60 protein-coding genes and 1 pseudogene are annotated in these 55,982 nt (G+C 36.5%); 42 read left to right on the forward strand and 19 right to left on the reverse strand.

Going from position 1 to position 55,982, the window contains the following annotated elements:
- The 13 genes from QZU83_RS04330 to QZU83_RS04390 all read left to right on the forward strand — a co-directional run.
- The coding region (locus tag QZU83_RS04330) for a DUF11 domain-containing protein (RefSeq protein WP_295609966.1) at positions 1-2,764 on the forward strand (2,764 nt) is incomplete at its 5' end.
- 153 nt (positions 2,765-2,917) lie between these two features.
- Positions 2,918-3,091 carry a hypothetical protein gene (locus QZU83_RS04335; protein WP_295609968.1) on the forward strand — a complete coding sequence of 58 codons (174 nt, stop codon included), beginning with the start codon at positions 2,918-2,920 and terminating at the stop codon, positions 3,089-3,091.
- Between the two features lie 189 nt (positions 3,092-3,280).
- On the forward strand, positions 3,281-4,072 hold the full coding sequence (locus QZU83_RS04340) for a 2-amino-3,7-dideoxy-D-threo-hept-6-ulosonate synthase (RefSeq protein ID WP_295609970.1): 792 nt from the start codon (positions 3,281-3,283) through the stop codon (positions 4,070-4,072).
- An 8-nt stretch (positions 4,073-4,080) separates the two neighbouring features.
- Entirely contained in the window at positions 4,081-5,211 is a 1,131-nt protein-coding gene (locus tag QZU83_RS04345; RefSeq protein ID WP_295609971.1) for a 3-dehydroquinate synthase II, read from the forward strand.
- Between the two features lie 9 nt (positions 5,212-5,220).
- Complete coding sequence (thpR, locus tag QZU83_RS04350; protein WP_295609973.1) at positions 5,221-5,778, forward strand: RNA 2',3'-cyclic phosphodiesterase; 558 nt, start codon at positions 5,221-5,223, stop codon at positions 5,776-5,778.
- Between the two features lie 4 nt (positions 5,779-5,782).
- Positions 5,783-7,150: a CCA tRNA nucleotidyltransferase gene (gene cca / locus QZU83_RS04355; protein WP_295609974.1), complete on the forward strand. Its 1,368-nt coding sequence runs from the start codon at positions 5,783-5,785 to the stop codon at positions 7,148-7,150.
- 4 nt (positions 7,151-7,154) lie between these two features.
- On the forward strand, positions 7,155-8,525 hold the full coding sequence (locus tag QZU83_RS04360) for an MATE family efflux transporter (protein WP_295609976.1): 1,371 nt from the start codon (positions 7,155-7,157) through the stop codon (positions 8,523-8,525).
- 76 nt (positions 8,526-8,601) lie between these two features.
- Positions 8,602-8,946, forward strand: coding sequence for a hypothetical protein (locus QZU83_RS04365; RefSeq protein ID WP_295609978.1), 345 nt, complete (start codon positions 8,602-8,604; stop codon positions 8,944-8,946).
- Positions 8,947-8,992: 46 nt separating this feature from the next.
- Positions 8,993-9,544, forward strand: coding sequence for a DUF2284 domain-containing protein (locus QZU83_RS04370; protein WP_295609979.1), 552 nt, complete (start codon positions 8,993-8,995; stop codon positions 9,542-9,544).
- Between the two features lie 104 nt (positions 9,545-9,648).
- A complete protein-coding gene (locus QZU83_RS04375) occupies positions 9,649-10,137 on the forward strand; it encodes a hypothetical protein (protein ID WP_295609981.1) in 489 nt (162 codons plus the stop codon).
- Between the two features lie 127 nt (positions 10,138-10,264).
- Positions 10,265-10,888, forward strand: a complete 624-nt coding sequence (locus QZU83_RS04380; RefSeq protein ID WP_295609983.1) for a carboxypeptidase-like regulatory domain-containing protein — start codon at positions 10,265-10,267, stop codon at positions 10,886-10,888.
- A 321-nt stretch (positions 10,889-11,209) separates the two neighbouring features.
- Complete coding sequence (locus QZU83_RS04385; RefSeq protein WP_295609984.1) at positions 11,210-11,551, forward strand: TIGR04076 family protein; 342 nt, start codon at positions 11,210-11,212, stop codon at positions 11,549-11,551.
- A 111-nt stretch (positions 11,552-11,662) separates the two neighbouring features.
- On the forward strand, positions 11,663-13,150 hold the full coding sequence (locus QZU83_RS04390; protein WP_295609985.1) for an Ig-like domain-containing protein: 1,488 nt from the start codon (positions 11,663-11,665) through the stop codon (positions 13,148-13,150).
- Positions 13,151-13,164: 14 nt separating this feature from the next.
- On the opposite strand, the gene QZU83_RS04395 is transcribed toward QZU83_RS04390, so the two are convergent.
- Positions 13,165-13,800 carry a CatA-like O-acetyltransferase gene (locus tag QZU83_RS04395; protein ID WP_295609986.1) on the reverse strand — a complete coding sequence of 212 codons (636 nt, stop codon included), beginning with the start codon at positions 13,798-13,800 and terminating at the stop codon, positions 13,165-13,167.
- A gap of 90 nt (positions 13,801-13,890) precedes the next feature.
- Between QZU83_RS04395 and QZU83_RS04400 the strand changes: the two genes are divergently transcribed.
- The gene (locus tag QZU83_RS04400) at positions 13,891-15,222 is read left to right on the forward strand and encodes an FAD-dependent oxidoreductase (protein ID WP_295609987.1); all 1,332 of its coding nucleotides are present in this window, start codon (positions 13,891-13,893) and stop codon (positions 15,220-15,222) included.
- A gap of 26 nt (positions 15,223-15,248) precedes the next feature.
- The gene (locus tag QZU83_RS04405; protein WP_295609989.1) at positions 15,249-16,214 is read left to right on the forward strand and encodes an Mrp/NBP35 family ATP-binding protein; all 966 of its coding nucleotides are present in this window, start codon (positions 15,249-15,251) and stop codon (positions 16,212-16,214) included.
- Here QZU83_RS04405 and QZU83_RS04410 read toward each other — a convergent pair.
- Complete coding sequence (locus QZU83_RS04410) at positions 16,211-16,606, reverse strand: hypothetical protein (RefSeq protein WP_295609991.1); 396 nt, start codon at positions 16,604-16,606, stop codon at positions 16,211-16,213. The two genes, QZU83_RS04405 and QZU83_RS04410, sit on opposite strands and share 4 nt — an antisense overlap.
- Positions 16,607-16,611: 5 nt before the next feature.
- Complete coding sequence (gene msrA, locus QZU83_RS04415) at positions 16,612-17,508, reverse strand: peptide-methionine (S)-S-oxide reductase MsrA (protein ID WP_295609992.1); 897 nt, start codon at positions 17,506-17,508, stop codon at positions 16,612-16,614.
- Between the two features lie 95 nt (positions 17,509-17,603).
- Between msrA and QZU83_RS04420 the strand changes: the two genes are divergently transcribed.
- The 3 genes from QZU83_RS04420 (at position 17,604) to QZU83_RS04430 (ending at position 18,834) form a co-directional block, all read left to right on the forward strand.
- On the forward strand, positions 17,604-17,798 hold the full coding sequence (locus tag QZU83_RS04420) for a hypothetical protein (RefSeq protein WP_295609994.1): 195 nt from the start codon (positions 17,604-17,606) through the stop codon (positions 17,796-17,798).
- Positions 17,799-17,852: 54 nt separating this feature from the next.
- The gene (locus tag QZU83_RS04425; protein WP_295609996.1) at positions 17,853-18,080 is read left to right on the forward strand and encodes a hypothetical protein; all 228 of its coding nucleotides are present in this window, start codon (positions 17,853-17,855) and stop codon (positions 18,078-18,080) included.
- Between the two features lie 154 nt (positions 18,081-18,234).
- The gene (locus QZU83_RS04430) at positions 18,235-18,834 is read left to right on the forward strand and encodes a carboxypeptidase-like regulatory domain-containing protein (RefSeq protein ID WP_295609998.1); all 600 of its coding nucleotides are present in this window, start codon (positions 18,235-18,237) and stop codon (positions 18,832-18,834) included.
- A 48-nt stretch (positions 18,835-18,882) separates the two neighbouring features.
- Here the strand turns inward: QZU83_RS04430 and QZU83_RS04435 are convergent, their stop codons facing one another.
- The 4 genes from QZU83_RS04435 to QZU83_RS04450 form a co-directional block, all read right to left on the reverse strand.
- Positions 18,883-19,155 carry a hypothetical protein gene (locus QZU83_RS04435; RefSeq protein ID WP_295610000.1) on the reverse strand — a complete coding sequence of 91 codons (273 nt, stop codon included), beginning with the start codon at positions 19,153-19,155 and terminating at the stop codon, positions 18,883-18,885.
- Complete coding sequence (locus QZU83_RS04440) at positions 19,156-19,599, reverse strand: hypothetical protein (protein ID WP_295610002.1); 444 nt, start codon at positions 19,597-19,599, stop codon at positions 19,156-19,158.
- Between the two features lie 2 nt (positions 19,600-19,601).
- Positions 19,602-20,090: a hypothetical protein gene (locus QZU83_RS04445; protein ID WP_295610003.1), complete on the reverse strand. Its 489-nt coding sequence runs from the start codon at positions 20,088-20,090 to the stop codon at positions 19,602-19,604.
- A 207-nt stretch (positions 20,091-20,297) separates the two neighbouring features.
- Positions 20,298-21,248 carry a ketopantoate reductase family protein gene (locus QZU83_RS04450; protein ID WP_295610005.1) on the reverse strand — a complete coding sequence of 317 codons (951 nt, stop codon included), beginning with the start codon at positions 21,246-21,248 and terminating at the stop codon, positions 20,298-20,300.
- A 108-nt stretch (positions 21,249-21,356) separates the two neighbouring features.
- On the opposite strand from QZU83_RS04450, the gene QZU83_RS04455 reads away from it, so the two are divergent.
- Positions 21,357-22,790, forward strand: a complete 1,434-nt coding sequence (locus tag QZU83_RS04455) for a hypothetical protein (protein WP_295610007.1) — start codon at positions 21,357-21,359, stop codon at positions 22,788-22,790.
- A 1-nt stretch (position 22,791) separates the two neighbouring features.
- Here the strand turns inward: QZU83_RS04455 and QZU83_RS04460 are convergent, their stop codons facing one another.
- Entirely contained in the window at positions 22,792-23,316 is a 525-nt protein-coding gene (locus QZU83_RS04460) for a hypothetical protein (RefSeq protein ID WP_295610009.1), read from the reverse strand.
- 376 nt (positions 23,317-23,692) lie between these two features.
- Between QZU83_RS04460 and QZU83_RS04465 the strand changes: the two genes are divergently transcribed.
- Both QZU83_RS04465 and QZU83_RS04470 read left to right on the forward strand, forming a co-directional pair.
- The gene (locus QZU83_RS04465; RefSeq protein ID WP_295610011.1) at positions 23,693-25,423 is read left to right on the forward strand and encodes a Na+/H+ antiporter NhaC family protein; all 1,731 of its coding nucleotides are present in this window, start codon (positions 23,693-23,695) and stop codon (positions 25,421-25,423) included.
- 224 nt (positions 25,424-25,647) lie between these two features.
- Positions 25,648-31,479 (forward strand): Ig-like domain repeat protein, encoded by a 5,832-nt coding sequence (locus QZU83_RS04470; protein ID WP_295610013.1) that lies wholly within the window; start codon positions 25,648-25,650, stop codon positions 31,477-31,479.
- Between the two features lie 310 nt (positions 31,480-31,789).
- Here the strand turns inward: QZU83_RS04470 and QZU83_RS04475 are convergent, their stop codons facing one another.
- Entirely contained in the window at positions 31,790-32,569 is a 780-nt protein-coding gene (locus QZU83_RS04475) for a class I SAM-dependent methyltransferase (protein WP_295610014.1), read from the reverse strand.
- Positions 32,570-32,691: 122 nt separating this feature from the next.
- Positions 32,692-33,411 carry a PD-(D/E)XK nuclease family protein gene (locus QZU83_RS04480; RefSeq protein ID WP_295610016.1) on the reverse strand — a complete coding sequence of 240 codons (720 nt, stop codon included), beginning with the start codon at positions 33,409-33,411 and terminating at the stop codon, positions 32,692-32,694.
- A 64-nt stretch (positions 33,412-33,475) separates the two neighbouring features.
- Between QZU83_RS04480 and QZU83_RS04485 the strand changes: the two genes are divergently transcribed.
- Together QZU83_RS04485 and QZU83_RS04490 are read left to right on the forward strand one after the other, a co-directional pair.
- Positions 33,476-34,018 carry a flavodoxin family protein gene (locus QZU83_RS04485; protein WP_295610018.1) on the forward strand — a complete coding sequence of 181 codons (543 nt, stop codon included), beginning with the start codon at positions 33,476-33,478 and terminating at the stop codon, positions 34,016-34,018.
- A 129-nt stretch (positions 34,019-34,147) separates the two neighbouring features.
- Positions 34,148-34,387: a 4Fe-4S dicluster domain-containing protein gene (locus QZU83_RS04490; RefSeq protein ID WP_295610020.1), complete on the forward strand. Its 240-nt coding sequence runs from the start codon at positions 34,148-34,150 to the stop codon at positions 34,385-34,387.
- Here QZU83_RS04490 and QZU83_RS04495 read toward each other — a convergent pair.
- Positions 34,380-35,162: an NAD(+)/NADH kinase gene (locus QZU83_RS04495; protein ID WP_295610022.1), complete on the reverse strand. Its 783-nt coding sequence runs from the start codon at positions 35,160-35,162 to the stop codon at positions 34,380-34,382. The two genes, QZU83_RS04490 and QZU83_RS04495, sit on opposite strands and share 8 nt — an antisense overlap.
- A gap of 21 nt (positions 35,163-35,183) precedes the next feature.
- A complete protein-coding gene (locus QZU83_RS04500) occupies positions 35,184-35,480 on the reverse strand; it encodes a putative quinol monooxygenase (RefSeq protein WP_295610023.1) in 297 nt (98 codons plus the stop codon).
- Positions 35,481-35,624: 144 nt separating this feature from the next.
- Here QZU83_RS04500 and QZU83_RS04505 point away from each other — a divergent pair, with 144 nt between their 5' ends.
- Genes QZU83_RS04505 through QZU83_RS04520 form a run of 4 tightly spaced genes read left to right on the forward strand, consistent with a single transcriptional unit; the run spans position 35,625 to position 38,285 of the window.
- Positions 35,625-36,317: an iron-sulfur cluster assembly scaffold protein gene (locus QZU83_RS04505; RefSeq protein WP_295610025.1), complete on the forward strand. Its 693-nt coding sequence runs from the start codon at positions 35,625-35,627 to the stop codon at positions 36,315-36,317.
- Between the two features lie 2 nt (positions 36,318-36,319).
- Positions 36,320-37,321 carry a GGGtGRT protein gene (locus QZU83_RS04510; protein WP_295610026.1) on the forward strand — a complete coding sequence of 334 codons (1,002 nt, stop codon included), beginning with the start codon at positions 36,320-36,322 and terminating at the stop codon, positions 37,319-37,321.
- A 45-nt stretch (positions 37,322-37,366) separates the two neighbouring features.
- The gene (locus QZU83_RS04515) at positions 37,367-37,792 is read left to right on the forward strand and encodes an NUDIX domain-containing protein (protein ID WP_295610027.1); all 426 of its coding nucleotides are present in this window, start codon (positions 37,367-37,369) and stop codon (positions 37,790-37,792) included.
- Entirely contained in the window at positions 37,782-38,285 is a 504-nt protein-coding gene (locus QZU83_RS04520) for a GNAT family N-acetyltransferase (RefSeq protein ID WP_295610029.1), read from the forward strand. The genes QZU83_RS04515 and QZU83_RS04520 overlap by 11 nt, the downstream gene beginning before the upstream one ends.
- A 289-nt stretch (positions 38,286-38,574) precedes the next feature.
- Here the strand turns inward: QZU83_RS04520 and QZU83_RS04525 are convergent, their stop codons facing one another.
- The 3 genes from QZU83_RS04525 to QZU83_RS04535 all read right to left on the reverse strand — a co-directional run bounded on the left by QZU83_RS04525 (position 38,575) and on the right by QZU83_RS04535 (position 41,105).
- Positions 38,575-39,342, reverse strand: coding sequence for a V4R domain-containing protein (locus QZU83_RS04525; protein WP_295610030.1), 768 nt, complete (start codon positions 39,340-39,342; stop codon positions 38,575-38,577).
- 170 nt (positions 39,343-39,512) lie between these two features.
- The gene (locus tag QZU83_RS04530) at positions 39,513-40,310 is read right to left on the reverse strand and encodes an amidohydrolase family protein (protein WP_295610032.1); all 798 of its coding nucleotides are present in this window, start codon (positions 40,308-40,310) and stop codon (positions 39,513-39,515) included.
- Positions 40,311-40,454: 144 nt separating this feature from the next.
- Positions 40,455-41,105, reverse strand: coding sequence for a hypothetical protein (locus QZU83_RS04535; RefSeq protein ID WP_295610034.1), 651 nt, complete (start codon positions 41,103-41,105; stop codon positions 40,455-40,457).
- Between the two features lie 84 nt (positions 41,106-41,189).
- Between QZU83_RS04535 and QZU83_RS04540 the strand changes: the two genes are divergently transcribed.
- The 8 genes from QZU83_RS04540 (at position 41,190) to QZU83_RS04575 (ending at position 47,719) form a co-directional block, all read left to right on the forward strand.
- Positions 41,190-42,140 carry a malate dehydrogenase gene (locus QZU83_RS04540; protein ID WP_295610035.1) on the forward strand — a complete coding sequence of 317 codons (951 nt, stop codon included), beginning with the start codon at positions 41,190-41,192 and terminating at the stop codon, positions 42,138-42,140.
- Between the two features lie 18 nt (positions 42,141-42,158).
- Positions 42,159-43,403 carry a serine/threonine transporter SstT gene (gene sstT / locus QZU83_RS04545; RefSeq protein WP_295610037.1) on the forward strand — a complete coding sequence of 415 codons (1,245 nt, stop codon included), beginning with the start codon at positions 42,159-42,161 and terminating at the stop codon, positions 43,401-43,403.
- Positions 43,400-43,843 carry a D-aminoacyl-tRNA deacylase gene (gene dtd, locus QZU83_RS04550; protein WP_295610039.1) on the forward strand — a complete coding sequence of 148 codons (444 nt, stop codon included), beginning with the start codon at positions 43,400-43,402 and terminating at the stop codon, positions 43,841-43,843. Before sstT ends, dtd begins: the two co-directional genes overlap by 4 nt.
- A gap of 64 nt (positions 43,844-43,907) precedes the next feature.
- A complete protein-coding gene (locus tag QZU83_RS04555) occupies positions 43,908-44,822 on the forward strand; it encodes a hypothetical protein (protein WP_295610040.1) in 915 nt (304 codons plus the stop codon).
- Positions 44,815-45,411, forward strand: coding sequence for a zinc ribbon domain-containing protein (locus QZU83_RS04560; RefSeq protein ID WP_295610043.1), 597 nt, complete (start codon positions 44,815-44,817; stop codon positions 45,409-45,411). Before QZU83_RS04555 ends, QZU83_RS04560 begins: the two co-directional genes overlap by 8 nt.
- Before the next feature lie 10 nt (positions 45,412-45,421).
- The gene (locus tag QZU83_RS04565; protein WP_295610045.1) at positions 45,422-46,564 is read left to right on the forward strand and encodes a toxic anion resistance protein; all 1,143 of its coding nucleotides are present in this window, start codon (positions 45,422-45,424) and stop codon (positions 46,562-46,564) included.
- A gap of 2 nt (positions 46,565-46,566) precedes the next feature.
- Positions 46,567-47,007: a hypothetical protein gene (locus QZU83_RS04570; protein ID WP_295610046.1), complete on the forward strand. Its 441-nt coding sequence runs from the start codon at positions 46,567-46,569 to the stop codon at positions 47,005-47,007.
- 4 nt (positions 47,008-47,011) lie between these two features.
- Entirely contained in the window at positions 47,012-47,719 is a 708-nt protein-coding gene (locus tag QZU83_RS04575) for an alpha/beta hydrolase (protein ID WP_295610047.1), read from the forward strand.
- On the opposite strand, the gene QZU83_RS04580 is transcribed toward QZU83_RS04575, so the two are convergent.
- Complete coding sequence (locus tag QZU83_RS04580) at positions 47,716-48,807, reverse strand: acyltransferase (protein ID WP_295610049.1); 1,092 nt, start codon at positions 48,805-48,807, stop codon at positions 47,716-47,718. The two genes, QZU83_RS04575 and QZU83_RS04580, sit on opposite strands and share 4 nt — an antisense overlap.
- Before the next feature lie 53 nt (positions 48,808-48,860).
- On the opposite strand from QZU83_RS04580, the gene QZU83_RS04585 reads away from it, so the two are divergent.
- Both QZU83_RS04585 and ung read left to right on the forward strand, forming a co-directional pair.
- Positions 48,861-50,660 (forward strand): DUF2207 domain-containing protein, encoded by a 1,800-nt coding sequence (locus tag QZU83_RS04585; RefSeq protein ID WP_295610050.1) that lies wholly within the window; start codon positions 48,861-48,863, stop codon positions 50,658-50,660.
- A gap of 43 nt (positions 50,661-50,703) precedes the next feature.
- Entirely contained in the window at positions 50,704-51,369 is a 666-nt protein-coding gene (gene ung, locus QZU83_RS04590) for a uracil-DNA glycosylase (protein WP_295610051.1), read from the forward strand.
- Positions 51,370-51,371: 2 nt separating this feature from the next.
- Here the strand turns inward: ung and QZU83_RS04595 are convergent, their stop codons facing one another.
- Entirely contained in the window at positions 51,372-51,971 is a 600-nt protein-coding gene (locus QZU83_RS04595) for a hypothetical protein (RefSeq protein WP_295610053.1), read from the reverse strand.
- A gap of 24 nt (positions 51,972-51,995) precedes the next feature.
- Positions 51,996-52,562 (reverse strand): hypothetical protein, encoded by a 567-nt coding sequence (locus QZU83_RS04600; RefSeq protein ID WP_295610054.1) that lies wholly within the window; start codon positions 52,560-52,562, stop codon positions 51,996-51,998.
- 41 nt (positions 52,563-52,603) lie between these two features.
- Here QZU83_RS04600 and QZU83_RS04605 point away from each other — a divergent pair, with 41 nt between their 5' ends.
- From QZU83_RS04605 to QZU83_RS04625, 5 genes are read left to right on the forward strand one after another with little or no spacing between them, the layout of a single operon-like run.
- A complete protein-coding gene (locus QZU83_RS04605; protein ID WP_295610056.1) occupies positions 52,604-53,131 on the forward strand; it encodes a YgjV family protein in 528 nt (175 codons plus the stop codon).
- Positions 53,132-53,185: 54 nt separating this feature from the next.
- The gene (locus QZU83_RS04610) at positions 53,186-53,800 is read left to right on the forward strand and encodes a TetR/AcrR family transcriptional regulator (protein ID WP_295610057.1); all 615 of its coding nucleotides are present in this window, start codon (positions 53,186-53,188) and stop codon (positions 53,798-53,800) included.
- Positions 53,797-54,405: a GNAT family N-acetyltransferase gene (locus QZU83_RS04615; protein ID WP_295610059.1), complete on the forward strand. Its 609-nt coding sequence runs from the start codon at positions 53,797-53,799 to the stop codon at positions 54,403-54,405. Before QZU83_RS04610 ends, QZU83_RS04615 begins: the two co-directional genes overlap by 4 nt.
- A complete protein-coding gene (locus tag QZU83_RS04620) occupies positions 54,406-55,134 on the forward strand; it encodes a flavodoxin family protein (protein ID WP_295610061.1) in 729 nt (242 codons plus the stop codon).
- 55 nt (positions 55,135-55,189) lie between these two features.
- A complete protein-coding gene (locus QZU83_RS04625) occupies positions 55,190-55,660 on the forward strand; it encodes a pyridoxamine 5'-phosphate oxidase family protein (RefSeq protein WP_295610062.1) in 471 nt (156 codons plus the stop codon).
- Positions 55,661-55,740: 80 nt separating this feature from the next.
- Here QZU83_RS04625 and QZU83_RS04630 read toward each other — a convergent pair.
- Positions 55,741-55,982: pseudogene (locus tag QZU83_RS04630) on the reverse strand (MFS transporter); the annotation flags it as partial.

Below are 55,982 nucleotides of genomic sequence, written 5' to 3' on the forward strand. Positions count from 1 at the left end.
TGTTGGTGAGAGTGCTAATTTCACTGTTGTATTTACTGCTTTAGTGAACGGTACTTTAGTAAACCAAGTTAATGTTTCATCTAATGGAACCAATAAAACCGGAAACAATACTACAACAGTTTACAAACCTAATATGACTGTTGAAAAAATCTCATTAAATAAAACTGTTCTCCGTGGTGACAACACTGAATTTATTATTGTTGTTACTAACACTGGTGACTGTAATCTAACTACTGTTAAAGTTACTGAAATCTATAATGATGACGAGTTAAGATATATTAAACATACTAATGAAGAATTCTGGACTAAATCCGGCAATGTTTTCGATTATAATGGTGTATTGGCACCAAATGAAAGTGTCAACTTCACTATCACATTTAAGACCTTAGTGAATGGTACCTTAATCAATAAAGTCAATGCATCCTCTAATCAAACTGAAAACAAAACAGGTAATAATACAACTGATGTAAAACCAGTTTGTGATTTAGAAATCTCTAAACTTGTAAATGCTTCTGAAGTATTCGTTAATGATATGGTTGAATGGAGTATTATTGTTAAGAATAATGGTCCTAATACAGCTGAAAATGTTATTGTAACTGATTATTTACCTAATAATATTGAGTATACAATTCCTGCAAACTGTACAGTTGATGGTAATAAACTAATTTGGAATATTGGCGACTTAGGCCCTAACAAGTCAGTATCCCTTATTTTAGTTACAAAGCTTCTGGCTGAAGGTCAATTCGATAATTTCGTATCTGTTAACACTCCTACCAATGAATCTGATTATACAAATAATAATGCAAGTAATTCTTCTGTTGCAGACCCAATTTGTGATTTAATCATTAATAAAACTGTTAATGCTTCATCTATCGACGTTGGAGACAGCGTTGAGTGGACTATTAGCGTTATTAATGTGGGTCCTTCCACTGCACGGGATGTTAAGGTTATTGACACCCTACCTGAAGGGGCTTTAATTTTAAGCGCAAATCCAAGTGCAGGTACTTTCGATAAGGATACTAGGGTTTGGGAGATTGGCAGCCTGGCTGCAAATAATCCGGTTTCCCTTATTTTGGTCACTAAAATCGTTACTGAAGGAAATAATACAAATGTGGTTGTTGTTAACACAAGTACTTACGAGCCAAATAAAACAAACAATGAAGCAAACAACACTACTGTTGCAAATCCAGTTTGCGACCTTGAAATAACCAAGCTGGTCAATGCTTCTGAAGTATATGAAGGTGATTTGGTTGAATGGACAATTGTTGTAATCAACAAAGGTCCTAGTGTTGCATATGACGTTATTGTAAATGATACTTTGCCTAGCGGACTTAACTTAATTAGTTCAACTCCGTCTACTGGTACATACAGCAATGGAATTTGGAATATCGGAACTATGGATAAAGATGCTACCGCATCCCTGGTTTTAATCACTCAAGCTAAAGAATTAGGTCACATTACAAACATTGCATCTGTAAACAGTACCACTCCTGACAATGACACTACAAACAATATTGCTAACAATACTACTGATGTAGTTCCTGTTTGCGATTTAGAAATTACTAAACTTGTCAACACATCCAGTGTAAACATTACTGACTTTGTTGAATGGACAGTTAGAGTTGTAAACAAAGGTCCAAACACTGCAAAAGATGTTAAAGTGAGTGAAAAATTGCCTAATGGTCTTAAAGTTATTAAAGTAACTCCATCTGTTGGAAGTTATGTAAATAATGTTTGGACTATTGGAGATTTAGAAAAAGATGCTTCAGTATCTTTAGTATTGATTACTCAAGTCGTTAAAGAAGGTAACCTTACAAACGTTGTTATAGTCAACAGTACAACTCCGGACAGAAATGAGACTAACAACAAAGCAAACAACACAACTGAAGTCAATCCTGTATGTGATTTGGAAATCATCAAACTTGTAAGTGCTAAGAAAGCATACGTTGGTGAAGAGCTTACCTGGACCATTAAGGTTACTAACAACGGTCCAAGTGCAGCTTCTGATGTTAAAGTTTTAGAAGACATTCCTAATTCTTTAAAATTCATCAAAGCAATTGCTTCAAAAGGCACATACGACGCAAAATCACAAGTATGGACTATTGGAAAACTGGCAAGCGGTTCAAGTGTAACACTTGAAATCGTAACTAAAGTGTTAAGCGTAGGAAACATTACTAACCCTGTTGAAGTTACTACTAAAACTCCTGAAAATAATCGCACTAACAATAAAGCAAACAACACCACTAATGGTGTTGCAATAGTTGATTTAGCTGTAATCAAAAATGCTGATAAGGAAGTTTATCATATTGGAGATAAAATCCAATGGATTATAACTGTGGTTAATTATGGCCCATGTGATGCTCACGATGTTGTAGCATATGATATATTGCCTGATAGCATAAAATTCACCGGCTACAAAGCATCCAAAGGATCATATGATGCATCTACTGGAAGATGGGAAATTGGTAATTTAACCAAAGGTGAAGTTGCCACTTTATATATTGAGTGTGTAGCTCTCATTGAAGGCAAAATTACTAATGAAGTTAACGTTACATGCAATGAAACCGACAGTAACTTATCAAATAACTATGATAACTGTACTGTTGAGGTCATTAAAAACGAAACCGTACCTCCTGAAATTCCAGAAAAACCTACAGAAAAACCTCCAGTTACTATGTATGAAACTGGAAATCCTTTAGCATACATTGTAATTGCCTTTATTATTATTTTCGGTAGTTTTTGGACAGGAAACAAGAAAAAATAAAATTGAATAAGGGGATTAACTAGATTTTATATCTAGTTAATATTTTTCTTTTTTTTTACTTTTTTAGCATAAGACAATTTTTTACTGAATGTTTATTTTTTATCAAAATATTTTTATTTTATTAGTTTTAAAGAAGCACTTAAGGACTTTTTTTTGAATATTTATGGTGAAATTAGGTTTGAATTTTTAAGTGATGATGTAAGATTTGAATTTGAAGATCTTTCAGCGGCAAAAACGGTTCATTCATTGAAAGGATTCAACATCCGATGCAAATCAATTTTCTATAAAAACATGAAATTGGATTCAAGAAAGCTTAAAAGTAGCTGAATATTTTAATATTGATAGTTTATGTTGGATATTATGAAATAAATTCAACTAAATTCATATTGAATAATTATTTTATAACTTTTTTTCAAAATTTTTAATTAGAGATTAACCGACTGTCCAGATATGTACAATTAAAATTATATACTTTGATTTAGAGATATATTATTCATAAGTAAAGAGGTTATATAAATGATAGGTAAAAAGATTCGTTTAGAAAGAATCATTAACAGAAATACTGGAAGAACTGTAATCGCACCAATGGACCATGGTGTATCAAGCGGTCCTATTCCAGGAATCATAGATATGGACGAAACTGTTGAAGAAATCTCCCAAGGCGGAGCAGATGCAATTTTAATGCATAAAGGTATCGTAAAACAAGGACACAGAGGATACGGTAAGGATATAGGTCTTATTGTACACTTGTCTGCAAGTACTTCACTTGCACCAGATCCAAATGATAAGGTAACCGTAACAAGTGTGGAAAAAGCAATTCAGCTTGGAGCAGATGCAGTATCCATTCATGTAAACTTAGGTTCAGAAACCGAAAGCCAGATGCTTCAGGAATTAGGACAAATCGCTGAAACCTGTGACTACTGGGGAATGCCGCTTTTAGCAATGATGTACCCTAGAGGCCAGAAGGTTGAAAACGAACACGATGTGGAATTCGTAAAACATGCTGCACGTGTCGGATCAGAACTTGGTGTGGATATTGTTAAAACCAATTATACCGGTGATCCTGATTCATTCAGGGAAGTTGTTGAAGGAGCAATCGTGCCTGTAGTTATTGCAGGAGGACCAAAAATAGACACTGATGAAGAATTGTTACAGATGGTAAAGGATTCTCTTGAAGTTGGAGGAGCTGGAGTTGCTTTCGGACGTAACCTCTTCCAAGCGGAAAACCCTGGAAAAATCACCCGTGCGATTTCAGAAGTTGTCCACCATGATGCAGAAGTAGACGAAGCTTTAAAATTCTTAGAATAGGTGATTTAATGCAAAATAAATTTGCATGGATTAGCACTCCTGATGAAGTGTGGGAAGACAAGAAGGAAATGATAACCACCGCACTTGAATCAGGCATTGACCATGTCCTTGACCTGGATGACATAGAAAACATCAGAAAACTGGGCAATGTAAAGATAATTGCAAACAGTGACGATGCAGACATTTATCTGGTCGGAATCAACGGTGAAGGAGATGGAGTTGTAGAGTTGAACGATGACTTTACAGATTCAATCGATATTGCAAATGCAAAAAAAGCTAAAAGCGAAGGAAAACAGGTTTGTGCATATATAAAAATAACTGACAAGGCACATGAGCAATTGGCCGTAAAACTCGGTCCGATTGTAGACTACATCATACTTGTCGGAACAGACTGGACAATCATTCCTCTTGAAAACATCATTGCAGACCTGCAAAAGGAAGATGTTGAAATCATAGCTGCTGTGCGTGACGTTGATGGGGCAAAAGTCGCTTTGGAAACCTTGGAACATGGAACCGACGGAGTAATATTTGAAGCGAATGACTTCAACCAAACCAAAAAGATTGCACAGGAAGTCATTGAAGCGTCACAAACCAAATATGAACTGAAAATTGCTACTGTAACAAATGTGAAACCGTTGGGTTCAGGAGACAGGGTATGTGTCGATACCACTGACATGATGAAACCTGGCGAAGGAATGCTAATCGGATCATATTCCAAATCAATGTTTCTGGTACACTCAGAATCTCTTGAAAGTGAATATGTGGCTTCACGTCCTTTCAGAGTGAATGCAGGTCCCGTACAGGCATACGTAATGGTTCCTGGAAACAAGACAAGATACCTCTCCGAGCTTGTTGCCGGCGATGAAGTATTGATAGTCAACACTGAAGGGGAAACCAGAACAGCATACGTCGGAAGAAGCAAAATCGAAAGACGTCCGCTTATATTAATCGAAGCTGAATATGAAGAAAAAGTCATCAGAACTTTGCTTCAGAATGCAGAAACAATCAGAATAGTCGATGAAAATGATGAGCCTCTATCAGTTGCAGACATCAAACCTGGCGATAAGGTCAAGGTATACATAGAATCCAATGCACGTCACTTCGGAATAGCAATTGACGAGACTATCATTGAACAGTAGGTGTAAAACATGAGCCAAATGAGAGCATTTTTGGCAATTGACATTGATGAAGACATCAAGGCCAAAATGTATAAGGTAATTAATGAATTCAAGCAGATTGATGCCAGAATCAAATATGTGGAGCTGGAAAATCTGCATCTCACCCTCAAGTTCTTCGGTGACATCGACACTGAAGGAATTGATTTGCTTTCCTCTAAAATTGAAGATGTGGTCTCAAACTTCGATAAGTTCACTGTCAAAATCAGAGGCTGCGGTGCCTTTCCAAACACCAACAGAATCAAGGTAATCTGGTTGGGGTTGGATGAGGATGAAATTGTCAGACGACTTCATGATGAATTGGATAAGGAATTTGTAAAGATAGGCTTTGACAAGGACAGAAAATTCTCTTCACATCTAACCATCGGCCGCATGAAATCCGCCAAGGGCAAAAATGAAGTGAAATCAAAAATAGAGGAATTCAGCGAAGTTGAAATTGGAGAGATGTCTGTTGATAGAATAATTCTTAAAAAATCAACATTGACACCTCAAGGGCCAATTTATGAAGATATAAAGGTATTTGAATTGTGATAATATGGATTATGAGCTAATATTAAAAGATATAAAGCCAACACAGGAAGAGCAAAATGACATTGACGCAATGTCAGATAAACTCGTAGGTTTCTTGAATGAAACATGCAAGAATCAAGATATCAGTGCTAAAATTGCTGTTGTCGGCTCTGTTGCAAAACGCACTGCACTTAGGGGAAAATCAGACATTGACATATTCATGGCTTTTCCTCTTGATGTCAGTGAGGACACCTTAAAAGAGAAAGGTTTAGAATTAGCTCATAAATGCAATGATGCTTTCGATGGAACTGCATCACACCATTATGCATCACATCCATATGTGCAGGCAAATATTGAAGGATATGAAGTTGACATGGTTCCCTGCTATGAAATAGAAGACGGCTCACAGCTCAAATCAGCAGTTGATAGAACAATCCTTCACACCAGATATGTCAAACGACATTTGACTCCCGAAGGCTGTGACGAGGTTTTGCTATTAAAAAGATTCATGGACATGACAGGAACTTACGGTTCCGAGTTCAAGGTCGGCGGATTTGCAGGTTATCTCTGTGAACTGCTAATCATCAAATACGGCAGCTTTGAAGAGACTTTAAAGGCTGCTACAAACTGGCAATATGGTCATATAATCGATTTGGAGGATTATGGAACCGGAGGGCAGTTCAACGATCCTTTGATAATGATAGACCCTACAGATAAGAACCGTAATGTAGGTGCTGCATTAAGATTGAATAAGTTCTCCGAATTCATCCAGTCAGCAAGAAATTACCTGTCATCAGACAATAAGAGGGATTATTTCTATCCGCTGGACAAACACATTGATAAAGAATCTATTTTGAATGAATTAGAAAAAAGGGGAAGCGATTTTATAGCAATAAAATTCGATATTCCGGATATGCCTCTGGATACCCTTCATCCGCAGCTTAAAATGACAACTGAAGCTCTTGCAGACAAAATAGCTAATGAGGAATTCAATGTCTTTTGTGCTGATTATGCTTCAGATGAAAAGGATACAGCAGTAATATTGCTTGAAATGGCTTCATCAAAACTCAACAACATCAAAATCAATTATGGTCCTAAAATATATTTGAATAAGGCTTGCAATAACTTCACAGCCAAATATGGTCCTGAAACCTGCCACATTATCGATGACTTTCTGGTTCACGCCCAGAAAAGACAGTTCACTGATGTCGTGCAGTTCATAGAAGACCTGTTCACAACAGAACACATTAGAAAAATCAAGGTTGGAAAAAACCTCAGAAAGGCTATTTTAAACTCTTATGAATTCACTTCAATCGAGGATTTGGCAGAAGATGAATTTTATATAACCTTTTTGGATGATTTTATAAATCCCGGCCAGTATATCGTAAGGTGAACTGATGAGCTCCAATAAAACTGAAGAAATAGATTTGATTGTAAATCATCCAAAAAAAGCAATAAATAAGTTAGCCGTACCTATCATTATTTCTAACTTATTTATGATGCTAAACAATATTATTGACGGTATTTGGGTTGCAGGTTTGGGTCCGCATCCCCTTGCTGCCGTCGGATTTGTAACCCCACTATTTTTAGCGCTGGTTGGATTTGCAAACGGTTTGGGTGCAGGTTCAAACAGTCTCATAGCACGCTGCATAGGGGCTGAAGACTATGAAGCGGCCGGAAACAGTGCAATTCATTCCATAATGCTGAGCATTATTGTAACAGTAATCACTACAATTTTACTTTTGATATTTTTAAAGCCTTTGCTGCTTTTGATGGGTGCCGGAGAGGTTATCAATGAAACAATGGCCTACGGTACAATCGTAATAGGAGGTATATTTTCAGTATTCCTTCCTGCGATGATGGCGGCGATTTTCAGGTCACAGGGTGAAATCAGAAGGGCATCCTATCCTTTGATGTTTACAGCTATAATTAACATGATTCTGGATCCGATTTTTATTTATGTAATCGGTTGGGGAGTAACAGGTGCGGCATTCGCTACCGTTATTTCAGGAGTCATTCCAATGCTTTTGATGATGTACTGGATGTTTGTAAAAAAAGACAGCTTTTTGCAAGTCAAGATGAGCGAATACAAAAGGGATTTTCAGATTTATAAGGACATACTTGTTGTTGGAATTCCAGCCAGTCTGGAACAGTTCATAATATCATTCGTGTCAATTCTAATGAATTACTGGCTTACAATACTGTCAGGAACAATAGCTGTTGCGGCATATACCGCAACATGGAGACTGGTTGCTATCGGAATATCACCTATGATCGGTATTGGTGTGGCGGCATTGACTGTTGGAGGAGCAGCTTACGGTGCAAGAAATCTTGCAAATCTTAAAACAGCACTTAATTACGGATTGAAATTGGGAATGATTTCATCAGTTATAGTCTGTTCATTTCTCTTTATATTTGCAGATCCGCTATCATTTATATTTTCATACTCATCAGACAGTTCCATTTTAGCTCCTAAAGTCGTTGAAGCCTTAAGGATTTTATGTTTCTTCTTGCTGTTCATGCCGTTTGGTGTTCTTTCAGGAAATATTTTCCAGGCAATGGGAAAAGGAACATTTTCACTATTGATAACCGTATTGAGGTCATTCATACTTGAAGTGATATTTGCAGGAATCTTTGCGTTTGGGCTTGGTTTGGGTGCAGTCGGTGTTTACTGGGGGCTTGTTTGCGGCATGACCTTAGGTTCAATTGCCGGATATATTTTCATCAACTATTATCTAAACAAAAATAAGAGCTATTTTAATGCTTAACGGTACTGTTACTTTTTTTTTTTTAAAAACATAATATTCATATACCTGCAGTTTGATAACTATTAAAAGTGATAATATGGCTCAAAAAACATTTCTCTATGAATGGCGAAAAGAGGACTTTGAAAACCTGACTGACATTGAAAAGGAGGCTTTCAAAAAAGCCGATAGGTTAAATGATATGATGCTGGATATTAAAATACTCATGGATGAAATCGACGATGAATGGAATCAGTATCTGAAATATCTGGAGGATTCAAAAATATCCCGCATATGTGAGTTCAGGGGTGGACAGTGCATTGAATTTGATGAGGAACTTTTAAATGCAATTGTCAACACTTTAAAAAAATCCCTGAATGACACTAAGGACTCCCTGAATCACAATTCGAAAAAAATTAACTTAAACCGTGTAATTGATGGATAATTTTCAATAGAAACTTTTATCATATTCAATTTGTATATAAATAATCATGTCAGAGATAAAAAAACTCACAATTGATGTTGATGTTCCGGATTATGTGGAAAAATACGTTGACTTTGAAGAGGTATCAAAGCTCTGCATAGAGGAGCAGGAGACTTTAGGATATAACTGGAATTATCCGCCATTTGATTTTGACGTTGATGAGGTATGGAACTCATACAACAAATTAAAGATTATAGCTTTTAAGATCGACTTTTCAGCCGAAGAGCTAGAGCACACTTTCGAGGACCATGAACTTGAATACGTTCTGAAGAGATTTGAACGCATGAAGGTCAAGTTCATGAATGAAATCTACATGCTCGAAAGTGAGGATGCGCTGGGACTGTTTTTGGGAAAATGCAACCTGTGCATGAGATGCACAAGGGAATTCGGCATGCCCTGCAAAATGCCTTTCAAAATGAGATACTCCCTTGAATCATTGGGGGCATACACAGACAGGACAGTCGAAGACTTCTTCGGGTATCCGATAAAATACGCTCATGACGGCAAACTGCCGGAATATCTGATATTTGTCGGCGGTCTTTTGTATGATAAAAAATAGATGATTGATATCAAGTAATTATAATCGCAGGAAAACCGTTCAGATTCCCAGTCAGCGGATTAAGAATAACAGGAATGCCTGCATTATATAAGGAATAGATTTTTATGGATTCATTTGAGGCTTTAGTTGGAAAAAACATAAATGATGTAGTCTTGGATGTGTCAGCAACTTTTTTTATAGCTCCCCTTGAGTATTTTTATAAAAACTGCGGCAGAAGATATCCCGCTTCAAAGTTCAGGATGGCCGATTTGGACTATTTTGATTTGATAGATTTCACTGACCTGTTCCGCTTTGAGCAAATCCTAATAATTTGGCATGATGAAACAGGACTTATCACCGATTTGGAGCTCTATTATCTAAGCAACGACTTTGATGTTCTTTTTGCTGATTATTACTATATCAAAAAAGCTATTGACAACGGTGAGGCCCATAAATTGCGTGAAGGAGATACAAAATATTTAGGGGCTTCAAGGCTGCCCGATAAGGTTCCACAGCCGAACAGTGACAAACTGGCAAATAGAAGGGAACTTGTTTTAAAAAAGAAATACCTGCAGAAAATGCTTAATGAAATGGATTTGAAGCGCCGCTTTTAATTTGATTGGTGTAGTTAAAATACACTAGCTATTTTGTATTTTGGTGTGTATTTTAAGATTTGCTCGCTGTTTTAGAAATTGTTATTATCCATTAAACACAATATAATAATAAGTTTAAGGTGATTTGATGGAAAACAATAAGATTATTATTTTGGCTTTGATTGCAGTCATTGCAGTTCTTTTGGTGGCTATGGCTGCAATGATGATGCCTAATATGGGTAAGCAGGATACAATATTAAAATTTAAAAGTAATTCAACATTGACTCAAGGAGATTCGATTAAAGTAAAATTAACAGACAGTAATGGTACTGCAATAGCAAATCAAACTGTTAATGTTACAATAACTAATAAAGATGGGTCTTATGATTATCATACAGTTGTAACTAATAAAAAAGGTGTTGGAACATTAAAACTTGATAAAAATCCTGGAAAGTACAATATAACCGTTAGTTATGGTGGTAATGATAAGTATAATGGGTGCAACGTTACTAAAAAGATAAAAATTGAAGAAAAAGTTGTTGAAACAGAGGTTTCAAGCTCTCAATCTTCATCTAATTCTCAATCTTCATCTGATTCCCAATCTGCATCAGGTAATCAATATGACATTAATAATTTGCCTCCAAGTAATGACCCGTACCAGGAAACTAATCGCTACCAACTTGATGAAAATCATGTAGCACAGGAGTATTCAGATCATTATCGTAGTATTGTGGACTTAAGAACCGGTGAAAGGCATGGTGGATGGGTATAATAGGAGTTAAGTTAAGGTATATTATTCTAGAAAATGTAGGTGTAAATTGCATCTACATCTATTTTTTTATATTTCCTATACATTTCTCATCTTGAATGTAGCTATTTTTACAGGCCAGCTTATTTTCTTGCATAATTCCATTATATTTTAAACAGTTGCATAAGCAACAATTGACATGGTCAAACGTAAAATTAAAAATTCGCATACTTTCATCGGCAATAAAAAATTAATACGATGTTTTGATAAATATTACAAATAAACATGTTTCAATGGAAAAAAATTTTGTCAAAATTTAACTTAAAATTATTGTGGAGGATAATTATGAAGAAAGTGAAAATCACTATTTTGAAAACAACCCTTCAGGAGGATTTGGCTAAGGAGTATGGTGTTGAAGGGCTTTCAACTTGCCCGTTGATGAGTGAAGGTCAGGTATACTATGCAGATTATGCCAAACCGGATAATTTCTGTGATGAGGCTTGGAAAGCAATCTATCAATATGTTTTTGCACTGGCTCATGGAGTTCAGGATATCTGGTACTATAATGACTGGATTAGGACTCCGGGTGTTGCTATTGTTTCATGCAATGACGGGCTAAGACCTGTAATCATGAAGTTGGAGGCAACTGATATTGAATCAAGTGCTGAAGAAAATGTCTCCAATTAAATTTCAGTTAAAAATGAGATGCTTTTTTCACTTCATACTTTTTAATTTTTTTTTAAATAAACTCAACTTTTGTTGAATAGTTTAAATACTAAGTTTAACATAAATACCCCCATGATTAACAAGAGGATAATGTTTATTTTAATATTATTGATAGTGGCCATTGGTGCCGTATCACATGTTAGTGCTGAAGATGTAAACGGCACTCAACAGTTGGCTATTGATGATATTGAAGTAACGCAAAGCAATGATATTTATTCAAGTGATGGTGATGCTGCACTTGAAATTGATTCATCAAAAGAAAGTATTTCTGCAACCCAACTGGATGCTACAATAACTCCGATAAACCTTGAAGGAAAATATCAGACTGGTGTTGCTACTGTCAAATTGACTGATTCAAACAACAATCCGTTGTCTAATCAGCGTGTTAAATTGACTGTTGTTTATAAAACCAGTGGAGCTACTCCAAAAATGACTGATGAAAATGGAATTGCATCATTTGAGTTTAAAGATTTATTTTATTATGATGGAAAATATGTAAATTCCACATGGGATTTGACTAAGCATACTTTGACTGTTGGAAACTGGCCTATAAAAATTGATTTGGATGGTGGAGATTATACTGCAAACACAGTCAATGCCAATTTGAATGTTCTAAAAACAACTGCAAACATAAATATAAATGATATGACTGCAGATTTTGGTGAAGATAAGTATTTTGAAATGACACTGACAGATTCAGATACAGGAAAACCAATCAAAGGGGAAGTCTTTAAAGTTCAAATCACAAGCGACTCTCAAACCATGACATATAATCTGGTTTCTGATGAAAACGGTCAAAATAAAATTGGCGTAAGTCAGCTGATTCCGGGCACATATCCTGTCAGAGTGGGACTGGAAGATTCCAGTAATATTGCGGCTTCTCAAAAATCCGCCAGAATAACAATCAATAAGATTCCTGTCACTTTAAAAACAAACAAATTGACAACAACTTACAATTCAGGTGCAAACTTCACAGTCAGTGTCGTTAATGGCAATGTGGCTTTTGCTAATGTGAAACTCAAGTTAAAAGTTTATACGGATAGCGGTGCTCAAACTTTAAAAGTCACCACCAATGAAAACGGAACTGTGTTCTTAAGCTCTTCAGGTCTTTCCAAGGGAACACATAAGGTTATTGTCAGCAATGCGGATTCCCTGTTTTCAGCCGATTCAGTTACCTCTTCAATTGTAATCAATCCTAAGAAACTGAACATTGTAGGGGCTTCCAAAAAATTGAAAAACGGTGGACAGCTTACCTTGAAGGTTAAAAATAAAAGCACAGGTAAGTATGTAAGCGGCGTTAAACTGCAGGTTAAAGTCTTTACAGGTAAAAAGTACAAAGCTTTCAATCTGGTTACCAAAAAATCAAAGCTCATTAGCAACGCCATTGGGGCTCTTTTAAAAACAAATAAGTTTTCCACAGGAACCCATAAGGTTACCGTGAAAATAACATCCCCTAACTATAAGGGATCAGGAACCTTTAAGCTTGTTATTCCAAAATCCGCTCAAAAGTATAAAAAAGTTACCTATATCGTTTCAAACGGCAAGGGCAAATACGTATGAACTTTTAAATAAGTTCATATTTCTTCTATTTTTTTATCAAACTCTTTTTGCGCATTTTCATAGAAATATCCCAATTCCCGACCGTTTACGAAAATGTGGCTGACTGTAATTGATACGCTCATCTCATAGTTCTCGTTTACTTTTCCCCAGGTTATGAGGGGCTGTATTGCATTACCGTCCACTACACAGTTTGTAAGCATGTCAAAATCCACCCAGGGGATGCATGAGAAATTGGCAACGTTTGTCAAATCCCTCTGCTGCATTTCCAGACTCAATCCTTCCTGTTTTCCGCTTAAAATGTCTGATGACAATTTCTTTACATAGTCATGCCATTTCAAAATGTCGTCAAATTCCTGTGGTGTTTTCACCCTCATTTCCTTATAGATTTTATTTCCTTCATCCATTATGGGTGTAAGACCTTCAAGATAGTCATATTCAATAGCTTTGCCGTCAATAATTCTTCTTTTAAGCTCAGGCACACTGTTTACAGCATTCATAAGACATCCCAGACTCATTATAAAAAAAGACTTGTCGTTTTCATGACACCAGTTCCACATTGACTCAACATTAACACGGGCGGATATTGCATAGCGTGCTGATAGAAAATCAATGAAGGGATTTTCATTTAAATTAAATTCAATTTCTCTCATTTTTAAACAAAACCTTTCAAAATAGTTACTTTTTTATATGTTCTTTTTAATATATATTTATGTTATAAATCTTAAAGTGGTTTTGTTATAATGAAAGTAGTAATTGTAGGTGGAGGAGCTGGTGGAATCTCAACAGCTTCCAATATACGTAAACTTAATAAGGAAATAGAAATTACAGTAATCACAAGAGACAACAAAGTGGCATATTCACCATGCGCCATTCCTTACGTGCTGTCAGGCACAATCGAATCTTTTGATGATATTGTGATGAGGACTCCGGAAGACTATAAAAATAAGAATATTGATGTCATCGTCGAAGCGGAAGTAACTGCAGTCGATTCCGACAAAAAGACAGTAACCTATGAAAAGGACGGCGATGAAATTGTCATCGATTATGACAAACTGGTACTTGCTACCGGAGGAAATCCGTTTGTTCCTCCTATGGAAGGAGCGGATTTGGATGGAGTATTCAGAATCAGAAATATTGAAGATGGAAAAAGAGTCAAGGAAGCAATGAAAGATGCTAAAAGTGCAATTGTAACCGGAGCAGGTTTGATAGGTATTGAAATTGCATTTGCCCTCAGAAAACAGGGACTTGATGTTATCTTAAGTGAAATGTTACATCAGATTGTTCCAAGATCCCTTGACAAGGACATGTCCGACATTTTGGTTAAATACCTTGAACAGGAAGGAATCAAAGTTGTTTTAGGAAAACCGATTACAAAATTAATCGGGGACGGCAAAGTCGAAAAGGCATGCTTTGGAGATGAAGACCTCTACGATGCGGACATGGTTATCATGGCTACCGGTGTGAGAGCAGAACTTGACCTTGCAAGAATGGCAGGATGTGAAATCGGAAGATGGGCAATCATGGTAAATGATAGGATGGAAACCTCAGTTGATGATGTCTATGCCCTCGGTGACTGTGTTGAATCAAAAGACCTGATTTTAGGTTCAAACACAATTTCACAATTAGGTACCACTGCAGTGCGCCAGTCAAAAACATTGGCACGTACAATATGTGACAAGAAATCCAAATTCAACCCTGTACTGAATTCAATGGTTTCCAAAGTTGGCAAACTGGAATTCGGTGCTGTTGGATACACTACCAGTTTTGCACAGCAGAACAGAATCAGGCCTGTAGTTCAAAAGGTTGAAGCGCTTACAAGAGCACGTTACTATCCTAATGCAAAACCAATGGATATCAAAGTTATATGTGATGGAAACGGAACCATTATAGGATGTCAAATCATAGCGGAAGAAAGGGTGGCTGAAAGAATCGATACAATGACATTGGCCATTACAGAAGGCCTTACATGCTTTGATTTAAGTAATATGGAATTTGCTTATGCTCCACCTGTATCAATGGTTACAGATCCGTTAATCCTTGCAGTTGAAGAAGTAAGTAAAAAGTTTAATTAAATATAAAAGTTTTTGGAGATGATAAAATGGCAGAACATGGACATCATGGTCACGGAGGCCAAATGACCCCCGAACAGCAAAGGCAAATGATTGAACAGGAAATAAGACTTGCTCGCAATCTTGGTCAAATCAAGCATAAAATTGTTGTCATGAGTGGAAAAGGAGGAGTAGGAAAATCCACAGTGGCAGCCAACATTGCCGAAACCCTACAGGCATTAGGCTTTAAGACAGGAATCCTCGATGCGGATATTCACGGACCGAACATACCTAAAATGCTTGGTCTTGAATTATACGGCGAATCTTTCCACAACTATCAATTTGAACAGTTCAAACAAATCACAGAAGAGGGACTTGCATCCCAGGACTTCAAGGATGATGATGAAAAATTGACTTTCATCGAATCAAAAAAACAGGAATACTCACACTCAATGTTTCCGGTAGTTGCCCCTAGCGGCCTTAAGGTAATGTCAATGGCATTTCTATTGGACAGCATTGACACTCCAATCATATGGAGAGGACCTCAAAAAACAGGTGCAATCAAACAGCTTATTTCAGATTCCCACTGGGGAGAACTTGACTATCTGATTATCGATAACCCGCCGGGCACAGGAGACGAACCTCTGACAGTATTGCAGACAATTCCTGATGCTGATGCAGTGATTATGGTAACCACCCCTAATGTTGTATCCCAGGAAGACGTTTTGAAATGCGTCAAGATGGTCGAACAGATGGGAATTAAAAAGATTGGCCTTATCGAAAACATGGCATATTACATCTGCCCTCACTGTGATGAGAAACTCCACATTTTCGGTGAAGGCAATGGAAAGGCTTTCGCTGATGAAATGGAAATTACCTATCTGGGTGATTTGCCTATTGAAGAAAGAGTATCTGACTCACCAAATCAGGATGGCGTTATTGCAACAATAGCTCCTGATGATGTGGTTTCAAAAAGATTTGTTGAAATCGTTGAAGATATTCAAAAAGAGTTTTAGAGTAAAGCTAAATTGATTATATAGCTTACTCTTGCTATATTTACGATGTATCCTAAGAAATTAGGATCTTCTTTTAATTTTTTAAAGTAATCCAATTTTTCTATAACATATTCCTTGTTTTCATCCATCACGTTTAATGAAAAGTACTGCATTCCCATTGTGTATTCATGCTCGTCTGTAAAGATGGGAACTAGGTATTCCCCGTCATTGGCATAAGGGATTTTTACAGGTTCGCCGTCTTCAATGGATATTATAAAGTATTTGTCCTTAATATATTCCTTAATTTCACTTTCAGTTTTTTCTATTGCATTCTGGTTTTGGTTTTCACCGTGCATGTAAATCATTTGGATATGATTTTTAAGCTCAGGGTGTTTTATTTCTTCTAGTTTCATTGTACTTACCTTTGTTCCTTATTGCTTAAATATTCTTCAACTTCATCTTGGGGTATGAATTTCAAGGCATTTGAGTTGATGCAGTATCTCGGAGAACCTCCAGGACCGTCATGAAACAGGTGGCCCAGATGGGAATTTGCCTTTGCACTTCTTATTTCAATTCTTGTAGTTCCGTATGAAAAGTCCCTGTGTCTGGTTATGGATTCTGGTGAAACAGGTTTTGAAAATGCCGGCCAGCCACAGCCTGAGTCGAATTTGTCATCTGAAGAGAAGAGAACTTCACCATCAACCACATCCACATATATGCCATCTTCAAAAAAGTCATCATATTCTCCACTAAATGGAGGTTCTGTCATGGCAAGCTGTGTTATTTCAAACTCTTTTCTGCTCAAGTGGCTGAATTCTTCATCGTCTATTAAATTTAAATCAACATGACAATAACCCTGTGGATTTTTTTCAAGATACTTCTGATGATAGTCCTCGGCGGGATAGAAACTGCCTATTGGACGGGCTTCAGTGACGATTCTTTTAGGAGTTTTCCTTTGTTTTTCGGCTAAAAAATTTAATACAATGCTTTTTTGCGAATTTTCCTGCCAATAGATGCCTGTTTGGTATTGTGTGCCGACATCCGCTCCCTGGCGATTTTTGGTGTATGGATTGATTATTCCAAAAAATTTCTCCAAGATTTCCTCAAGCGAAATGATTTCAGGATTGTATGTAACTTTGACGGTTTCTGCATGTCCTGTTTTTCCGGAACATACCTTTTCGTAGGTTGGAGCCAAATCATTGCCATTTGCGTATCCCACTTCAGTCTGATTGACTCCTTTCAATCTGGACATGAATGCTTCAACGCCCCAAAAGCAACCTCCTGCCAGATAAATCACGTTCTGTTTTTTAAACATGATTATCATTCTCTTTTTTTTCGGCAATATAATTTCCTACAAAAATCTTTTTTATAATAAAATTCATAGTATTATTATATATTGGAGGAAATCTAATGTTTTACAGTACAATCATGAAAATTGATTCAATCGATAGATTAAGAGATATAAGAGATGCATTGCTTGTTGAACAAGGTATTAACCCTACACGTCAAGGAGAACAGGCAATTAAGGTTGTGGTTGAGAGAATCGATGAAATTCAAGCTACTTTAGATAAATCCGCAACTAAAAACAAAAACAGAAACAGATAAGTGATTTTAGTGATAAGACGTGTTTCATCAAAAAGGCGCCTTTTAAGAAGGAGGATGTATAGGGCACCGCATGCCCGCCATAGACAGCCTACATATTATCGTGAAAATAAAAACCTGGTCAAGTCTCATCAGGAAAAGTTTAAGGATATGAATGGCCCTAGGATAAAGCGCAAAAGAAGACCTAAGCGTGAGGTTATGAGCGGTGGATTTAAAATGTCTTATAGATACAAATATTATCTTAAGGATGATATTGTAGAGGAAGATGAAGAAGAATTGGAATAGGTTCTTCTTTAATTAAATTTTAGTGTTGGTCATCTCAACATTAATCTCTTTTTTTATTAAATATAATTTTTCATCATCATAGTTTTTTTTAGGAATTGTTAAATATCAATTTAACACAATATTATAATATATTCATATTAATTTATGGAGGTAAATGATGGAGAAAAATAATATTATTATCATTGCATTGATTGTAATTATCGCAGCTCTTTTACTGACCATGGTATTTACAATGATGCCAAACATGCAAAAGCAAGATTCAAAATTAAAATTTAAAGGAAACGACACATTGAAAAAAGGAGATTCCATTAAAATCAAGCTGACAGATGCTAATGGAAAAGAAATATCTGGCCAATCTGTGAATGTAACAATCACAGATAAGGACAAGGCAAGTGATTACCATTCCGTTGAAACTGATGAAAACGGTGTAGGAACAATAAAAATAGACAAGGATCCTGGAAAATATAAGATAAAAGTCACTTATGGTGGAAATGACAAGTATAAAGCTTCCAATGCTACCAAAACAATAACAGTTGAAGAAGAAGAGGTTCAGGAAACATCTTCCTCATCATCCAGCACACCTTCCGCCTACGCTTATAAATCAGACGGAACTCCAATGTACAGCCAGGCTGAAGTGGACAGCTATATGCATAACAAGTATGGTAATGTGAATTATCATATTGCAGAAAACGGTTATATGGATATGGACCAGCCGGGTTATGACGATGCCGGTCATTGGGTTGGATACAGATAATATCTAATGGTAGGTGATGTTTCACCTACAAACTTTTTTTATTTTTTTTTAAATTTCCAGTAATTCTTTTTTAGAAATAGTTTTGTTTTTTGAGTGGACATCCAGAATAATGCCTGAAAACTCATCATCTTTTTTTGCAAGCTCTTTAAAAAGCTCAATTGACACTTCGGTAGGCTCGTAGTCTTCAAGTTCCAAATATTCAAATCCTTTTTCGTATTCTTCATGATTGGAAAATACGATTATCTTGAAGTCTTCAAGGCTTCCAACAACAAGAAAGTCCTTTTCATGGTCTTCGCCTAAGGTTGGGCAAATGTATTTCATCTAAAAGCTCCCGTTTCTGTCCATGTTGAAGTTTTGTGAGTGGGGGTTGATTACAAAGCCCTGGAAATATTCGTCTTCATCGGCCATTTCGCAAATGTCATCAGGTGTTAGTACTTTCATTTCCAGTTTGTCCAGAAACAGTTTTGAAATTTTTCCGCTGCCTATGGCATATTCGCGCATATCTGTAAAGATTGGAATTATATACTCTTTGCTTGTCTCTGTAAGTGTAAATTTAACCGGGCGGCCAATCTCATCAACGAGGGTAAAATATATCTCTTCAGGGTATGCCTTTCTGATGTTTTCCTTTACGGCTTCAAGCTCAATTGCATCCTCGTTTTTAAGCTTTTTAACCATGTCGGCATAAATCTGAATGTACTCTTTAAGGGCGCTTTTGGAGGCCTTAACATTATTTTTCTGATAGTCTTCGTAATCTTTAGGATTCATGTCTACTCACAACAGTCGTGAACGTCTTCCCTTCCAATAACAAAGTCCCATTGAGGGGCGTTGATTGCAATTCCGATAAAGTCATCGTCTTCAGAGTGATCGGCAACTATTTCACTGCCTGTTTTTTTATCGCAGATGAATTCGTTTTCTTCAAACTGTTCTTTGAATGTTTCAATGGCTTCATTTGCCTCTGCTTCATCGGTGTATGCAGGAATTACGAATTCTTCTCCTTCATCTTCTTCATCACTGATTATTAATGCAACGACTTCCTTATCTTCGCTTGAAGCATTTGAAACGATTATGAACTCTTCATTGAATACCATGTGTTCGATTTCATGATAAAGTTCTCCCAGCTCTTCGATTAGGATCATGTTTTCATTATCGAATGCTTCATCGATGTCGTCATGTGTTTCGAGGTATTTTTCCACTTTTTCGTTTAAATCGTCATCAAGTTCTATGAATTTTTCTATTAGTTGCTTTACTTCGCTCATTATAATCACGTTAAAAATAATTCTAAATAAAAATAAGTTCTTTTTAAAAACAAATGAACATTCTCTTCCTAAACACCACTAAAGGAATACAAACGAATGCTCATTTCAACCATCACCATTGTTCATATTTTAAAAAAATAGTATATAACAATATGAACAATAGTATATTGTTTTTCAACCTATATAAAGGTTTAGTTTCTTATGGTATCAAAATTCACTTTCTATCGATTTAATTAGGTTATAGATAAGTCTATTGGTACTTACATCAATATTATTTAGCTCACCTAGCTCAATTACCTTGCCGGTAAGGGAGTCAATTTCCGTTTTTATTTTCCGCTTTATGTCCATGTGTGTTGAAGAGAAATGATTGTATGTGTCGGGAACCAGTTTTGAGTAGAATATGTCCTTATAGTCTTGTGAATTTTCCCATAATGTTTCATATTCGCTTGCTTTTATGACATCGAATATTTCATCGATAATGCTGTTCATGATTTCTATTGAATATTGGTTTTCAGTGAGCTTTCCGTAGTTGACATCCAGTATTGATCCGAGTGGGTTGAGCGCACAGTTGTAAAGCATCTTTGCCCACAGGTATTTGTCGACTTCATCTGTTAGTTCACATCTTATGCCTGAGGATGTTATCATGTCAGCTACTTGCTGCAATTCGGATGGGTCCTGCTTTTGAAGAGAACCTATCAGGATAGGTTCTGTGTATACGGTAACTTCGCTGATGTGCCTTTCGTGGCGTGCAAATCCCGTAATCACGCGTGCAGAGAATACCTGTGTTTTGTCAAAAAATCTCAGGTAGGGCTCATCGTTTCCAAACCCGTTCTGGAAAATGATTATTTTGAAATTCTCTTTAAGAATGTCCCTGTTTTCATTTAATCTTTTGGAGATATCATCGTTTGCAGTTGTCTTTGATGTGATGAACACATAATCGAATGTGTCTTTCGGAATTTCATCATATGTTTCATATACATTTATTTCATCGCTTGGGAAATTATAATGGGTAAACAATCCTGTTCGTTCAATTCCGTTTTCTTTTATCGCTTTTGCGGTTTCACCTCTTGCAAAAATTGACATGTCGGCACCCTGTGATAACATTGATGCGGCAAGTCCTATTCCTACGGCTCCTGAGCCAATAACCAGTACATTCATTTTTCCACCTCATGGGTACTATGTTTTTTCATGCATAATAATTTTTAGTTAACTATTTAAGTCATGAAAATTAAAAATTTAGGTATACCAAAATTATGGGGAACATAAATGAACTATCTGATAAGAAAAGACAATACGCAGAAAGTCTATCTGTCCGAAACACCATTGGACGTGGTAGATATTCTTAAGACCGATTATGGGTATCTGCATGAGGCAATAGCCGATGAAGGGATTATACTAAAAGGGCTTGAATGCAATCTGTTTAAGGAAATCGTTTTCGACTCAAAGGTCGTCGGATTCTGCAGCTATGACTTTTCATCAGAGTTCATAACCGCAGCCCTCAACAACATTTACATACTACCCGAATTCAGGGGAAATGGCCTGTTTTTGGCAGAGCTTCAAAAGACAATGGTTGAATATAACAAGCCAAGCATAATCGAGCCTACACGTCTGGTTGTCGAACTGCTTGTAAAATACGGTTTTGCATCCAAAATATCCGACAGTCTTGTTGCAAGCTCACTGGAATTCATTGTCCCTGGAAATCATGTTGAATCAAACAGGGAATATCAAACCGAGGAGCTCTCAACACATTTCTATGACTTGAACATCTGCTCATGCATACATTTTCTCGACATTGAAAAGGGAATAATTGCATACAGCTCACCCCTGAACTATGACATCATCCACTATGATTGTCTCAACAAAAGAAAAGCTATTGGTGAAGATTACTTTATAAAAATCAGAGATTTCCTTTTGGAAAATGATGTGGACATTGTCGATGAGATTTCACGAATGGAGGACACGCTGCCGGTCAAGTCATATGCGATTGAAGAGGTTGTGGGAGATGAAGAGGGATTTTCCGCATATATCGAATCCCTCATTGATGACGCCCACGTAACCTATGAGAAGGCCTATCAAATCAAACGTCAGATGATAGAGGAATATGAAGCGGGAATGATTCTAAATGAGTCACTTCTCATTAGACTGGCATATCTGTTTGATGAAAACAAAAAGCCAACAATAAAATCCCACTCCGATACCTGTCCATACTGCAGCATGCCGATAGATCCCCACGACAGGTTCTGCCACTTCTGTGGAATCAATCTGAATTATGACCCTGAAAGCATGTTTGAAAGCCTTTTGAACACCTTCGATGAATCCGACGGGCAATTAAGTGAAGATATCCGGTATGTGGCATACAAATTTTTGAAGATGATATCCGAAGGCATCGAACCTGAATATGCAATGATTGTGTGTGAGAGGTCATACAGTATGCCGGGCGATATTCTAAAAGGGTATCTTGATGAGAATAGCTATATGAAAGGCAATGAAATCACAGATGATGGTCATGATTTTTTAGATAAACACCCTCTTCATCTGTTTGAAAAATATGAACTGGATGCCTTTGACTATAGTGATTTCGAAAGGTATTTCTACGAAAATCAGGAACTTGAAGGTAAAGAAATAGTTTTAAGATATCTTGACAGGTTTTCCGATGACGATGCCTTGGATTTAAAAAAAGAAATAAAAAATGGTAATTAGATTACCATCTGCTAAAACCACTTGTTGTGCTGTTGCCAGATCCCATACTGTTAATTATGCTTTTACAGTGGCTTATGAAATAATCACTGTTTTCATAACTAATGTTGTTACCTGTAAGCATGTAGTTCTGTTTGTTTTTATTAAAGAAAATGTCTGCACTATATGAATCCGGACCTTCCTTGTAAAGGAAGTATGCTGTTTCACCGTTTTCAGTAATAGTTTGGTTGGATGTGTATCCAGCCTGATTGAGACCATTTACAATATCTGATATTGTCTTGCCGTTGTCAAGTTTATTTAGATAAATTGTTATATTATAACTTGGATCGGTATAGCTTACGGTAGTGTCATTGATTTGAGTTTTATTGAAGCTATCCAAACTTGGCAGACTTGCATTCACTGCATTTGCACCATTGCCCTTTGCCGCATCATTTGCATTTGAATCGTTCAAATGTAGGTTGTCGGCGGCAACATTAATGCCAACATATGCAATAATCAAAATTACAAGTAATGCATAAAGTTTTTTCATTATTATTTCACCTATTTAATGTTATTTAATTTAAACTATATAATTTATTGGGTTTATTTTAACAAAATAATTTGTCTGATTACTATTAACCCAAGTTATTGTGAAATAGTCAGGTAATTGATGATAATACATACTCTATTTTTTGTGTAATTTATCATTGGCTTAAGATGATTATTGACATTCTTATAGGTCATATAAATATAATATTTATACTAAAAAAAACAAAATAATACCTATAATTCAGTTAATTAAGGTTTTAACAATTTTCAATCGATATAAGAATGTTTAAAAAAATAAATTATTTTTTAAAAGTTGTTAAAAATAGTATACTAATAAATTTATGAATTATTAAAAAGTTTAGGAAAATGGTGTGATTATGGAAAGAAAAATGAAAATAGGTATTATTGTTGCTGTTTCTATAATAGCTCTATTTGCATTATCACTATGGATTTCCTCCTTACCTGCCAACGAGAATAATGCAATCCGGTTCGGCATATTGACATTGCTGCCACCTCTTGTGGCTATCGGTTTGGCATTCATTACAAAGGAAACAATATTGTCCTTGTTTTTAGGTGTGTTTGTAGGGGAATTCATGTTGTGTGTAAATGATTTGAACATTATCTCCACAATAATCAATGCTTTCCTGCAATTGGGTGCTCAGGTCATTTCCTGTATGGCAGACCCATGGAATGCGGGTATTATCCTTCAGTGCTTGCTCATTGGTGGGGTAATTCAGTTGATTACCAAAATGGGTGGAGCAAAGGCATTGGCGGATTCATTTGCAAAAAGGGCTAATACTCCAAGAAAAGCTCAATTGTTTACCTGGTTGTTAGGATTATGTGTATTCTTTGATGATTATGCAAACTCTTTGATTGTCGGTCCAATTATGAGGCCTGTTATGGACAAACTTAAAGTATCCAGAGAAAAACTTGCATTTGTAGTGGATGCAACTGCAGCACCTGTAGCTGGTATTGCAATCATTTCAACATGGATTGGATTGGAAATCAGTTTAATCGCTGCAGGATTCAAGTCTGTCGGTGCAACTAACGTGACCGGTTTTGGAATATTTTTACAAACTATTCCATACAGATTCTATAACATATTTATCTTAATATTTATCGTGATTTCCGCATTAACATTATACGAATTCGGTCCTATGAAGAAGGCTGAACAGGAAGCACGTAACAGAACAGAAATACAAAAAGTCTCAGAGGCACCGGGTTTTGATGAAGTAAAACCTGTTGAAGGAATTAAACTGTCCGTTTGGAATGCGATTATTCCAATCGCAACACTGATTATCGGAGCGCTAATGGCATTCTACTGGAGTGGATACACTGCAATTTTAGGTGGAGAAGATCAGGCATTAATTACATTAATGAAAACAGCTCCATTATCATTTAAAGGTATCTTTGAAGCCCTTTCAGCATCAGATGCATCTGTAGCACTTTTCCAGGCAGCGCTGCTTGCTTCAATCGTAGCTATTGTGATGGCAGTAGGAGAGCAAATACTCTCAATTGAAGATGCAATCTCCGAATGGATTGGTGGTATGAAAACCATCGTTATCACCGGTGTAATCCTGCTTCTTGCATGGTCTCTTGGAGGAGTAATTGGAGAGATAGGTACTGCAGATTATCTTGTAGGAGTATTGAGCGGATCAATACCTTTGTTTATCGTGCCTACACTGGTCTTTGTATTGGGTGCATTGATATCATTTGCAACCGGTACAGCATATGGTACAATGAGTATTCTCATGCCTTTGGCCATTCCACTTGGATGGGCTGTAAGTACAGGAGACATGAGCTTCACAATCGTATGTACAAGTGGAGTGCTTACCGGAGCAATTTTCGGAGACCACTGTTCACCGATTTCAGATACAACAATCCTCTCTTCAATGGGAACAAGCTGTAACCACATTAATCACGTTCAAACACAAATCTACTATGCTGTGTTCGTTGCGTGTATTGCAATATTTGTAGGTTACATCCCTGCAGCAATAGGTGTGCCATGGTTTGTCTGCATTCCAGTAGGTATTGTTGTAATGTTTGTCGGACTGAGAATACTTGGTGAGAAAGTGGACTTTGAAGAAGTTGATGATGCAACATCATAAACTTCCATTTCTTTTTTTTGATTTTTTACTTTTTCTAAATATTAAATAACTGTTTTTTAGATTATAATAATTTACTTGTTGTTTCTCCTATTTTGGACAATTATTGCTGTTTATTATCAAAAAATGAAATTATTTTTAGTAAAGTATTATATTAGGTATATGCATATATAGTATCATATAAATTTAGAAAAATTATTTTCAAAAAAGATTAAGGTGTATTTCTAATGAAATATAAACAGGTTATGTTGCTTGTTTGCATGATAACATGCATGTTATTTACATTTTCATGTGTTTTTGCAAATGATGCAATGAATGAAACAATTAGTCAAAATGATTTGGAGGCGCAGGAGCTTCCAGCAATTAGCAGTGATGTTAATAATACAAATGTGATAGCTAGTAATCCATCATCTGCTTCTAATGTTTATTTTGATGCATCTGCCAGTAATGATGGGGATGGTTCAAAATCAAATCCTTATAAGTATTATAAATCTGATAGGATAAATTATGGGGATACTGTTTATTTTGCAGATGGGGTTTATGATATAACTGAACCTGAATCTATCTATTCCTCCTCAACATACAAAACAACTTTCATCGGTCAAAGTGTTGAGAAAACTATTCTGAGGTCTAATTTAGAAAAACAGTATTCAAATAAATTTGATTTCACAGTAACAGATAATTCCTATCTTGTTTTGAATAAATTAACAATGATTGGTGTTCACATAAACAACCAAGCTAATCTGATAGCTAACAATGTAATGTTTAAAAATAGTGAAGGCTTTAATTCAAATAACAATCCAACTTTATCTTATTCACATATTTCTAAAATATATGATTCAACAGGCGGTGGTGTAATTATTTGTGATACTCCTTTTAATAGGGTCACCACCCTGAATTTGACTGACTGCTATTTTAATGGCAATTCCGCTTCATCCGGTGGAGTTATAGCAACATATAATTCAATAGCCAATATTCAAAACTGTGTCTTTTACAACTCCTCAGCAAAACGTTTTGGAGGAGCAATCTACAGTATATGCTCTAAACTGAACATATATGATTCTTCATTCGACATTAACGATGCCAAATATGGGGGTGCAATATATGCCAACGAAACTACTGTGAATATAAAAAATTCCCAATTTACTAACTCACAGGCTTTCAGTTTTGGTGGGGTAATAGCTTCATTTTCAAGCCAATTGGATCTTAATCATGCTGTATTTGATGGCTATGCTTCTTTAAATGATGCGGGAGGAGCAATTTATGTTATTCGAGGAACATTTAAAGCTGTTTATTCCTCATTTAAGAATGGTTATTCTGAATTTGGAGGAGCTATCTGTAATTTGAAGACTGTTTCTACCATTTCAAATTCTGAATTTACAAACAACCATGCAACACATTACGGCGGTTCAATCTACAATATGTATGGGAGCATGGTCCTTACTGGCAATGTCTTCAACAGCACTCATGCAGATAGTGGCGGAAGCATATTCAACAGGCTTACAGACTCATTTATTCTATCCAATAACCGTTTCACAGATTCCACAGCAAATGAAGGACAGATAGTCTATGTCGATGGGAAAAAGGTTAAGGTAGTACAAAGCGGCAATATCTATGACAGTTCATATGATCTTTTAAAATATGGAAATATTTATGATATTGATCATTACAACTCAGTTCCGCTAATTCAATATGTTTCAGAACCAATAGACAGTTTACCTTCCTCATATGATGCAAGAAAGTATGGCTATGTCACTCCAGCCAAAGACCAGATTCAAGGAGGCAACTGTTGGGCATTTTCAGGTATTGCAACATTGGAATCATGCCTTAAAAAAGCAACTGGAATTGATTATGACTTTTCAGAAGAAAACGTTAAAAACCTTATGTACGAATTTTCATTGTTTGATTCAGACACTGGAATAACTACCGGTGGAAATCTCTACATGTTTATTGCATATCTTGCAGGATGGTTTGGTCCTACATTTGACGCAAATGATGTTTACGACGACCATTCAGCATTATCCGTAATATATGATTCGTTAGTCCATGTTCAAAATGTTTATATCTTGCCTGAAAGGCAGACATTCTATGACAATGACAATATTAAACTTGCAATTCTGGAATACGGTGCTGTTTCCATTGGTATTGATCTGCCAGAAGGTCAAGGGCATGCTGTTTCTATTGTAGGTTGGGATGATGAATTCACCGCCAATGACTTTTTAGGAAATAAGGCAGTCGGTGCATGGATAATTAAAAACAGTTGGGGTTCAGACTGGGGATATGACGGTTTTGGATACCTGTCTTACCAGCAGCCCATCCGTTTCGGATATACATTCATCTTCAACGATGATAATGTATATAATAACATTTATCAGTATGATTATGCAGGAAAAAGCGGTTTACATACTATAAATGGCGAAGTGTTATATATAAAAAACAAATTTACAGCAAGAAATGACGAAATCCTTTCTGCATTTTCAACATATTTTGATGAGCCAACAAATTTCACAGCTTCCGTTTATTTAAATGGAAATCTTATGACAACCCAAAGCGGATACTCTAAAATGGGATATTATACAATACCTCTTAAAAAAGAGGTCTCCCTGAAAAAAGGCGATACCTTTGAAATTTTAGTCAAAATTTTCAATGGTTCTCCGGTCTATATTCCGATTTGCGATGCTTCTGATGAAATAAACAAAATGAATTTTGATAAGGGCATTTCATTCTACAGCATAGATGGTGTGCACTGGAATGATTTATATGAATCAAGTTCACCAAGTGTAGCTTGTATAAAAGCATTCACCCGATTAAAAGAGCTAACCCAAGTGTCAATTGATTTGGACCAGTCAGGTAGCGGAGATTCCAATCCGTTCGGCAACATTAATGTAGATGACTTGGTAAACATTAACTTGAATCTGCCGGAATATTTTGTTGAAGACGGAATTCAATATCCTCTTGAAGGACTTGTAACATTTAAAATCAATGGTAAAGACTATTTTGCAACTGTCCATAACGGAAAGGCATGTCTTAACATTACTTTTGAAAAGGAAGGAACATATGATATAAATGCACAATTCAAATCCAGCAGGATAACTTCCAATATTGTCAACTTCAAGGCCAATGTTGTCAAAACAGCCCAATCTAATCTTGTTATTCAGGCAAATGATGTATCCAAATTCTATGGAGGGCCTGAAAAATATGTTGCTACATTATCTAATGGTGTAAATGCTTTAAACGGTGTCAATGTTAAAATTTTATTGAATGGAAGAGAGTACGGTACATATAAAACTAATAATAACGGACAGGTTGTTCTTGATTTGCAATTGCCTGCAGGATCTTATGTTTTATCTGCAAGATATGGTGGTAAATCTGCTGTATCTGAGTTTAATATTTTGCCAACCATTGGCGTTAATAATCTTACTCGGGATGTTTTGAATTCCAGTATTTCTGCATCATTTTTAAACACTGACGGTAATGTGCTTTCAAATAGGAAAGTTTCATTCAGCGTTGGAATTTATGGAGAAAATTCCATACCTCTACAGTATGATGCAACTACCGATAAGCTAGGTTTGGCCACTGCTAATGTTAATTTATATGCAGGAAAATATTTAGTAACAGTTGTTAACCCAATAAATAATGAGAAAAAGGAATTTACATTAGATATATCAAAAATAGATTCTGTATGTTCACTTTCAGTTTATCAGATAAGTTCAACTGTAATTATTAATGCAACTGTTGGTCCTTCACTCACATCAGGTTATGTTGATTTTATTGTTTTAGGCAAGATTTATAAAGTTAAACTCAATCCTACTTATATTGATGGTAATAGGGTTTCTGTTGCCAGCCTAAATCTGAAAAATTTAGCTGTCGGCAGTTATGAGGTATCTGCCGTTTTCTCAGGTGATGATAATCTCAGAGTTTCTTCTGATAAAAGATCTTTTTCAGTCACTAATAATCCATGCCGGATTTATTCATATAACTATTGGTGTTATTATGGAGGTTCAGGAACCATAGCACAAATTACCGATGCAAATGGTAATCCTGTCAAAGGCCAAGTTGTATCTGCAACAATTTTAAATAAAACCTATAAAAGCACAACAGATGCAGATGGTAATGCTATATTTAATTTGGATTTGGAAGTTGGAAACTATTCTGTATTGTTTGAATATAAAGGCCAGTCACTTAAAAAGCATCTTTTCGTTTACTCAACAATTGAAAATGTCACTACTCGTGCGGAATATCTCAATTCAAATATAGGGGCGTATTTCATGTCTCCTTATGAGGATGAGGATAATAACAATCTGGATGTTAAATTCATAATCAATGGAAATGAATATGCTGCAACCACAGACAGCAACGGATATGCAAGTGTTAAAGCTGATTTGCCGGTTGGAACTCATACAATTACAATTGTCAATTTATGCAGCGGAGAGAAAAAGCAATCAGAAATATCAATATATAAAACCACTCCTGTTTTAATACTCAAGAAGACCAAACGTGGTGACAGTGTTTTTATATCCGCCAGTTTGACACAGTCTTCTGCAGTTGGAAATGTCGTGTTTACAATTGGATCTAAAAAATATACTGCAGCAATTATAGATGGAAAGGCAGTACTTGAATTAAATGCTCTTGAAGAGGGGTCCTATGAGGTATATGCAAATTATATAGGTGATTATAACTTCAACAACATTGTCTCATCTACTCTGAAATTCGATTATGAGCATACCAATTATACAATATCTGTGCCATCAGTTTCAAAATATTATGGCGGTTCTGAAAAATTCACAGTAACATTGAAAAACTTCAATAAACCTGTCATAAATGCCCTTGTAACTCTCACTATTGGTGATAAGGAATATAATATCAAAACAGATTCTAATGGCGTAGCCACATTTGGCGAAAATCTGAATCCTGGGGTTTATAGTGTACTCTGCAATTATGATGATAATATAGATTTATCAGAAATCACAGTTAAATCTACAGTAAACCTTTTGGATGTTGCAGATGGTTCATATTCAAAAATAAGCGTTGAATTCACCGATGCAAATGGCAATCTGCTTAAAAACAGTCCTGTTAAATTTAAGGTTGGTTCTAAAGAATATGCACAGACTACAAATAATTTCGGTGTTGCAGCTTTCGATGCCAATTTGGATTTGGGAAACTACACAGTAGCTATTATCAATCCTACAACCGGTGAAACCAAGTATGCTCCTTTGGAAGTTACAGGTACAACTCCAACACTTATATTATTTGCTGTCAAGGAGAACTGTTTCGATGTTTTAAAAGCAATTTTACCGAAAACCGCAACTGGTGATGTCGAGTTCGAATTGGATAATGGTATAACATATTTTGTTGAAGTCAATGAGGGTGTTTCCAGGCTAGAGGGTATTGATCCTGGCGAATACACTGTCACTGCAACATATAAGGGGGATAATCATTACAAACCAGTTACAAAATCTGTAAAATTCAAGGTTTCTCTATCTTCTTCCATGTTATGTGCTTTGACTGCTTCAAAAGTAACTACCACTTACGGTACCAGTAAAAACATTGCCGTAACATTGAAGGATTCCAAAGGCAATCCTTTGGTTGGAAGAGAAGTAACTGTCACTTTAAATAAGAAAGTATATACTGCTGAAATACCAAGTGACGGTGTAGCAAAAATACATATTCCATCCAATTTGGCCGCAAAAACATATAATGATGTAACAGTATCATTTGCCGGCGAAACAGGCATTTTAGCAAAAACCATACAGACTGAAGTTGTGGTAAAAAAGGCAACTCCAAAAATGACAGCTTCTAAAAAGACCTTTAAAGTGAAAGACAAAAACAAATACTATCAGGTAACCTTAAAGACAGATAAGAAAAAGGCTTACAAAAAACAAAAAATTACTATAAAAGTTAAGGGTAAGACCTACTCTGCCAAAACAAACTCCAAAGGAGTAGCAAAATTCAAGCTTACCAAATTAACTAAAAAAGGTACTTTTAAGGCTACTGTCAAATATTCCGGAAGCCCCAATTTTAAAGCAGTATCCAAAACTGTAAAAATAACTGTTAAATAAGTGGCTTGTTTCACTTATTTTTTCTTTCTTTTTTTTTGATATTTCATAATTATTTGATGGAAATATTCAATTTGTGGAAGCTTATCTACATAATCCCGTTTGAGATTAGAAAAAATATCTTCAAGTTTGATAAAATTAAAAGTTCGATTAAGAAAAATTATCTAAAACTTAGCTAGTGTCATGATATGTGCACGTCTCTTTAAAATTATTGCGGTCATATCATGTTTCTCTGGTAATATTATTTTTGAAAAAAAATTGGTTCATCCCCAGGTTTTAATTGGGGATTTTAAATGTTTAAAATTAATAATTTCTATTTTTCCAGGACTGCAATATAGTCCATTCTGTTTCTTATAGGTGGAATCCAGGTAAACAGTCTGGTAATAGGTTTATAGACATTGGATCCATCGAAGAGATTAACATCCCTTATCCATTTGAAGTTGCCGTTGAATTTTGTTAGTTCATGGCCTTTGTCAACGCCCCATGTGAATTTTGTGTCAGTATCTTCAATTGATACCTCCTTTGTTTTTTTGACAGATGCAGGGGGCATTATTTCCATGAAAACTGTGCATTTGTCAAAGTTTGCATCAATTATGTTTAAGATGTCCTCAACATCCCTTTGGTTCAAATACATTGTCAGGCCTTCAACTATGAACAGGACATCATTTCTTATGATGATTTCATCAGCCCAGTTGGGATCCATTGCGGAATATGCAAGAGTTTTCACCCTTTCAGTGTCTTCTATATATTTCAACCTGTAGCTTGCTGAATTCTCCAGGTCCACATTGTACCAGTTTATCCTTCCGTTGTCAAGCCTGTTGAATCTTGTATCCATTCCTGAAGCGATGTTCACGACTGTGCATTCTGGATGGGCACTTATGTAGTCGCCTACCATTTTATCCAAAACGATTGTCCTTGAAATTGTTCCAAACTGCATTTGGGTATCCTTTTCCGCTTTGCTAAAATCGTAATCGACTTTTGATATAACTTCTATGGCTTTTGAATCATAGAATTTATGATTTTTCTCTTGTGAATGCTTTGCTTTTGCAAATAATGTTAAAAGCATTGTCTTTTCTACGCCTTCTAAATTCATAAGTTTTCCTCCATTTTTGAATTAAGTTTAATTTATAGTATGTTGATAAACTATATAAATTTTTAGGCATGCCTAAATTTTTTAGAAAATAAAAAAATTTTCATAAGTTCATCATTAAGAATTCATCTGAAAAAATAGAAATCGTCTTCACAGAGATGTCTGTAGGTACAGTGCCTGCACAGGTATTGCCTTCGGGCCGGAAATTCCCCATTGTTGATTTTGGTCCTTACTTCACGCAATGTTTCAACGGCTTCCTGGATTTCTCCGTCATTGAGGTATTTGCGTTTGTTGTCCTCATTTGAAACTTCCAATAATCTTAAACGGCCGTTTCTTGTAAAGAATATTCCTACATGTCTGACAGGCTTTTCGTATACGTGTTCAACAAGTAACTTATAATAGCACAATTCACGGCGATACTTGTGAAATGAACTGGAATTGCTTGTTTTATAGTCGATGACAACCAGCTCCCCATTTTCATCCTCCAGTATGATGTCGCAGATTCCCGAAAAGCGATTTTCCTCATCGATAATGTATTCTTCCTGACAAAACAGCTTGTAGTTGTTTTCAACAAATGCCTTTTTGAAAAATACGCCAAGATTATCCACATGGTCATAAATATGACCGATGCCCTGCTCATAGGCAATTTTTATAAGTTCATTGTCAATGTCAACATCACTCAAATCATCTCCGAATTTCTCCGAGAACTTTTCGGCAATGAGATGAACGTCGCTACCTAAAATCATGTACTTATTCGGTTCGGTTTCGATTTCATCTATGTATTGGAATTTAAACTCCAAAGGACACTTGAGATATGTGTTGACTTTTGACTTTGATAATCTCATAAGTTAATATTTATATAATCTTTTTAAAATATATTAGTATAACTAATAAAAGGAGAGTAGTAAAATGAAAATTGTAGCACTTCAGGCAAGCCCTCGTAAAGGCGGAAACTGTGACGTATTGATGGATGAAATGATTAAAGGAATTGAAGAAAACGGTGGGGAAGTCGAAAAATTCTATCTCGAAAAATGTGAAATCGCACCATGTAAGGCATGCATGCACTGCGCTGAAAATCCTGAATGTATAAGGGCAGACGATGGAAACAAAATCATTGATGAGCTTGTAGCAGCCGACGGTGTAATCTTTGCAACACCTATCTACTATGGTCAAATGTCAGCACAGGGAAAACTGATTATCGACAGATTCTATGCTGTCGGACAAAACCCTGATAAAAGCCTATCCGGTAAGGCAGCTTTGATATTTACTGAAAATCAACCGGAAGGAACCTATGCAGACTACATTGAACAGACAAAATTCTCACCATTCACATTCATGGGATATGAAGTAATAGGTCATGTCGATGCGGGCAGTGCAGGTCCTGCTGGAATTGTGGCTGAAGAACAAGAGGACAAATTAAAAGAAGCTTACGAATTAGGTTTAAAATTCTAGATTGGAATTAAAATTCTAATCTATACTCATTTTTTTTTTGATAATGCTATTTTTTCTTGAATATGTGGAATTTCTCTAAAAATTCAAAGTTTAGATACTTTTAATTACTATTTTAAATAAACTACAATTATGGGTTTAGGTTCATTATTCAAAAGAGGAAAAAAGGATAAAAAGGAAGAGGTAGTTGAGGACTCACACATTGACATTAACATAGGGGAATGTGACGGCTGTGAGAAATGCTCAATAGCCTGTCCGAACAATGTTTTGATACTTGTTGATAATAAATCGACCGTTCGTGACGCCCAGGTATGCAAAAGCTGCAAGGTGTGCATGGCAATTTGCCCTAATGACTGCATTACCGTTAACTGATATTTTCTCGAATTGTGTCGATAAAGCTAGTATTTTCAATTTTAATTATTTTTGTAATTCTGTCTGATTTTCTGATTCTTACAATGTCTCCGCTGAATACCTCTATTGGATGGCTGTCATATAATACGTAAGATGATGTATTTTCCCTCAGTTCTGTGATTTCAATCTCGACAGTTGAATCGTCGGCAAGTACAATGCTTCTGTTGATTACTGTATGTGGAGCTATCGGTGTTAGCGTGATGATATGTGCAGTCGGGTCTACTATGGGGCCTCCGCAGGAGAGGTTGTATGCTGTTGAGCCTGTCGGTGTGCAAACGAGAATTCCGTCAGCAGTATATGAATATATCACTTTTTCATTGACAAGCACATTGAACCTAACGACTCCGAATGCATTTTTTGATATTGCGATTTCATTCAGTGCGGGAGGTATTTCAATGACGTCACCTGAAGGTTTGACTATTTCTCCTTCAACCATCATTCTCCTTTCGATGTAGTATTTTCCGTCCAGAATACTTTCAAGGGCATTTTCAATATCCTCAGGATTGATTTCAGTCAGATATCCCAAAGTTCCAGTGTTTATTCCTATCAGCGGCTTTTCGTATGATTTATGTGATGATTCGAGAAATGTTCCGTCTCCTCCTATTGAAATGATCATGTCGCAGTCGGAAATTTCGTCAGTGATTTCGAAATCTAGTTTTTTTGAAATGGAGATTAGCTTGTTTTTGGTTTTGGCGGTTATTTCTTTTTCAAAATTAGTATAAATGAATATTTTCATGGTACTCAAAAAATAAAAAAATTATAGGTTTAATTCATCAGCACCTATAACTTGAATTGTCATATCTTTAACAAATTCTCCACTTTCTTCTGAAAAGTTTAAAAAGTGAGGAGAACCCATATGTTTTTTTAAAGCTTCTAAAGATTCCCATTTTTCGACAAATGTTAATGTGTCTTTGTCAATAGGTTGTAGTAATCGATACTCAATATTGCCTTCTTCAAGTAAAGATTCTTCAATTAGCTCTTTTGAAACTTCGATAATGCTATCCTGACAACCATCTTTAGGTTCAATATTTGCTAAAACGAGTATGAAATCCATAACTTTCACCTAAAAATCTTTATACATTTCATTATACTTAATAATATCCATAAAATGTAAAAAATATATTTCATGATTTTTTCCAAAAATACATTAATTAAAAAACAGATATATAAAAGTAGTAAAAACTTTTGGAGAAAGATGATGATATATTCAACAGAAATTGAAAACATGTGTCTTGTTCGCAAGGGTGCAAATCATGACCCTGCTCCAATTCCTGAAGAGGGAAAGTGGGTAAAAGCAAAGCAGATTGGAGATATTTCCGGTTTTACCCATGGTATAGGTTGGTGTGCACCGCAACAAGGATGCTGCAAACTGACATTAAATGTTAAAGAAGGTATTATTGAAGAGGCATTGGTTGAAACATTGGGTTGTTCAGGTATGACTCACTCAGCAGCTATGGCAGGTGAGATTCTTGTCGGAAAAACAATCCTCGAAGCATTGAACACTGATTTGGTGTGCGATGCAATCAACACAGCAATGCGCGAATTATTCTTACAGATTGTTTATGGAAGAACCCAGTCCGCATTTTCAGAAGGTGGCCTTCAAATAGGTGCCGGACTTGAGGATTTGGGAAAAGGCCACAGGAGCCAAGTGGGAACAATCTACTCAACCAAAGAAAAAGGTCCGAGATATCTGGAACTCACCGAAGGATACATTACAGAAATCGGACTTGACGAAGACGATGAAATCATTGGATACAAATACATTAACTTAGGCGTAATGTTGGATCAGATAAAAGATGGCGTTGACCCTATGGAAGCGATTGATAATGCAACAGGCCAATACGGAAGATTCGATGATGCGGCTAAAAAAATAGACCCAAGGAGTGAATGATTATGGCATTATTTGAAAGTTATGAAAGAAGGATTGCACAAATCATTCCGGTTTTGGAAAAATACGGCATCAAGGACCTTGAAGAAGCCAAACAGATTTGTCTTGACAAAGGTTTTGACCCATATGATATTGTAAAAGGGGTTCAGCCAATCTGTTTTGAAAACGCTTGCTGGGCATACACACTCGGAGCCGCAATTGCAGTAAAGCAGGGATGCACAAAAGCATCAGACGCTGCAAAGGCAATCGGTGAAGGTCTGCAGGCATTCTGTATTCCTGGAAGTGTAGCCGATGACAGGCAAGTGGGATTGGGACATGGAAACCTCGCATCAATGCTTTTAAGTGATGAAAGTGAATGTTTCGCATTTCTTGCAGGTCATGAAAGTTTTGCAGCTGCAGAAGGAGCAATCGGTATTGCAAACTCAGCAAATGAAGTCAGAGAAAAACCTTTGAGGGTAATTTTAAACGGTCTTGGAAAGGATGCGGCATTAATCATTTCAAGAATCAACGGATTCACTCATGTTGAAACAGAATTCGACTACTTTACAGGAGAAGTAAAGGTAGTTAAAGAAAAAGCATACTCTGACGGTGAAAGGGCTAAGGTAAGATGCTATGGTGCTGATGATGTACGTGAAGGTGTAGCCATTATGCATTTGGAAGGCGTTGATGTATCAATTACTGGTAACTCAACCAATCCAACACGTTTCCAGCATCCTGTAGCAGGAACATACAAGAAGGAATGCATGATTCAGGGCAAAAAGTACTTCTCAGTAGCATCCGGTGGAGGAACCGGAAGAACCCTGCACCCGGACAACATGGCTGCAGGACCTGCTTCCTACGGTATGACAGATACTTTGGGAAGAATGCACTCCGATGCCCAGTTTGCAGGTTCATCTTCTGTGCCTGCCCACGTGGAAATGATGGGACTAATCGGTATGGGAAACAACCCGATGGTTGGAGCTTCAGTAGCAGTAGCTGTTGCTGTTGAAAAGGCAATGAAAAAATAAGGGATTTCACTCCCTTTTACACTCTTTTTTTTAGGAAGTTATATTATGGCTACAATGTGGGGAATGGCCGTTCGTGGAATATGCGAATATGACGGTAAAGTTTTGCTTTTAAAAATCAGATCAAAATCCGCTCATGATGCCGGAAGATGGGAAATTCCTGGCGGCAAAGTTAAGAAATGCGAATATTTTGACAATGCACTTAAAAGGGAATACCTTGAGGAAACCGGTCTGGAAGTGGATGTGGATGAGCTTTTGAATGTTGTCAGAAGAGATTATACCGCATGCAAAACCAATGAGGAAGTAAAATCAATTCAATTGATTATGAAAGTAACCTGCCAAAGCGATGAGGTTACAATCAGCGAAGAGCATGATGATTACGGATGGTTCGGCTATGATGAAGTCGAAGATATGATTTCAAAAGGTTTGCTGACACCGCCTGCCGTTGAAGCTTTTGGAAAAAATGATAATTAGAAAAGCAACATGTGATGATTTAGAGGATATAGCCAATCTTGAACTTGAATGCTTCCCGGTAAATGAAGCCGCAACAGTCCATGAGTTCAAGGAAAGGTTAAGGGTATATCCAAATCACTTTTTGCTACTGTTTTTGGATGATAAGCTGGTTGCATTTGTTGACGGATTCTGCACCAGTGACGCCGATTTGACCGATGAGATGTATGAAAACGCAGGGCTTCATGATGAGGATGGGGACTGGCAGATGATTTTTGGCCTCAATACCCATCCCGATTATAGGGGGCAAGGGTATGCGTCCAAATTGATGAACTGTTTTATCAGCCAGGCCAGATGGGAAAAACGGTTGGGGGTTGTTTTAACCTGTAAAAAAGAGATGGTGGAGTTCTATTTAAAATTCGGATTCGTCAATGAGGGTATCAGTGAATCTGCTCATGGCGGTGAGGTCTGGAATCAGATGAGATTAACGTTTATAGGGGAACAGGGATGCAAATAGTATTAGCATCCCTTTTCTTTTTTTTATTCCAACCAATTTTGGTTGCAATGTGTTTGGAGTTTTTTTTGATAGTATGAGAGGTTTTAATTAGCTTTTCAAATCTGATGCATTTGATGACTTCCACAAAAACGGTTAGGTCTAAGAAGGATTTCAATTATCTCACTTTAGTGTGTCAGTCATATATGTCAATGAATGCTTTCAAGGCTTTTGTCATACTATCAGTTTAATATAGGTTGGTATCATATAAAAATGGATTTAAATTATGAATAGTTAATATTGAACTAAACAGTTAAGGTTGAAGCTCGTAAACGCATTTGTCATCCCCCATGGAATAGCACATTATCTCTTCAATATTCAAATCGAATTTAAAGTATTGATTAAATAATGTTTCAAACATTCCCTTTTCAATATTGCAAATTGGCATTCCTGATTTTGGAACTTTAATGGATTCAAAGCAGTCAAGGCATGTTATTCTAATTTTGTTGTCAAGTTCAAAGTATATTTTGCCTAGATTGTTCTTTTGCCAGTAGGATGAAATGTTGTCCATAAAAATATCCAGATCTTCATCATATATTTGGCTGAACAGGTATTCTCCAATGTAGTTTCCCATTTTCTGAAGGACAGGTGAAATGTCCATCCCAAATTCCATCAGCAGTGATTTGAATGTATGAGTAAGCAGAACCACATATTCTATATCGCCGTTGTCAATGAATTCATCAATCAGATGTTTGGTTTGGTTTTCATGAGTTTTTTTAATATTGTTTGAATCGATTGAGCCCAAATAATCTGCATTTAAATAAAATATCTTTTTTCTATTATCGCTTGGATCTGCCTTGTAGTTCACAATTCCTTCCTTTCTCAAATCCCTCAGGTGCATTGATACGCTTGCCTTGGATTTTGATGTATTCTCAACAATTTCCTCGAAGTTCATTTCATCATCCTTCAGCAAGTCTAGAATCTCATATTTCATTGGGCTTTTGATGATGTCAATGCCAACCATGGGTCGGCCTTTTTTATTTTCATTTAATATAATCTGAATCGGGTTTGAGGTGGTCATAGTGTGCCTCCTAAAAACTAAATTTTAATTAATATAAGTGCTTATTTAATATATAAATGTTTGTATAATGCTTTAAAATTAGTTTAGGTTAATCTTAACAGTTAAATTAAATAAATACTAAATTTTAGTAAGTTAAATAAAATGAGAAAAATTAAAAAAAGTTGAATAAGTTAGTCAAGATTCAAAATCTTGGCCGCATTATCATAAAGGATTTGAGACCTTTCTTCGTCTGTCAAATCAATTTTATTGAAATATGCCATTTCGCTGTCTGATTCCCACATCGGATAGTCTGTTCCCCATAGAACCCTGTCTGAACCATATGCATGAATCAGTTCCAATGCAGTTTCGGGACTTAGATCATATAGGCTGGAGCTTAAGTCGACATATAGATTTGGTGTTCCTGCCAATTGGCGGGTTGCATCTTCCCATACGCTCCATCCTGCAAAGTGAGCTCCTATGAATGTAATGTCTGGAAACTTTTCCAAAAATGGTTTGATTTGTTCAGGATTTGAATAGTTGTATCTGAAATCACCGCAGTGCACCAGCATAGGAACCTTGCCTTTGCTTACAACTTCACCTATTTTAAATGCACGTTCCTCATTCATTGCAAACTGCTGGAAATCAGGATGAACCTTCACTCCCTTGAGTCCAAGCTCTATGAGATAGTCAAAATCCCCCTGAATGTCCTCGCTGTCTGGATGAAGTGTACCGAATCCGGTAAATATGTCTGGATGAGTATTCACGGCCTCGGCGATAAATTCATTTATTGACTTCACCTGTTTTGGTGTTGTTGCAACGGAATGGACCAGATAGTGTGTCACTCCTACTTTATTGCCGTCCCTTATCAAATCATCCAATTTACCGTTCAGGGACATGTCCAAATCATAGAAATCTCTAATTCCCATTACCGCTTTTTCCGCTATTTTATCCGGATAAATGTGACAGTGTGCATTTATGATTTTTTGCATATAATTAAACCACCTTAATATATTCAATTAAGATATTAGTCATTAATGTATAAAATATTTAATGCCTGCAAATTCAACTTTCTTTAGATGTGAAAAAGAAATTAGGTGAATTTAGAAGAAGGTATTGTTGATAGTGGATGAAGATTAGAATAACTGTTTTCCACTGTACTCATTTTCTTCAGTATATATTCTAATCAATCTGTCAACCAAATCTTCATACATCAGTCTATGGCCGACAGCACCTCCATAGGGTGTTTTAACATTGTTCAGGCTCAAATCTGAAAATTCACCGCAGTTGTTGATGATATACCACATTCCATGAGGAGTGTAGATGAACAATTCTCCTTCTCCATTTTCATATCCGTTTTTGAAGCTGTCCTCCGGGTCGTACATTTTGGTTGAATGTATGGCAAGTCTTGAGAGGTCCTGTTCTGGCCTTGTTCCTGTTTTTTCGAAAAGAATTTTTAGCCATTCATATGATTTGTCCTTAAGATTGGCTTTTTTAATAGGGTCCGCAAATGCTTCCTTTACCTTGTTTTGTCTTTTTTCAAGTGTATTTGTAATTCCCAATATTTCCTCTACCTTTGCAACATCCTTTTCAAGGCATCTCCATCCTTCAGGCCTTCCTGTAACCTGGACATTTCCTTCCACAAAATCCATTCTCTTGAATTTCCTGAAATATGGCTTTACTTTTTCAAACTCCTCATCGGGTATCATTTTGTTCAATCCGTACAGGTATCCGTATTCATTAGCATCATAGCATTTTGTTTCTAGTTTAAGTTCCTTATCTTCCATGATTTCACCAATTATATAAAAATTAATATTTTAAACTATAAAAAGTAGTAAGTTTTTTTTATTTAAAAACACAATATAATAACTATGGTAAAAGTAAGTATTATGGGGTCAACTGGAGTAATAGGTAAAAACGTTGCATTTACCTTGGCAAGAGCAGATACAGTTGATGAGATTGTGTTGTTTGCAAGACCCGAAAGTGTCGAAAAGGCAAGGGGAGAATCATTCGATATGTATGATGCACTGGCTGCCGAAGACATCGACTGCAGATTATCACCATCATCAGATTTTCAGGATCTGAAAAATTCTGCTATTGTTCTTATTACTGCGGGAATTCCCCGTGAGGAAGGGATGAACAGGCGTGATTTGGCACTGCCTAACGCCAAAATAGTTGACAGATATGCAAAGGAAATATCAATACATGCTCCTGATGCAATAATTTTAGTTGCTACAAATCCTGTTGATGTAATGACAACAGTAGCACTTAAGTCTTCAGGCTTTGACAAAAGAAGAGTCATAGGTATCGGAAATCACCTTGATTCTTTAAGACTTAAGGCATATTTCTCAAGACAGATTAACATCAACAGTTCAGAGGTACATACACGTGTCATCGGAGAACATGGTGACCATATGGTGCCACTTTTAAGTTCAACAACTATTGGGGGTATCCCTTTAAAATATTTCGTAAAATCTGTGGATATGGAAGTTCCAAGACTGGTTACAAGACTTAAAAGAGCAGGAAATACAATAATATCCAAAAAAGGGGCCACTGAATATGGTCCATCTTATGCTATTTCTAACTTAATTTCAACAATAATCACTGATTCACATAAAGTTTTAACCGTTTCAAACTATCTGGAAGGTGAAGTCGGAGATGTTTGGAATGTATCATTGGGCGTACCGGCCGTTTTATCAAAAAGAGGCATCGCCATGATTGTTCCGATTCATATGAACGACTTTGAACTTCATGAATTCAGGGAAGCTGCAAAGATTGTAAAGGAAACTACAGATGAAGTTTTGCAGTCCCTATATGAATAATGATTATGTTGTGTTAATATGGAAAGATTTCTTAAAAAATGGACTGAATCAAGTCTTATTTTAAAAATTCTAATTGGTTTAATTATAGGTGCAATTTTGGGTGTTGCAGTTCCTCAATGGACATTTATAGGCTTTCCAGGGGAATTATTTGTAAGTGCCCTTAAAGCTATTGCTCCTATTTTAGTATTTGTATTGGTAATTTCTGCTATTTCAAAAGCGAAAAGTGGTATAGGAGATAGATTTAAAACAGTTATTGTTCTTTATTTGTTTAGTACATTTTTGTCTGCAATGGTTGCAATTTTATTCTCTACAATATTTCCAGTGTCAATTCACCTTTCAGGGGCAGCTAATGCCACTGCAGCACCGACTGGAATTGCTGAGGTAATGTCTGACATGATCAAGACAATATTCACCAATCCGATTGATTTGATTTCTGAGGGTCAATATCTGGGAATACTGTTCTGGTCAATCGTATTTGGTATTGCCCTTAAAATTGTTGCAAGTGATACAACAAAGGATGTAATAACCGACATTGCCAATGCGGTTACCAAAGTTGTACGGGGAATTATTCAATGTGCTCCTATTGGTATAATGGGGCTGGTGTTCAAATCAGTCAGCGAAAGTGGACTTGCAATATTTACACAATACGGCCAGTTGATTTTGCTGTTGGTTGGCTGCATTGCTTTTGTCGCATTCGTAACAGATCCTTTGATTTCAGCAGTTGCAATCAGACGCAATCCGTACCCATTGGTGTTAACATGCCTGCGGGAAAGTGGTTTGACTGCATTTTTCTCAAGAAGTTCGGCTGCAAATATTCCGGTCAACATGCAATTGTGTGAACGTTTAGGCCTTGACAGGGATTTCTTCTCCATCAGTATTCCGTTAGGTGCAACAATCAACATGGAAGGGGCTGCCGTAACAATTACAGTCATGACTCTTGCAGTCTGTCACACCATTGGAATTTCAGTTCCACTGCCTGTTACAATTATCCTGTGTATTATTTCAACAGCAGGAGCATGCGGAGCTTCCGGAATTGCAGGGGGGTCACTGTTGCTTATTCCAATGGCATGTTCATTATTCGGAATCAGTCCAGACATTTCCATGCAGGCCGTTGCAGTAGGTTTCATCATAGGTGTGATTCAGGATTCATGTGAAACAGCACTCAACTCAGCAGGGGACGCTCTGTTTTCAGCCACAGCAGAATATCATGACAGAATGAAAAAAGGAGAACCAATGAATTTCCTGGGAGAATTTGCAAAATGAAATTAGTAGTTCAAAGGGTCGCGCATGCAAGCGTAGAAGTGGATGGTGAAATCACCGGTAAAATAGATGAAGGACTGATGGCTTTGGTGGGCTTCGGCGAAAATGACACCACAAAAGAAGCAGACTATCTTGCCCGAAAACTGGCGAAACTGAGAGTATTTCCCGATGATGACGGAAAGATGAATCGATCTGTACTTGACATTGGAGGAAAGTTGCTTTTGGTTCCGCAGTTCACATTATACGGCAAAGTTAAAAAATACAGACCTTCATTTCATAGGGCCCTGGCTCCGGATAAGGCAACTGAACTGTTTGATTACTTCACCGATAAATGTCGTGAATATGTTGAAGTCGAAACAGGCGTATTTGGAGCATTCATGAAGGTGGATTTATTGAATAACGGTCCTGTAACAATAATACTTGAAAAGGAATATGATGATTAGTAACATGTTATATACATAACTTTAAAAGCAAGTATAATATATAATATTTAATGAGGAAAAGCTAATGTCAAATGGAATCACCAAAGCACAGGAAATTAAACGGCTGACTACGCCGCTTCTCATAGAAAATTCCAAAGCCTATGACTGTGAGGGGAATTTAATCAGCTGCGTTGAAACGCTATCGGATGTCAGATACATTATCGAGCCCCGTGAAGGCATTTTGACTGAAGATGAAATAATGCAGTATGCTCCCGAATCAAAAGCGGCATCAAAAATCAAGCTAAAAAGAGGATATGGAACTATTTCAGATGTACTTTTAGTTCACGAATCTCTGCCATGGCTTTTCGGATTGTATTATACTGTTCTGCTAAGCATATCCGTCGTTTTATTCCATAATAGGAGCCTTATTCCAATGGTGATTCTTTTAGTGTTTTTAGTTCTCCCGTTAATTGCATCATACTGGATATTCAACCTGAAAAATTATGAAAAAAGCGTTAAAAAAGTATCCAAAAAACCTAAAGTGGAGAAAAATACCTCAAATGCCGGTGAAGCAGGAGTGGAGAAAACATCACCTGTTTCATTGAAGGAATACGAACATAAGGTCAATGATTTGGAGATAGTCTTTGAGGTTAAGGAAAAGGTTGTAAAGCAGTTAATAGAAAAGAAGTTCGAACCTCCACAGATTACCTATGACAAATTCATGGCAATGATTGACAGCTGCCATAAACTGTTTTATCAGGAGGCGGATTCAGCAAGAAACATTGTAAACCTGGCCGTTGAAGATACTCCAAGAATCAGGGGAGAGCTTGAAAACAAAATCAGTAATATGAAAAAAATTATTAATCAGATTGAGGATTTGACAAATGAACTGGTTGTAAACATCAATTCGGATTCCAAGGATGAAGTAAAAGTTTTACTGGATGATATGGAAGATTTGATTGATTCTGTAAAGGATTATAATGGTGATTCAAATGAGTAAAAAGTGTCCTGAATGTGGTGATGAGGTTCCGATTCAAGCACATTTCTGCCCGAACTGCGGATATGATTTCTTTGAAGATGAGCAGGCCCGCCCGTCAGCTACAAAAAACGATGGAATATTTTCAAATGGAAAAATATTTCTGGTGCTGATAGCTATTGTAATTATTGCAGGTGCAGGAGTGTTGCTTAGCATAGGACTGGGAGGAAACGGCGGAAATGACTCTTCCACCGTTGAAGATATAGAAATGACAATTACTGAAGTCAGCGGATATTCGTTTGACTATGACAATAAGACAAGTTATTCATTATCCACTCATGCATTTTTTACAAAACTTCCTTCAAATTTTGAAGGTTATATAGTTAAAACAACATATTATGATAATAATGGAACAAGGTTAGGCCAGGAGGTAGATAGTCTTTCAAACATATATTCAAAAGAATATTCAGACTATCCCTCAACCTTTGCGTTTTTCGATACATATAAAAAACCCGATCCTGACCATATAACCGTTGAAGTGGAAAAAAGCGGAAAGACAGTTAAGAATTATACTTATGAAATTGACAGAAGTGACATTGAATTTTTAGATTGATGGTGATAGAATGGCAGAATTCTCATTAGATATAGATGAAATCAAAAATGACGTTGAAAATACCATAAAAGAGGAAGAAGTAAAATTGGAAAACTCCAATTTGAAAAATCAGGCCCAAGACAATGCAACTGCAATATTTGACGCCGATTTGAACAATCCTCAAGAGCGTGAGGGCATCATGAAACCTCTGGACAACTTCGGTATGGAGGACATGTCCAAATCCGCTGCCAGAAACGAAATGCTGGCCACCAGATTTGTGGATTTATCCAAAGGCAGCAGCGATGCAGAAAACATCGGTGAAAAATTGGCAGAACTTGACAGGCAAATGAAGGATTTGGATCCAAGCAAAGTTGACTTTGCCAAAAAGGGAATGTTGGGCAATTTGCTGAATCCTGTCAGAAAATACTTTGAAAAATATGAAAAGGCGGAAGTTGCAATCTCAAACATTATCAAATCATTGGATAACAGTGCCAAAGTTCTTCAAAATGACAATACCACACTTTTAAATGAGGAAAACTATTTAAGACAAGTCACCAACAAACTGCTGGCAGACATTGAATTAGGTAAGAAGATGGACGAATCCATTGAAGCCCAAATCCAGGAGGCTGAACTGAATAACGTTTCACCTGACAAGATTGCATTCGTACGTGAAGAAATTCTGTTCCCTCTCAGGCAAAGAATCATGGACATGCAGCAGATGATTGTTGTAAACCAACAGGGAATTGTTTCACTTAATGTAATCAGAAGAAACAACAAGGAACTTATAAGAGGTGTAAACAGGGCTAAAAACGTTACTGTTTCAGCTTTAAGAACAGCAGTGATGGTTGCAAGTGCATTATATGACCAAAAACTTGTAATGGATAAGATTAACATTCTCAATTCAACCACTGAAAACATCATTGAGACAACTTCACACATGCTCAAGGAACAGGGAAGCGAAATTCAAAAACACAGTGCAGAGACAATGATATCACCGGAAGTCTTGAAAGCATCATTTGCAGAAGCTCTTCAGGCTATTGAAGATGTTAGCACATATAAAGAACAAGCACTTCCTAAAATGAAAGAAACCATTGATTTGTTCAGCGGCATGGCTGATGAAGGTCAAAAAGTAGTTGAAAAAATCGAAACAGGAAATAATGATTTACTTGAATAAGTATGAATGCTTTTGAAAAAATAAAAAGGTCATGGTGGGTAATCCTTTCATTCATACCCTTTCTGAATGGATTCGGATTTCTTTATATTGCAGTATCTCACAACAACAGGAATTGGCTTTTGGAGTTTGTAGCATATGAACTGCCATGGTTTTTATATTTCATTTACTATGCCAGATTCGGCGATCCCAATTTGAATTTTTACAGTCCAAGCAGTTTAATTCTGCTTTTAGCCTTATTGCTGTATTTCATAAGTATAATAAGGTCATTTTGGGTTGCAGTTAAACTTGCGGATGTATATGATAATGAAGAAAAATACATTATCCAGACAACCGATTTGTCAAAAGCTAATGCCACTCAACAAAACGACAACCTCAAAACTAATTTGGGCTGCTGTCTGTGCATAATTGTAATATTCATAATATTTTTAATTGCGGTGTTGTGAAATCATGAACAAAAAAATTAAGATAGCTATTGTAATTGTTTTTCTATTGATTTTGGGATATGGAATTTTCTATCTGGCGGATTATAATCACGCCGAAAAAACAGCTACAGACATGCTGAATGGAACTTCAAATGTCAGTGTGGTTAAAACATCCAACGGGCTGTTTTTGGATGGAAGTGGTAATGATTCAGCAGTAATATTTTATCCTGGTGGAAAAGTGGAGTATACATCATATCTTCCGATGTTAATCAATCTGGCCAATAGGGGCATTGACTGTTATCTTGTGGAAATGCCGTTCAATATAGCATTTTTCGGTCAGAACAGTGCCGACAGCATAATGAATAATTCATCCTATGACCATTATTTCATCGCAGGCCATTCCTTAGGAGGGGTAGTGGCCTCCGCATATGTCAATGCAACAAACAATACTGACGGTGTGATTCTTTTAGCAGCCTATCCGACAGAAAAAATCTCCAAACCTGTTTTGTCAGTTTATGGATCAAATGATAATGCTTTGAATAAGGTAAAATACGAGGCAGCCAAACCACTGATAAAGGGCAATTTCACTGAAGTCATCATCAAGGGAGGTAATCATGCCCAGTTTGCATATTACGGAAATCAGTCAGGTGACGGAAAGGCCAATATTACAGCAGAAAACCAACAGAACCAGACTGTTGATGCAATAATCAATTTCATTAAGGTTAACAGCTAATTTGCACCGGTTACCTTTTTTAGATACGGAATCTTATTTAGAATCCATAATATTATAAAAGAACTTATCAGTGTAATTATTACCAATAGTGGAATCCATATTATTGAATTCTGGCTGGCATAATCTATATAGTTCATAATAAATCTTTTCAAATTGAATAAGACCAGGTAGTGGCTCAGATAAATGCCGTAGCTATACTGGCTTAATAGGACTATGCTGTCACCATACTTGCTTTTTTCTATTTTTTTGGATATTTCAGTATAAGACATGAATTTTATCATCAGGAATATGGAAACTGAAATCATAAGTATATGAATGTTGAAATATCCCAGATATGTAAAATGATTATTTAAAATTGATGTTGGAACAACATAGCTGCATATGTAGTTGATGTACAATATTGCAGACAGGACTGTAAATATTATTACAAGATAATCTGTTTTAACAAAAGATTCAAGGTAATTGGCGTTTACCAGGAAATGCCCTATTATCGCATATGAAACAAATGAGAGATAGTACATCAGAAGGGAATCATAAAATATCGCAGGGAGTAAACGGAATTGAAACATTCCGATATATATTGCTGACATTAACGCTAAAACTGGGATGAATTTCCCATCAAATCCATCTATTTTTGAATTTCCGTACTCAAGAACCTTATTGATGATGAATATTCCGATATAGACAATGATTATCATCCAGATAAACCAGAATGTCACTCCCATTGTTCCGCCATGGCCTGAAAATATGGCTATTGCATTGTCAATGTCAATAGAATGTTTAAGATAGATGAATGAATATATGGTGGATATTGCAGCCCAGAATATGAACGGAATCAATATCCTTGACAGTCTCTTTTTAAAAAATGTAATCAACGAATCCCTTTTACCTATAAGCAGTGCTCCGCTCAACATTACAAAAATAGGCACACAAAAGTCTCTAAAACAGTCAAAAAATGCTGAAACGTAAAAGTTGGCTGTCCCCATATCGGACACGACATATGTTATTGATGCATGGCAGAATATAATTCCGATAATTGCCATCAGTCGCATAACATCCAAATAGAAGATTCTTTTAGATTTATTCATATTATCATGTAAGATATATGTAAAATGAATTATAAAAAATTTTAATTAATTTAATGAATATAGATAAGTTCATGGATGGAAATTATTTGGAAAGAGCTTTTGGGAAAAATCTTAAAAAAGTGTTTTTGACACTTGCACTGTTTCTAATTTTATTCTCGACAATTGCGGTTGTAAGTGCAGAGGATTCATATTCAATCACACACGCAGATATAGATTTGGATGTATTGACCAGCGGTCTGCTTCATGTAAGGGAAGCCTATGACTACAATTTTGATGGAACCTTCAATGGAGTCTACAGGGACATCCCCCTAAAGGAAGGGGAAAGCATTGAAAATGTAAAGGTTTCAGCTAAAGGAGCCTATCCTGTCCTGCAGCAGACAACTGAAGACGGAAAACAGCATTTGAAAATATATCTATATGCCGATAAGGCCCACACCCAAAAAATCAGCGACTGCAGCGTTACAGTTTATATAGAATATGACATGAGAAATGTCGTAACAGTATTTAATGATGTAGGTGCATTGCAATATAAGTTATGGGGTGATGAATGGGATGTAGGCGTGGATGATGTTTCAGTACACGTGTCACTGCCGAACAATACTGGAAATGAATATTATTTAAATCCTGAAGATCTGACCTATTCCAGTTCATTAAACGGCAATGAGATTAATGCACAGTCAAATTATATTTCCAAAGGCCAAATTTGGGAACTGCTTGTTTTGATGCCGGTTGGTGATTTCTCATCATCCCCATATGCTAAGCATGTAAACGAGGATGGCCGTGAGATGATTTTGAAAAATCTGGAGGACAGCATTAATTCCAATAATTTCTGGAATTCAGTCACATCCATTTTTGAAGCAATGGCCCTTATCTTTGTTCCTTTTTCATTGATAGGAACATATCTTAAATATGGAAGGGAACCTAAGGTTGACTATGAAGGGATTTATGAAAGGGAGCCTCCAACAGATGACTCTCCTGCAGTTGTTAATGCCATGATTGATAATAGTACATTCGGCGAACCAAACATCAGAGGATTTGAAGCTACAATAATGGATTTGATAGACAGAGGAGCATTTTCCATTAAAAAAGAAAATGACAATCTGCTGCTGACAATTGAGGATACCTCCATTAACTTGGATATGGGAGAAAAGATTGTCGTTAATATTATTGCACATTTTGCAAATAACGATGTTTTAAACTTGAGCAATCTTAAAAAGCGAATGAAAAGCAAAAGCAATGCTGAATGGTTTATGAATAATTTTGATGATTGGAAAGAAGCTGTTGAGAATGAATATTTCACTGATGATGTTAAAAACAGGTATTTTAATGATACGGGCACTACTTTAGCCGCTCTGATAGGCTTTTTGGGTATTGGTTTGAGTATTGTTTTCGTTGTGATATTCCTGTTTACTGACTTTTCAAGAGGATTTGAGCTGTTCATCATCGGAATCATATTGGCGGCATTTTCATATTTCATGTTGTCTAGGCGCGATGATGTTTTCGGAAAATGGACTAAAGAAGGCCGTGTTATCTATCTAAAATGGATAAACTTTAAGAAATTCTTAAAAGACAACAGTTTAATTAACGAACACCCTCCGGAATCAATAGTCATTTGGAAAAAGTATTTGATATATGGAACCTCTCTTGGAGTAGCTAAAAGTGTTGAAAAAGCCATGGATCTACATGTGCCTAATGTCAGCATGAATGACGGTGTGTTCCTCTATCACTATTATGGATACAACTGTTTCTACCATAGCTATTACAGTGCATACAGCACAAATTCCTCATCAGGTTCAGGTGGCTTCGGAAGCTTCGGAGGAGGATCCGGAGGTGGAGGCGGAGGAGCATTTTAGCTTCTCTAAACGTCAATTACATTTAAAATATGTGGTGAATTTTATGATTGGAAATGAATGGGATTCAGTTCTGGAAGATGAATTTCAAAAGCAATATTTTTTAAAGATAATGGATTTCATTGATAAGGAATATGAAACAAAAACAATTTATCCTCCTTACGGGGAAATCTTCAATGCATTCAGGCTGACAAGTCTTCAAAATGTTAAAGTGGTTATCCTGGGCCAGGACCCATATCATGAAGAGGGACAGGCACACGGTCTTGCATTTTCAACACCTGAAGGAAGACCAATCCCAAGGTCTCTAAAAAATATTTTTAAGGAAATCAACGCAGAATATGGCTATGCAATTCCAGAATCAGGATGTCTTGAAGATTGGGCAAAACAGGGCGTATTCCTGCTCAATACCGTTTTGACAGTTGAGGAAGGTAATGCAAACTCCCACAGCAAATGCGGATGGCAGACTTTCACTGATAACGTTATAAGGATTTTAAACCAGCAGCCGCAGCCAATGGTTTTCATGCTATGGGGAAAACAGGCTGAAAAGAAAAAGGAGCTTTTGAAAAATCCGAATCATCTGGTTTTAATAACTTCACATCCTTCCCCATTTTCAGCAAGGCGTGGTTTTTTGGGATCCAACCATTTCAAATTGGCAAACGAATTTTTAAAGAAAAACAACATTGAAGAAATAGATTGGAGTTTGGAGAAATAATTCTAATTGACAACTCCAACGCTGAATCCGTTTGTGCCGACAGAGTAGAATGAGTGATGCTTATTGTCGGTTGGATAATCATATCTTTGGGATTCAATTGAATTTACAATCTTATAGTTGTTGAACTCTTCTCTTAGAATGTCATAAAACTCGTCATGTGAATACTTTGAATCTGAGCAGCTTTTGACTACCTCCTTAATCTCGGGGGTTATCTTTTCTCCAATCCATGTGATGTAGTAGAATTCCTCACCGGCTGAAAACCATAATTTTGATTTGTTTTGGTTAGTCTCATCGTCATAGCTCATGAAATGAACTGCATCATGGCCTGAAACTTTGACCTTTTTGACAAAAGAATTATGCTCTATGAAATAACCGTACAGGCTCATTATGTTTGGATTGACGAATCTGATTGTAAATACGTCAATGTCCTCATCAAATTCATACATGTGGAAGTCGCTTTGGTATGGATTTTCATACTGGGGAGGTATTTTGAATGTTTCATAGCCTACGGTTGCATTTGTCCAATTGGATGAATCTACAGCATTCACGGCATTCATTAAAATTAGAACTGCAAGCAGAATCATGAAAAGTTTTTTAATCATGGTATTAGTATGTGTTAAAGACAGTTATATAACTATCTCATAGTCAACTTTTCTGTTGTCTCTCATTCGGGAGTCCATATCAACCAGATCGTAAACCAGCGGATTTGCAATAAGCATCATCCATATTTCATATGTGGTTTTTACAAAATCATCATTCAGCTTAATGTGGTCATGGACAATAGGGCATTTGTAGGGAAATTCGGACTCGTCGAAAATAAGATGGAACTCTCCCTTCTTGTCCAAGTGAGGTATCAGTGGAAATGTCCTGCATTGAATAGGCCTTATTGATCTGTCGCATTTTGGCGGATTTGTGCATTTTACAAGATAAATCTGACCCTTCCATGAGTGGGGATATTTGATTTCTGATGAATCGATATAGTAAAGCTCAAAGTCTTCAGAGTCTTCATACATAAGCTCTTCGCCGGGAAGCAAATACAGTGCCAGTTCTTCATTCCTGTAATCCTCAGCATCATAAACGCAGCATACTTCTCCGCAGAGTTTTCCGCAGTCAAAGTCAACTGGGCTTACACTGTCAAGCCTTTCATATATTTTTTCAATAGACCTTTTCATCTCACTTGCCGTAATTTCCATAAGTTTACTATTTATTTTAAAAAATATAAATGTTATAATTAATGAATCTGCCAGTCAATATCATCATAGGAAATGCAATATCATTTGTTGCGGGAATTTTTCTGATTTTAAGCATGGTGGTCAATGATGAAAAGAAAGCATATAAGCATCAGTTCCTGAACGCATTTGTCCTGATGATATCATCATTCTTCTTTTATTCCTGGACCGGAGTAACTACATTGGCAATAGCCTCCGCAAGAAATCTGATGGTTTACTATGACAAATTGACCTTAAGATGGACTGTATTTTTCATAGTCTTGTCTGTGGTTTTGGGGCTGATGGTGAATACAATGGGATTCATAGGGCTTTTGCCGATTATTGCAATCGTCCAGATTACAATCTGCAACTATGCGCTCAAGCAGATAAAATGGATTAAACTCAGCTTCATAGTAAACGAGTTCTTCTACATTGTTTATTTCATAGCTATCCTTGATTTTTCATCTTCAATCATCGAAACAATAACTGCTGTCATTGGTCTTGTGTCATTTTTCAAACTGATTTGGGATGAAAATCATACTAACACTCGTTAGTTTTATATATCCTGAAATCCAAAATGTTAATGTAAACTAACAGGTGTTCGTTAAATGACTAAAAACAGGATTCTTGAAGTGTCAATAGATCTCTTCTCACAGTTCGGATATGACGGCGTTTCAATAAGACAAATTGCCGGAGAAGTTGGAATCAGGGAAAGCTCAATATATAACCATTATCAAAATAAGCAGGCAATTCTAAAAGCTATTCTGGATTATTATGTTGAAGAGATGGTCAGCGATGAAATACCAATTGAGCAGGCAAGCCTTAATCTCGACCAAGGATTTGACTATTTCTACAATGCGGGTTGCGCTGCGTTTCTCACAAAGCTCAAAGAAGAAAAGATGATGAAGATAACAAGGCTGATGCTGATAGAGTCATATCACAATGACGATGTGAGAAACTTCCTTAAAATCGCAATCATTGAAGCTCCGGTAAACGGCTGGATAGAATTATTTAATCTGATGAAGGAGAAAAACATGATTGAACGGGACTGTGACGTTAGACAGCTGTCAGAGTCATTTTTCTATTATGGAATGTTTCTCTTATATGAGCACTTCATCCTCAATTACCCGGAAGATGACGGGAAATTCTACAACGAATTCATGGAAAAGACAAAAAAGCATGCAAGAATAATATTTGATTCAGTAAAAACCGGAGGGATATGATGCAGATGAGACTTGAAAGGGAAGATGATTATCTGGAAGTTGAAAAGATGGTTAGGGATTCTTTCTGGAACATATATCGTCCGGGCGCTTTTGAACACTTCATCGTGCACCATTTAAGGGATGATGAAAGTTTCATAGACAATATGGCATATGTCATTGAAAAGGACTCTAAAATCGTAGCCCACATCAATTATTCTAAGGGATATCTTCTCTTTGAAAACCAAACCACAGATGCTGTTGTACTGGGGCCTGTAGCCGTTGCAAAGGATTACCAAAATCAGGGTCTGGGAACACAGCTGATAAGTTACACTCTTGATTTGGCAAAGGATTATCCATATGTATTCGTAATAGGTGATGAAAACTATTATGAACGATTCGGCTTTGTATCGGCGTCACGATATAACATTTACCTTGACGGAACTGATACGGAAGAGGAAAATCCGTTTTTCATGATAAAAGTGTTTGATGAAGATGAACTCTCAGGAGAATTGGCTGTTTTCCATAATCCTGATGTGTTCGATGTTGACGTGGATGAAGTTGATGAGTTTGACAGGCAATTTGAATATAGGGAAAAATTAGTATTGGAAGGTCAGTTAGGTGTTTAAATGAAATATGTAATAATAAACGGTTCTCCAAGAAAGAAAAATACATGGGCAGTTGTAAAGCAGGTTAAAAAAAGCTTAAATGGAGATTTTGAAGAAATTCATCTCATTAAGGAAAAAATTCCCCCATGCAACGGATGCTTTAAATGCATAATGGAAGGGGAGGAAAAGTGTCCCCACTATGATATCGTCAATCCGATTGTGGAGAAGATGCTGAATGCTGATGCAATCATAATGGCATCTCCTGTATATGCAATGAATGTAACAGGACTTTTGAAGAATTTCTTTGACCATACTGCCTATTTTTACCACCGGCCAGCATTTTTCACAAAAAAGGCGCTGGTGGTTGTAACAACTGCTGGAGCAGGACACAATGACACCGCCAAATATATGGATGAAACGTTAAGGCACTGGGGAGTAAATAAGGTATATAAACTCGCTTTCAGGTGTGGCGGAAAAGATTCGCTGGACAAAAAAGCTATTGACAAGGTTGCCATTAAATTCAGAGAGGATGTTGAATCAGAAAAATTGCATTCCCCAAAATTCATGGACATCATATTTTACGATGTCTGGAAAAGGATGGCGCTTGTGGATGACCCTATCGAAGCGGATAAAAAATACTGGCAGGAAACAGGTTTGGTAAACCACGATTTTGCACCTGAAGTAAAACTGGGAATAATAAAAAAGACATTTTCAAAAATAATGTTTGCAATACTAAAAAGAGTAATGTAAAATCACCTGTTTTGAAGATATATCTATTTTAGTACCTTCGGTTAGATATAATATCATGTTTAGAAATATGAGAAGAAAAGGCCAGCAGCTCACAAAAGAGGAATGTGAAGAGATATTGACCAGTCAGCCAAGAGGGGTTTTGGCACTTCTGGGTGATTATGACTATCCTTATGCTCTTCCGATGAGTCATGTTTATGTTAACGGCAGGATATATTTCCATGGATCTCAAAAGGGTCATAAAAATGATGCGGTCAAGAACCATTCCAAATGCTCCTATTGTGTCATGGATGAAGGTGTTAAAGCCGCTGACAGCTGGTGGTATACATTTAAGAGTGTCATAGTCTTCGGTAAAATCAAAACATTAACGGATAAGGATGAAAAGATAGAGGCACTTACCTATTTGGGAGATAAGTTCTTTCCAACTCATGAAGAAACCGTGGATGAGATCAATCGCCTTTTAGACAGAACTGAGGTCTTTGAGATTACCGTTGACCATATGAGCGGAAAGGTTGTCCAGGAAAAATAGCTATTTTTTAAGTAAAGCAAAACATTTCATTGGTGTTTTTAAAGCATTAAAAAAAGAAAAATTGATAGTAAAAAATACTATCAATGTGGTCTGTCAGTATTGAACTTGTCGCTTGATTTAATTCCAACAAGTGATGCGAATACTGAAAGAATGCATGCTATTGTACATATCAGACAGATTATTTGTGATGCCTGTACAATCATGCCTGCATATTGCGGAGCCAGTTCCAGGCTGCCCATAACCCAAGCAAAGACAAGTGTTAGAAGTCCTAAGCTCATGGTCTGGCCTATTGTCCTCATTGTTGCCTGTGAAGCTGATGCGG

The organism is uncultured Methanobrevibacter sp. (assembly GCF_902771435.1).
GTDB lineage: Archaea > Methanobacteriota > Methanobacteria > Methanobacteriales > Methanobacteriaceae > Methanocatella.

Excerpts from the sequence above, each read along its gene's own strand:
- QZU83_RS04535 (WP_295610034.1), bottom strand. The coding sequence starts at position 41,105 with ATGGAAGATAAGGAACTTAAACTAGAAACAAAATGCTATGATGCTAAT.
- QZU83_RS04385 (WP_295609984.1), top strand. The coding sequence starts at position 11,210 with ATGAAGAAAGTGAAAATCACTATTTTGAAAACAACCCTTCAGGAGGAT.
- QZU83_RS04625 (WP_295610062.1), top strand. The coding sequence starts at position 55,190 with ATGTTTAGAAATATGAGAAGAAAAGGCCAGCAGCTCACAAAAGAGGAA.
- QZU83_RS04400 (WP_295609987.1), top strand. The coding sequence starts at position 13,891 with ATGAAAGTAGTAATTGTAGGTGGAGGAGCTGGTGGAATCTCAACAGCT.
- QZU83_RS04610 (WP_295610057.1), top strand. The coding sequence starts at position 53,186 with ATGACTAAAAACAGGATTCTTGAAGTGTCAATAGATCTCTTCTCACAG.
- dtd (WP_295610039.1), top strand. The coding sequence starts at position 43,400 with ATGAAATTAGTAGTTCAAAGGGTCGCGCATGCAAGCGTAGAAGTGGAT.
- QZU83_RS04475 (WP_295610014.1), bottom strand. The coding sequence starts at position 32,569 with ATGAATTTAGAAGGCGTAGAAAAGACAATGCTTTTAACATTATTTGCA.
- QZU83_RS04365 (WP_295609978.1), top strand. The coding sequence starts at position 8,602 with ATGGCTCAAAAAACATTTCTCTATGAATGGCGAAAAGAGGACTTTGAA.
- QZU83_RS04585 (WP_295610050.1), top strand. The coding sequence starts at position 48,861 with ATGAATATAGATAAGTTCATGGATGGAAATTATTTGGAAAGAGCTTTT.
- QZU83_RS04505 (WP_295610025.1), top strand. The coding sequence starts at position 35,625 with ATGATATATTCAACAGAAATTGAAAACATGTGTCTTGTTCGCAAGGGT.
- QZU83_RS04420 (WP_295609994.1), top strand. The coding sequence starts at position 17,604 with ATGTTTTACAGTACAATCATGAAAATTGATTCAATCGATAGATTAAGA.
- msrA (WP_295609992.1), bottom strand. The coding sequence starts at position 17,508 with ATGTTTAAAAAACAGAACGTGATTTATCTGGCAGGAGGTTGCTTTTGG.
- QZU83_RS04345 (WP_295609971.1), top strand. The coding sequence starts at position 4,081 with ATGCAAAATAAATTTGCATGGATTAGCACTCCTGATGAAGTGTGGGAA.
- QZU83_RS04440 (WP_295610002.1), bottom strand. The coding sequence starts at position 19,599 with ATGAATCCTAAAGATTACGAAGACTATCAGAAAAATAATGTTAAGGCC.
- QZU83_RS04480 (WP_295610016.1), bottom strand. The coding sequence starts at position 33,411 with ATGAGATTATCAAAGTCAAAAGTCAACACATATCTCAAGTGTCCTTTG.
- QZU83_RS04580 (WP_295610049.1), bottom strand. The coding sequence starts at position 48,807 with ATGAATAAATCTAAAAGAATCTTCTATTTGGATGTTATGCGACTGATG.
- QZU83_RS04445 (WP_295610003.1), bottom strand. The coding sequence starts at position 20,090 with ATGAGCGAAGTAAAGCAACTAATAGAAAAATTCATAGAACTTGATGAC.
- QZU83_RS04500 (WP_295610023.1), bottom strand. The coding sequence starts at position 35,480 with ATGGATTTCATACTCGTTTTAGCAAATATTGAACCTAAAGATGGTTGT.
- QZU83_RS04615 (WP_295610059.1), top strand. The coding sequence starts at position 53,797 with ATGATGCAGATGAGACTTGAAAGGGAAGATGATTATCTGGAAGTTGAA.
- QZU83_RS04375 (WP_295609981.1), top strand. The coding sequence starts at position 9,649 with ATGGATTCATTTGAGGCTTTAGTTGGAAAAAACATAAATGATGTAGTC.
- QZU83_RS04525 (WP_295610030.1), bottom strand. The coding sequence starts at position 39,342 with ATGACCACCTCAAACCCGATTCAGATTATATTAAATGAAAATAAAAAA.
- QZU83_RS04530 (WP_295610032.1), bottom strand. The coding sequence starts at position 40,310 with ATGCAAAAAATCATAAATGCACACTGTCACATTTATCCGGATAAAATA.
- QZU83_RS04460 (WP_295610009.1), bottom strand. The coding sequence starts at position 23,316 with ATGAAAAAACTTTATGCATTACTTGTAATTTTGATTATTGCATATGTT.
- QZU83_RS04490 (WP_295610020.1), top strand. The coding sequence starts at position 34,148 with ATGGGTTTAGGTTCATTATTCAAAAGAGGAAAAAAGGATAAAAAGGAA.
- QZU83_RS04495 (WP_295610022.1), bottom strand. The coding sequence starts at position 35,162 with ATGAAAATATTCATTTATACTAATTTTGAAAAAGAAATAACCGCCAAA.
- sstT (WP_295610037.1), top strand. The coding sequence starts at position 42,159 with ATGGAAAGATTTCTTAAAAAATGGACTGAATCAAGTCTTATTTTAAAA.
- QZU83_RS04575 (WP_295610047.1), top strand. The coding sequence starts at position 47,012 with ATGAACAAAAAAATTAAGATAGCTATTGTAATTGTTTTTCTATTGATT.
- QZU83_RS04380 (WP_295609983.1), top strand. The coding sequence starts at position 10,265 with ATGGAAAACAATAAGATTATTATTTTGGCTTTGATTGCAGTCATTGCA.
- QZU83_RS04435 (WP_295610000.1), bottom strand. The coding sequence starts at position 19,155 with ATGAAATACATTTGCCCAACCTTAGGCGAAGACCATGAAAAGGACTTT.
- QZU83_RS04520 (WP_295610029.1), top strand. The coding sequence starts at position 37,782 with ATGATAATTAGAAAAGCAACATGTGATGATTTAGAGGATATAGCCAAT.
- QZU83_RS04565 (WP_295610045.1), top strand. The coding sequence starts at position 45,422 with ATGGCAGAATTCTCATTAGATATAGATGAAATCAAAAATGACGTTGAA.
- QZU83_RS04540 (WP_295610035.1), top strand. The coding sequence starts at position 41,190 with ATGGTAAAAGTAAGTATTATGGGGTCAACTGGAGTAATAGGTAAAAAC.
- QZU83_RS04605 (WP_295610056.1), top strand. The coding sequence starts at position 52,604 with ATGAATCTGCCAGTCAATATCATCATAGGAAATGCAATATCATTTGTT.
- QZU83_RS04570 (WP_295610046.1), top strand. The coding sequence starts at position 46,567 with ATGAATGCTTTTGAAAAAATAAAAAGGTCATGGTGGGTAATCCTTTCA.
- cca (WP_295609974.1), top strand. The coding sequence starts at position 5,783 with ATGGATTATGAGCTAATATTAAAAGATATAAAGCCAACACAGGAAGAG.
- QZU83_RS04390 (WP_295609985.1), top strand. The coding sequence starts at position 11,663 with ATGATTAACAAGAGGATAATGTTTATTTTAATATTATTGATAGTGGCC.
- QZU83_RS04555 (WP_295610040.1), top strand. The coding sequence starts at position 43,908 with ATGTCAAATGGAATCACCAAAGCACAGGAAATTAAACGGCTGACTACG.
- QZU83_RS04450 (WP_295610005.1), bottom strand. The coding sequence starts at position 21,248 with ATGAATGTACTGGTTATTGGCTCAGGAGCCGTAGGAATAGGACTTGCC.
- QZU83_RS04370 (WP_295609979.1), top strand. The coding sequence starts at position 8,993 with ATGTCAGAGATAAAAAAACTCACAATTGATGTTGATGTTCCGGATTAT.
- QZU83_RS04595 (WP_295610053.1), bottom strand. The coding sequence starts at position 51,971 with ATGATTAAAAAACTTTTCATGATTCTGCTTGCAGTTCTAATTTTAATG.
- QZU83_RS04465 (WP_295610011.1), top strand. The coding sequence starts at position 23,693 with ATGGAAAGAAAAATGAAAATAGGTATTATTGTTGCTGTTTCTATAATA.
- QZU83_RS04515 (WP_295610027.1), top strand. The coding sequence starts at position 37,367 with ATGGCTACAATGTGGGGAATGGCCGTTCGTGGAATATGCGAATATGAC.
- QZU83_RS04560 (WP_295610043.1), top strand. The coding sequence starts at position 44,815 with ATGAGTAAAAAGTGTCCTGAATGTGGTGATGAGGTTCCGATTCAAGCA.
- QZU83_RS04485 (WP_295610018.1), top strand. The coding sequence starts at position 33,476 with ATGAAAATTGTAGCACTTCAGGCAAGCCCTCGTAAAGGCGGAAACTGT.
- QZU83_RS04360 (WP_295609976.1), top strand. The coding sequence starts at position 7,155 with ATGAGCTCCAATAAAACTGAAGAAATAGATTTGATTGTAAATCATCCA.
- QZU83_RS04405 (WP_295609989.1), top strand. The coding sequence starts at position 15,249 with ATGGCAGAACATGGACATCATGGTCACGGAGGCCAAATGACCCCCGAA.
- QZU83_RS04455 (WP_295610007.1), top strand. The coding sequence starts at position 21,357 with ATGAACTATCTGATAAGAAAAGACAATACGCAGAAAGTCTATCTGTCC.
- QZU83_RS04620 (WP_295610061.1), top strand. The coding sequence starts at position 54,406 with ATGAAATATGTAATAATAAACGGTTCTCCAAGAAAGAAAAATACATGG.
- thpR (WP_295609973.1), top strand. The coding sequence starts at position 5,221 with ATGAGCCAAATGAGAGCATTTTTGGCAATTGACATTGATGAAGACATC.
- QZU83_RS04340 (WP_295609970.1), top strand. The coding sequence starts at position 3,281 with ATGATAGGTAAAAAGATTCGTTTAGAAAGAATCATTAACAGAAATACT.
- QZU83_RS04430 (WP_295609998.1), top strand. The coding sequence starts at position 18,235 with ATGATGGAGAAAAATAATATTATTATCATTGCATTGATTGTAATTATC.
- QZU83_RS04395 (WP_295609986.1), bottom strand. The coding sequence starts at position 13,800 with ATGAGAGAAATTGAATTTAATTTAAATGAAAATCCCTTCATTGATTTT.
- QZU83_RS04425 (WP_295609996.1), top strand. The coding sequence starts at position 17,853 with ATGTATAGGGCACCGCATGCCCGCCATAGACAGCCTACATATTATCGT.
- QZU83_RS04410 (WP_295609991.1), bottom strand. The coding sequence starts at position 16,606 with ATGAAACTAGAAGAAATAAAACACCCTGAGCTTAAAAATCATATCCAA.
- QZU83_RS04600 (WP_295610054.1), bottom strand. The coding sequence starts at position 52,562 with ATGGAAATTACGGCAAGTGAGATGAAAAGGTCTATTGAAAAAATATAT.
- QZU83_RS04470 (WP_295610013.1), top strand. The coding sequence starts at position 25,648 with ATGAAATATAAACAGGTTATGTTGCTTGTTTGCATGATAACATGCATG.
- QZU83_RS04510 (WP_295610026.1), top strand. The coding sequence starts at position 36,320 with ATGGCATTATTTGAAAGTTATGAAAGAAGGATTGCACAAATCATTCCG.
- ung (WP_295610051.1), top strand. The coding sequence starts at position 50,704 with ATGATTGGAAATGAATGGGATTCAGTTCTGGAAGATGAATTTCAAAAG.